At 56.7% G+C, this 56,409-nt stretch carries 54 protein-coding genes, 4 pseudogenes and 1 other annotated feature (1 of these 59 running past the window's edge); of the genes and pseudogenes, 28 read left to right on the top strand and 30 right to left on the bottom strand.

The window, feature by feature from the left end; translation table 11 throughout:
• Positions 1-303: 303 nt before the first annotated feature.
• The 3 genes from JZI28_RS17565 to JZI28_RS17555 all read right to left on the bottom strand — a co-directional run bounded on the left by JZI28_RS17565 (position 304) and on the right by JZI28_RS17555 (position 2,178).
• Entirely contained in the window at positions 304-828 is a 525-nt protein-coding gene (locus JZI28_RS17565; protein WP_058315176.1) for a GNAT family N-acetyltransferase, read from the bottom strand.
• Entirely contained in the window at positions 821-1,129 is a 309-nt protein-coding gene (locus JZI28_RS17560; protein WP_058315177.1) for a DUF1778 domain-containing protein, read from the bottom strand. Before JZI28_RS17560 ends, JZI28_RS17565 begins: the two co-directional genes overlap by 8 nt.
• 227 nt (positions 1,130-1,356) lie before the next feature.
• A complete protein-coding gene (locus JZI28_RS17555) occupies positions 1,357-2,178 on the bottom strand; it encodes a helix-turn-helix domain-containing protein (RefSeq protein ID WP_058315178.1) in 822 nt (273 codons plus the stop codon).
• Positions 2,179-2,771: 593 nt separating this feature from the next.
• Positions 2,772-2,827: a sequence feature (sul1 is cis-regulatory element that is thought to sense ions involved in sulfur or methionine metabolism; They are found in Alphaproteobacteria), on the top strand.
• A 73-nt stretch (positions 2,828-2,900) separates the two neighbouring features.
• Here JZI28_RS17555 and JZI28_RS17550 point away from each other — a divergent pair.
• A pseudogene (locus tag JZI28_RS17550) lies at positions 2,901-3,239 on the top strand (SulP family inorganic anion transporter); the annotation flags it as partial.
• A gap of 168 nt (positions 3,240-3,407) precedes the next feature.
• Here JZI28_RS17550 and istB (JZI28_RS17545) read toward each other — a convergent pair.
• The 7 genes from istB (JZI28_RS17545) to JZI28_RS17515 form a co-directional block, all read right to left on the bottom strand.
• Entirely contained in the window at positions 3,408-4,172 is a 765-nt protein-coding gene (istB, locus tag JZI28_RS17545) for an IS21-like element helper ATPase IstB (RefSeq protein ID WP_375698424.1), read from the bottom strand.
• Positions 4,169-5,614, bottom strand: a complete 1,446-nt coding sequence (istA, locus tag JZI28_RS17540; RefSeq protein ID WP_066601477.1) for an IS21 family transposase — start codon at positions 5,612-5,614, stop codon at positions 4,169-4,171. Before istA (JZI28_RS17540) ends, istB (JZI28_RS17545) begins: the two co-directional genes overlap by 4 nt.
• Positions 5,615-5,881: 267 nt before the next feature.
• Positions 5,882-6,046, bottom strand: a complete 165-nt coding sequence (locus tag JZI28_RS17535; RefSeq protein ID WP_375698429.1) for a hypothetical protein — start codon at positions 6,044-6,046, stop codon at positions 5,882-5,884.
• Complete coding sequence (locus tag JZI28_RS17530; protein ID WP_375698428.1) at positions 6,046-6,612, bottom strand: tyrosine-type recombinase/integrase; 567 nt, start codon at positions 6,610-6,612, stop codon at positions 6,046-6,048. Before JZI28_RS17530 ends, JZI28_RS17535 begins: the two co-directional genes overlap by 1 nt.
• Before the next feature lie 898 nt (positions 6,613-7,510).
• A complete protein-coding gene (locus JZI28_RS17525; protein WP_375698427.1) occupies positions 7,511-7,828 on the bottom strand; it encodes a DUF3768 domain-containing protein in 318 nt (105 codons plus the stop codon).
• The gene (locus JZI28_RS17520; protein WP_375698426.1) at positions 7,818-8,252 is read right to left on the bottom strand and encodes a hypothetical protein; all 435 of its coding nucleotides are present in this window, start codon (positions 8,250-8,252) and stop codon (positions 7,818-7,820) included. The genes JZI28_RS17525 and JZI28_RS17520 overlap by 11 nt, the downstream gene beginning before the upstream one ends.
• Positions 8,253-8,286: 34 nt before the next feature.
• Complete coding sequence (locus tag JZI28_RS17515) at positions 8,287-8,523, bottom strand: hypothetical protein (protein WP_375698425.1); 237 nt, start codon at positions 8,521-8,523, stop codon at positions 8,287-8,289.
• Positions 8,524-8,610: 87 nt separating this feature from the next.
• Between JZI28_RS17515 and istA (JZI28_RS17510) the strand changes: the two genes are divergently transcribed.
• The 3 genes from istA (JZI28_RS17510) (at position 8,611) to JZI28_RS17500 (ending at position 11,664) form a co-directional block, all read left to right on the top strand.
• Entirely contained in the window at positions 8,611-10,056 is a 1,446-nt protein-coding gene (gene istA / locus JZI28_RS17510; protein ID WP_066601477.1) for an IS21 family transposase, read from the top strand.
• A complete protein-coding gene (gene istB / locus JZI28_RS17505) occupies positions 10,053-10,817 on the top strand; it encodes an IS21-like element helper ATPase IstB (RefSeq protein ID WP_375698424.1) in 765 nt (254 codons plus the stop codon). Before istA (JZI28_RS17510) ends, istB (JZI28_RS17505) begins: the two co-directional genes overlap by 4 nt.
• A gap of 697 nt (positions 10,818-11,514) precedes the next feature.
• The gene (locus JZI28_RS17500) at positions 11,515-11,664 is read left to right on the top strand and encodes a hypothetical protein (RefSeq protein ID WP_375698423.1); all 150 of its coding nucleotides are present in this window, start codon (positions 11,515-11,517) and stop codon (positions 11,662-11,664) included.
• 222 nt (positions 11,665-11,886) lie between these two features.
• On the opposite strand, the gene JZI28_RS17495 is transcribed toward JZI28_RS17500, so the two are convergent.
• Positions 11,887-13,239 (bottom strand): IS1380 family transposase, encoded by a 1,353-nt coding sequence (locus tag JZI28_RS17495; RefSeq protein ID WP_347510046.1) that lies wholly within the window; start codon positions 13,237-13,239, stop codon positions 11,887-11,889.
• 386 nt (positions 13,240-13,625) lie between these two features.
• Between JZI28_RS17495 and JZI28_RS17490 the strand changes: the two genes are divergently transcribed.
• From JZI28_RS17490 to JZI28_RS17480, 3 genes are all read left to right on the top strand, one after another.
• Positions 13,626-13,868: a hypothetical protein gene (locus JZI28_RS17490; RefSeq protein WP_375698422.1), complete on the top strand. Its 243-nt coding sequence runs from the start codon at positions 13,626-13,628 to the stop codon at positions 13,866-13,868.
• 111 nt (positions 13,869-13,979) lie between these two features.
• A complete protein-coding gene (locus tag JZI28_RS17485) occupies positions 13,980-14,663 on the top strand; it encodes a competence protein CoiA (protein ID WP_375700118.1) in 684 nt (227 codons plus the stop codon).
• Positions 14,664-14,984: 321 nt separating this feature from the next.
• Positions 14,985-16,172 (top strand): tyrosine-type recombinase/integrase, encoded by a 1,188-nt coding sequence (locus JZI28_RS17480; RefSeq protein ID WP_375698421.1) that lies wholly within the window; start codon positions 14,985-14,987, stop codon positions 16,170-16,172.
• A 204-nt stretch (positions 16,173-16,376) separates the two neighbouring features.
• Here JZI28_RS17480 and JZI28_RS17475 read toward each other — a convergent pair whose 3' ends face one another.
• Entirely contained in the window at positions 16,377-17,255 is an 879-nt protein-coding gene (locus JZI28_RS17475; protein WP_375698420.1) for a LysR family transcriptional regulator, read from the bottom strand.
• A 135-nt stretch (positions 17,256-17,390) separates the two neighbouring features.
• Here JZI28_RS17475 and JZI28_RS17470 point away from each other — a divergent pair, with 135 nt between their 5' ends.
• The 11 genes and pseudogenes from JZI28_RS17470 (at position 17,391) to istB (JZI28_RS17420) (ending at position 28,121) form a co-directional block, all read left to right on the top strand.
• Positions 17,391-18,020 carry a glutathione binding-like protein gene (locus JZI28_RS17470; RefSeq protein WP_375698419.1) on the top strand — a complete coding sequence of 210 codons (630 nt, stop codon included), beginning with the start codon at positions 17,391-17,393 and terminating at the stop codon, positions 18,018-18,020.
• Positions 18,017-18,391: a nuclear transport factor 2 family protein gene (locus tag JZI28_RS17465; RefSeq protein WP_375698418.1), complete on the top strand. Its 375-nt coding sequence runs from the start codon at positions 18,017-18,019 to the stop codon at positions 18,389-18,391. The genes JZI28_RS17470 and JZI28_RS17465 overlap by 4 nt, the downstream gene beginning before the upstream one ends.
• 11 nt (positions 18,392-18,402) lie before the next feature.
• Positions 18,403-18,594, top strand: coding sequence for a 4-oxalocrotonate tautomerase family protein (locus JZI28_RS17460; protein ID WP_375698417.1), 192 nt, complete (start codon positions 18,403-18,405; stop codon positions 18,592-18,594).
• Positions 18,595-18,617: 23 nt separating this feature from the next.
• Positions 18,618-19,930 (top strand): annotated as a pseudogene (locus JZI28_RS17455) (IS256 family transposase); the annotation flags it as partial.
• Between the two features lie 92 nt (positions 19,931-20,022).
• A complete protein-coding gene (locus JZI28_RS17450) occupies positions 20,023-21,000 on the top strand; it encodes an NAD(P)H-dependent flavin oxidoreductase (protein WP_375698416.1) in 978 nt (325 codons plus the stop codon).
• A 5-nt stretch (positions 21,001-21,005) separates the two neighbouring features.
• Complete coding sequence (locus JZI28_RS17445; RefSeq protein WP_375698415.1) at positions 21,006-21,410, top strand: GFA family protein; 405 nt, start codon at positions 21,006-21,008, stop codon at positions 21,408-21,410.
• Positions 21,411-21,495: 85 nt separating this feature from the next.
• Entirely contained in the window at positions 21,496-21,717 is a 222-nt protein-coding gene (locus tag JZI28_RS17440; RefSeq protein WP_375698414.1) for an NIPSNAP family protein, read from the top strand.
• Positions 21,718-22,155: 438 nt separating this feature from the next.
• On the top strand, positions 22,156-22,521 hold the full coding sequence (locus JZI28_RS17435; protein ID WP_375698413.1) for a hypothetical protein: 366 nt from the start codon (positions 22,156-22,158) through the stop codon (positions 22,519-22,521).
• A 941-nt stretch (positions 22,522-23,462) separates the two neighbouring features.
• Entirely contained in the window at positions 23,463-25,778 is a 2,316-nt protein-coding gene (locus JZI28_RS17430) for a DNA polymerase (protein WP_375698412.1), read from the top strand.
• An 88-nt stretch (positions 25,779-25,866) separates the two neighbouring features.
• The gene (gene istA / locus JZI28_RS17425; RefSeq protein WP_375700067.1) at positions 25,867-27,366 is read left to right on the top strand and encodes an IS21 family transposase; all 1,500 of its coding nucleotides are present in this window, start codon (positions 25,867-25,869) and stop codon (positions 27,364-27,366) included.
• Positions 27,363-28,121 carry an IS21-like element helper ATPase IstB gene (gene istB, locus JZI28_RS17420; protein ID WP_274841184.1) on the top strand — a complete coding sequence of 253 codons (759 nt, stop codon included), beginning with the start codon at positions 27,363-27,365 and terminating at the stop codon, positions 28,119-28,121. The genes istA (JZI28_RS17425) and istB (JZI28_RS17420) overlap by 4 nt, the downstream gene beginning before the upstream one ends.
• Before the next feature lie 83 nt (positions 28,122-28,204).
• Here istB (JZI28_RS17420) and JZI28_RS17415 read toward each other — a convergent pair whose 3' ends face one another.
• The 5 genes and pseudogenes from JZI28_RS17415 to JZI28_RS17395 form a co-directional block, all read right to left on the bottom strand.
• Positions 28,205-28,492, bottom strand: a complete 288-nt coding sequence (locus JZI28_RS17415; protein ID WP_375698411.1) for a hypothetical protein — start codon at positions 28,490-28,492, stop codon at positions 28,205-28,207.
• A 46-nt stretch (positions 28,493-28,538) separates the two neighbouring features.
• The gene (locus tag JZI28_RS17410; RefSeq protein ID WP_375698410.1) at positions 28,539-29,372 is read right to left on the bottom strand and encodes a DUF4339 domain-containing protein; all 834 of its coding nucleotides are present in this window, start codon (positions 29,370-29,372) and stop codon (positions 28,539-28,541) included.
• A gap of 42 nt (positions 29,373-29,414) precedes the next feature.
• A protein-coding gene (locus tag JZI28_RS17405; protein WP_375697739.1) for an IS3 family transposase occupies positions 29,415-30,502 on the bottom strand; the annotation gives its coding sequence in 2 pieces (ribosomal slippage) (positions 29,415-30,241 and positions 30,241-30,502; 1,089 coding nt in all).
• Between the two features lie 69 nt (positions 30,503-30,571).
• Positions 30,572-31,313 (bottom strand): annotated as a pseudogene (locus JZI28_RS17400) (IS3 family transposase); the annotation flags it as partial.
• 36 nt (positions 31,314-31,349) lie between these two features.
• A pseudogene (locus JZI28_RS17395) lies at positions 31,350-31,520 on the bottom strand (transposase); the annotation flags it as partial.
• 166 nt (positions 31,521-31,686) lie between these two features.
• Here JZI28_RS17395 and JZI28_RS17390 point away from each other — a divergent pair.
• Positions 31,687-31,842 (top strand): GTP-binding protein, encoded by a 156-nt coding sequence (locus JZI28_RS17390; RefSeq protein ID WP_375698409.1) that lies wholly within the window; start codon positions 31,687-31,689, stop codon positions 31,840-31,842.
• Here JZI28_RS17390 and JZI28_RS17385 read toward each other — a convergent pair.
• On the bottom strand, positions 31,831-33,039 hold the full coding sequence (locus JZI28_RS17385; RefSeq protein WP_375698408.1) for a PLP-dependent aminotransferase family protein: 1,209 nt from the start codon (positions 33,037-33,039) through the stop codon (positions 31,831-31,833). The two genes, JZI28_RS17390 and JZI28_RS17385, sit on opposite strands and share 12 nt — an antisense overlap.
• 249 nt (positions 33,040-33,288) lie before the next feature.
• Between JZI28_RS17385 and JZI28_RS17380 the strand changes: the two genes are divergently transcribed.
• Positions 33,289-34,059, top strand: coding sequence for a FadR/GntR family transcriptional regulator (locus JZI28_RS17380; RefSeq protein ID WP_295454649.1), 771 nt, complete (start codon positions 33,289-33,291; stop codon positions 34,057-34,059).
• 141 nt (positions 34,060-34,200) lie between these two features.
• Here JZI28_RS17380 and JZI28_RS17375 read toward each other — a convergent pair whose 3' ends face one another.
• A complete protein-coding gene (locus JZI28_RS17375; RefSeq protein ID WP_295454651.1) occupies positions 34,201-34,650 on the bottom strand; it encodes an Lrp/AsnC family transcriptional regulator in 450 nt (149 codons plus the stop codon).
• A gap of 168 nt (positions 34,651-34,818) precedes the next feature.
• On the opposite strand from JZI28_RS17375, the gene JZI28_RS17370 reads away from it, so the two are divergent.
• Positions 34,819-35,256: a universal stress protein gene (locus tag JZI28_RS17370; protein ID WP_295454652.1), complete on the top strand. Its 438-nt coding sequence runs from the start codon at positions 34,819-34,821 to the stop codon at positions 35,254-35,256.
• Positions 35,257-35,265: 9 nt separating this feature from the next.
• On the top strand, positions 35,266-36,807 hold the full coding sequence (locus JZI28_RS17365) for a sodium:alanine symporter family protein (RefSeq protein ID WP_295454654.1): 1,542 nt from the start codon (positions 35,266-35,268) through the stop codon (positions 36,805-36,807).
• Between the two features lie 74 nt (positions 36,808-36,881).
• Here JZI28_RS17365 and JZI28_RS17360 read toward each other — a convergent pair whose 3' ends face one another.
• From JZI28_RS17360 to JZI28_RS17345, 4 genes are all read right to left on the bottom strand, one after another.
• Positions 36,882-38,204: a TRAP transporter large permease subunit gene (locus JZI28_RS17360; protein ID WP_375698407.1), complete on the bottom strand. Its 1,323-nt coding sequence runs from the start codon at positions 38,202-38,204 to the stop codon at positions 36,882-36,884.
• Positions 38,204-38,695, bottom strand: coding sequence for a TRAP transporter small permease subunit (locus JZI28_RS17355; RefSeq protein WP_375698406.1), 492 nt, complete (start codon positions 38,693-38,695; stop codon positions 38,204-38,206). The genes JZI28_RS17360 and JZI28_RS17355 overlap by 1 nt, the downstream gene beginning before the upstream one ends.
• Positions 38,696-38,789: 94 nt before the next feature.
• Positions 38,790-39,827: a TRAP transporter substrate-binding protein DctP gene (gene dctP / locus JZI28_RS17350; RefSeq protein WP_375698405.1), complete on the bottom strand. Its 1,038-nt coding sequence runs from the start codon at positions 39,825-39,827 to the stop codon at positions 38,790-38,792.
• 26 nt (positions 39,828-39,853) lie between these two features.
• On the bottom strand, positions 39,854-41,158 hold the full coding sequence (locus JZI28_RS17345; protein ID WP_375698404.1) for a hydroxymethylglutaryl-CoA reductase, degradative: 1,305 nt from the start codon (positions 41,156-41,158) through the stop codon (positions 39,854-39,856).
• 115 nt (positions 41,159-41,273) lie between these two features.
• Between JZI28_RS17345 and JZI28_RS17340 the strand changes: the two genes are divergently transcribed.
• Positions 41,274-42,614 carry a PLP-dependent aminotransferase family protein gene (locus tag JZI28_RS17340; RefSeq protein WP_375698403.1) on the top strand — a complete coding sequence of 447 codons (1,341 nt, stop codon included), beginning with the start codon at positions 41,274-41,276 and terminating at the stop codon, positions 42,612-42,614.
• A 199-nt stretch (positions 42,615-42,813) separates the two neighbouring features.
• Here JZI28_RS17340 and JZI28_RS17335 read toward each other — a convergent pair.
• Positions 42,814-43,901 (bottom strand): IS3 family transposase gene (locus tag JZI28_RS17335; protein ID WP_375697739.1). Its coding sequence is split into 2 segments (ribosomal slippage): positions 42,814-43,640 and positions 43,640-43,901, totalling 1,089 coding nucleotides; the frame shifts between segments, so codons are not numbered across the junction.
• Between the two features lie 337 nt (positions 43,902-44,238).
• Between JZI28_RS17335 and JZI28_RS17330 the strand changes: the two genes are divergently transcribed.
• On the top strand, positions 44,239-47,694 hold the full coding sequence (locus JZI28_RS17330) for a chromosome segregation SMC family protein (protein ID WP_375698402.1): 3,456 nt from the start codon (positions 44,239-44,241) through the stop codon (positions 47,692-47,694).
• Between the two features lie 175 nt (positions 47,695-47,869).
• The gene (locus JZI28_RS17325; protein WP_297341419.1) at positions 47,870-48,337 is read left to right on the top strand and encodes a YbjN domain-containing protein; all 468 of its coding nucleotides are present in this window, start codon (positions 47,870-47,872) and stop codon (positions 48,335-48,337) included.
• A gap of 110 nt (positions 48,338-48,447) precedes the next feature.
• Here JZI28_RS17325 and JZI28_RS17320 read toward each other — a convergent pair whose 3' ends face one another.
• From JZI28_RS17320 to JZI28_RS17305, 4 genes are all read right to left on the bottom strand, one after another.
• A complete protein-coding gene (locus JZI28_RS17320; protein WP_375698401.1) occupies positions 48,448-49,617 on the bottom strand; it encodes a lytic murein transglycosylase in 1,170 nt (389 codons plus the stop codon).
• A 40-nt stretch (positions 49,618-49,657) separates the two neighbouring features.
• Entirely contained in the window at positions 49,658-50,605 is a 948-nt protein-coding gene (gene cbiB / locus JZI28_RS17315; RefSeq protein WP_375698400.1) for an adenosylcobinamide-phosphate synthase CbiB, read from the bottom strand.
• Positions 50,602-51,576, bottom strand: coding sequence for a threonine-phosphate decarboxylase CobD (gene cobD, locus JZI28_RS17310; RefSeq protein WP_375698399.1), 975 nt, complete (start codon positions 51,574-51,576; stop codon positions 50,602-50,604). The genes cbiB and cobD overlap by 4 nt, the downstream gene beginning before the upstream one ends.
• A 174-nt stretch (positions 51,577-51,750) precedes the next feature.
• The gene (locus tag JZI28_RS17305; protein WP_297339747.1) at positions 51,751-52,725 is read right to left on the bottom strand and encodes a glutathione S-transferase family protein; all 975 of its coding nucleotides are present in this window, start codon (positions 52,723-52,725) and stop codon (positions 51,751-51,753) included.
• Between the two features lie 331 nt (positions 52,726-53,056).
• On the opposite strand from JZI28_RS17305, the gene JZI28_RS17300 reads away from it, so the two are divergent.
• A complete protein-coding gene (locus tag JZI28_RS17300; RefSeq protein ID WP_295454675.1) occupies positions 53,057-53,425 on the top strand; it encodes a hypothetical protein in 369 nt (122 codons plus the stop codon).
• Positions 53,426-53,586: 161 nt separating this feature from the next.
• Here the strand turns inward: JZI28_RS17300 and JZI28_RS17295 are convergent, their stop codons facing one another.
• On the bottom strand, positions 53,587-54,141 hold the full coding sequence (locus JZI28_RS17295; RefSeq protein WP_375698398.1) for a murein L,D-transpeptidase family protein: 555 nt from the start codon (positions 54,139-54,141) through the stop codon (positions 53,587-53,589).
• 2 nt (positions 54,142-54,143) lie between these two features.
• On the bottom strand, positions 54,144-55,316 hold the full coding sequence (locus JZI28_RS17290) for a MalY/PatB family protein (protein ID WP_297339749.1): 1,173 nt from the start codon (positions 55,314-55,316) through the stop codon (positions 54,144-54,146).
• Positions 55,317-55,520: 204 nt separating this feature from the next.
• Here JZI28_RS17290 and def (JZI28_RS17285) point away from each other — a divergent pair, with 204 nt between their 5' ends.
• Together def (JZI28_RS17285) and def (JZI28_RS17280) are read left to right on the top strand one after the other, a co-directional pair.
• On the top strand, positions 55,521-56,039 hold the full coding sequence (gene def / locus JZI28_RS17285) for a peptide deformylase (protein WP_375698397.1): 519 nt from the start codon (positions 55,521-55,523) through the stop codon (positions 56,037-56,039).
• 5 nt (positions 56,040-56,044) lie between these two features.
• A protein-coding gene (gene def, locus JZI28_RS17280) for a peptide deformylase (protein ID WP_375698396.1) crosses the window boundary here: on the top strand, positions 56,045-56,409 show its 5' portion. 145 nt of this gene lie beyond the right edge of the window; only the first 365 of its 510 coding nucleotides appear in the window; it begins with the start codon at positions 56,045-56,047; its stop codon lies beyond the right edge, outside the window.

The raw sequence follows: 56,409 nt of genomic DNA, 5'->3' as shown, positions 1-56,409 counted from the left end.
AGGTCCGCAAAGCGCACGAAAGCAGCCTCTTGAGCAAAGGCATCGAAAGTCTGTTTTGTCCCGCAAAGCAGTCATCTATCCTGGGTGCCAGAATGACTGATTTCTCCGCATGCGCACCCTTCAAGGAAATCGCAGACATGTTGCGGATTACCGCAGGGAGAATTTCTGATCCTCCCTAAAAACCTTCTGACCACTCCAACATTTTCAGTTAGCTATCAGGGTACGTCCTCGGCTTTAAGCTGATTGGGTGGAAAAACCCGAAATTGAGCTCGGATTATGATTTCCGATCGACGTTGTATTCATTCAAATGGAGTTCTCAAGCACTGTTTTAATCGGCAAAAACAGCCGCTTCGGGTCATCCGATGGATTCAATGGGCGAAATCCCAGCTTTGTATAAAACGCCATGCGTTGCTCAAAGCGTTCGTCTACAAACACATCCAGTATCACTGCCGCCGCGCCGATGGTTTCGGAAACCTCCAGCGCCTTTGCCAAAGCATCGGCCATCAGAGCCCCACCTAAACCCTTACCCTGAACGGTCATGTCTGTTGCCAGCGCCGCCAGGTAAACCGCTGGTATCGGGTGACGCTCGCGGCGTCTGGAAAGGGCCGGTGACGCCTCTGCCTCCACCGAATGGGCTGACAGGCCGTAAAAGCCAACTACGCGCCCCTCCGCGTCCACAGCGCACCAGACCCGCAAGCGGTTGGCCTTGATCTGATCGGTGATGCTTTCCTTGAACCAGCGGTCCATCCCTGTCACGCCACAAGAAAAAGCCCCGCGATCATGCGAGGCCTTGTCGAAACGCTCAACTAGGAATTTTGGTTTAGTCATCTGCGATCAGCTCACGTCGTTTAGCAAACAGATCGGTCAGTGCAGCATTCGGCTGGGCGGGTTGGTCGATGGCGTCCGCAAAAGCATCGAACGCTTTAGTGGGCAAGGCGCTCCTATGTTGCGCGGCTTCGATGTCCTGCGCGGCGCGATAAGCGACCGATGTGATAAAGGTGCTGGCGTCCATCCCAACAGCCAGTGAGGCGCGCTCAATCGCATCCAGAACGGATGGCTTGAGGCGCAAATCCTTGCGATGCGACTTCGGCTCACGCAGGGCCGATGTGGTGTCCTGAACCTGAATCATGGTGATCTCCTTACTGCGCTAAGCTAATGAACAATGTACGTACAAGTCAAGATCAATGCGTGCGGTGATTTAAGGAGGGCTTTACAGCGACCAGAGGTGGAGGTTTTTGCGTATTTTGCGGCGGAAATCTATGTGAAGTAATCACCCCTATTTCTTGCCATCTTCCTTCACCGCTTTTTCCCTTATTTTTATGGCTTTGCAAGATGAGGCAGAATTGCCCCCTATCTTCATCCATTTTTCGCTCTGGTAGTGCCCATTGAAATCGGTACAAACGCCGATCCTGAGACCGGATCAGGTGCAGCATTTTCCCTTCGGTCATGCGCAGAACGAACCATCTTTTCCAAAGCAACTTTCTGCGCTTCCCATTTGGCACTCCCCAACGGCGCGGGTGTTCGGGCGGGCAACCAAAATCCCAAGTGCTGGCCATGACGGACGGATGGCAAAAGGCGTTCCAGAGGCGGCATGCCCACTCTGGCGAGCCGGTCATCCCAATCTCGAACGAAACAGATACCCCTTGGAACGAATATCAGCTGGTGTCGATCGTGGGGAACGCCGGATTGCCCTTCATCAGGCAAATCCGTCGCGCCCCCGCGCCCATGTTCTTTTCTAAGTTCTTGTTTTCTATTCGGGGGGCGATCCTGTCCCCCTTTGCTGGACAAACCTGTCCGGCTTTGTGGACAAGAATGCCCCCCTTTGGCGCGGGATAACGGGACAATTTTGTCCCCCTCCCGGCGGCGGATTGTTGCGCGTTTCAAGGCAGTTTCTGTCGGGCGGTAGCGAGATGATTTCCCTTTGTTCGTACCGCGCTCGATGGTCATGTAGCCAGCCGCTTCAACCTTGTTTAGCGCTCGTTTTACCGATTTCGCATGTTTGCCGATGGCCGCACCAATGGTTTCAAAGGAAGGATGACTTTCGCCTGTTTCATGATCTGCATGGGCCAAAGCCAGGTAGAGAGCTACACGCAGCGCGTTGTCATCAAGGTCATGATCCGTGACCATTTCCAGCAGATATTGGAGTTTGATTTTGCAGAAAGGTAATGTCTCAGACATTGCTCCCTCCTGGAAGTTTTTCAGCACCTGTCAGACCACGGATAAGGTTTGACAATATTGGAATAAGTGCCTGATCTTTCGTTATGGGTTTGACACGAAGTTCGCAGTTAAGTGGTTGAATTCCTGTCAAAAACTTTGGCTTGAAAATCCTCGTGTCGGTGGTTCGATTCCGCCCCTGGGCACCACTTTTACCAATAATATCAATAGCTTAGCCGAGCGCAATGCGCGCTAAAGTTGTGTAATTCAAAAACACACCTTAAACACACTTTTTGCCGTGTTGCTGACTATTTTGACTGCGGATTCGCTGTGTTGGACACAGTGTAGGCTGATGCTGTGTTGCGGACACTGTGTTGGCAGAGTTTTGGGCAAACATGGTGAGGAACACAAGAAACGTCATTGCTGGTTTTCCGCCCAGAGCAGACATTCACGCTAGGCGCGGCGAATGGCGGCTTCGAGCCCATATTGCTACCTTTCTGCTTTGCAGCGAATGTCGGCTTCCTTGGCCAAGTCAAAGAAATCCCGGCGATCTATACAAGCTGGACGTCGCACCGGTTGATCTTTCGCAAGGCTTCTGCGTAAAAGGCATCCAAGCGCAAGGACCCGGTGAGAGCCCGGGTGGCTCTTCTGGCCGCTGATCCGCCAGATAATTTTTTGGTGAACCCTGATTATCATTGCCGAACCGTCCTGCGCTGGATGTCTCGATGCAGGGTCGTGGAATTTTAATGACACTTACTGACTACCGCCAACAATGGTTTGGCAACATCCGTGGCGATGTGCTTGCGGGCATCGTCGTCGCACTGGCGCTGATCCCCGAGGCGATCGCCTTTTCCATCATCGCAGGCGTCGATCCCAAGGTTGGGCTATATGCCTCGTTCTCGATTGCCGTGCTGATCGCTTTCGTCGGCGGCCGACCCGGGATGATCTCCGCCGCCACAGCCGCCACGGCCGTGCTGATGATTACCCTCGTCCGGGACCACGGGCTGGAATACCTGCTGGCGGCGACGGTGCTGGCAGGATTGATCCAGATCGGAGCTGGCTTTCTGAAGCTTGGGCGCTTCATGTGTCAACGGCGGAGTAAAATCAGACCATTGGGCGGCGCAAAAGTAGGCCACTTTGGTGTTGTGCGTGACGGGTGCGCAGAGCGCAGGCGGCCAGTCAACCGCGCTCCCCAAATAGCTGGCGGTTGACTGGCCGTCTTGGCCCGTGAGGGCCAAGCCATGGATTTTCGATCAGGGGGTTTTGGTGGCTTTTCGCGCTTGGCTCTGAGCCAGGCGATAGCTCTCGCCATTCATCTCGAGGATGTTGACGTGGTGGGTCAACCGGTCGAGAAGCGCGCCGGTGAGGCGCTCGGTGCCGAAGGTTTCCGTCCATTCATCGAAGGGCAAGTTGCTGGTGATCAGCGTGGCCCCACGCTCGTAGCGTTGCGAGATCAATTCAAAGAGCAACTCGGCCCCGGTTTTGGAGAGAGGGACAAAGCCCAATTCGTCGATGATCAGCAGTTTTACGTTGGCCATCTGTTTTTGAACCCGAAGCAGGCGGCGCTCGTCACGCGCTTCCATCAGTTCGTTGACCAAGGCTGCGGCGGTGGTGAAGCTGACCGTCATCCCTTTCTGGCAAGCGGCAAGCCCCAGGCCGAGGGCGACATGGGTTTTGCCCGTGCCGCTTGGGCCAAGGGCGATCACGTTCTCACGCCGCTCGATCCAGTCGCAGCGCGCCAGCTCCAGCACTTGCATCTTGTTCAGTTTGGGGATCGCCTTGAAGTCGAAGCTGTCGAGGCTTTTGGTGGCCGGGAACTTGGCCGCCTTGATGCGGCGCTCGACCATCCGTCGCTCGCGATCGATCAGCTCCAGTTCGACCAAGCGCGTCAGGAACTGGACGTGGTCCAAGCCCTCGGCAGCGCATTGGCGCGCAACTTTCTGATACTCGCGCAGGAACGTCGGAAGCTTCAGCGTCTTGAGATGATGTTCCAGCAGGATCTCGGGGACATGGGTCATTCCGCAGCCTCCGACATCAGGGACATGTAGCTGGCCGCTGATGTCGTCTCGACCTGCGCCCGTGGCAGGTAGGGGTACACGTCGAGATCGAGCCGTGGTGGACGCTTCTCGACCTGGCACAGCACCAGATGCTTCACGGCATCAAAGCCGACCGCGCCCATCTTCAGGGCCTGCTTTACGGCGACGTGCAGGTCATCCATGCCGAAGCTTTCCAGCAAGCGCAGGACCTGCACATATTCGCGACGACCGATCTTTAGCATGCGCGCTTCCATCAAACGGCGCAGCGTGTCGAACTCTTCGGGCAAGTCCCATTCCGCGAGGGGCGCGGCCTGATCCAAAGCATTGATCTTGCGTTCGATGAGCGGGAGGTAGTGGATCGGATCGAACACCATGTCCTCGCGCGCGTAGCATCGCGGATGGCGCGCGATCACGTCTCCACGGCAGCCAATCACCACCTGATCGACATAGGCCCGCACCCAGACATCCTGATGGCCGTAGGCCACGGGGACCGAGTAATCGTTGGTGTCGTAGCGGACCAAAGATTGGGAGTTCACCCGACCGTTGGCTTGTGCGCAGGCCTCAAAGGGAGCGGCTGGCAAGGGGCGCATCTCGGCCTGATCCCGTTGCAAGCGCACGCCGATCGTCTCCGTATGTCCCCGCAAGATGTCGCCCTGACGGGCGCGGCACTGCTCTTCGAGATAAGCGTTGAAGCTCTCCCAGTCCGGGAAGTGGGGGATCGGCACCATGTGGTTACGGCGAGCATAGCCCACCATTCCCTCAACATTCCCCTTATCATTCCCTTTGCCGGGCCGTCCGTAGCGATCTCGGAACAGGTAGTGTGACAGCAACCCGCTGAACAGCTTGGCGCGTACCCGGGTACCATCCGGCTGGATCTTCGAGACTAGGCAGCGGTCATTGTCATAAAGCACCGACTGCGGCACCCTGCCAAAGAAGGCAAAGGCATGCACATGTCCGTCCATCCAGGCCTCCGCCGTGGCCGCCGGGTAGGCCCGCACGAAGTAGGCATCGCTGTGCGGCAAATCCAGGACGAAGAAGTGGGCCTTTTGCTCAACGCCTCCGATCACAACGACCGCTTCGCCAAAATCGGCCTGCCCATGGCCCGGCGGATGTGCCAGAGGCACGAACATCTCACGGCTGCGCCGTTCACGCTGCCGAACGTAGTCTTTGATGATCGTATAGCCGCCAGTGAACTCGTGCTCCGCCTTGAGCCGCTCGTGGATCCGCTTCGCCGTGTGGCGCTGCTTGCGGGGCACATTCTTGTCCCCTTCAAGCCAGCCGTCGATGATCTCCGTAAATCCATCAAGCTTCGGACGCTTGATCTCCTTCGTGCGCCGGTATCCAGGCGGCGTTGAGAACGCCAACATCTTGCGAACGCTGTCGCGCGATATGTTGAAATGACGCGCCAGCTCCCGCTGGCTCATACCCTCGCTGCGCGCCAGCCTGACCTTCCTGTAAAGTTCCACGGTGTAAATCTCCTCGCCCTCCCTGCGGCCGCAAGAAGGGAAAAAGTGGACGACTTTTACGCCGCCCGCACCGCCAATATGGCGGCGCTACCGTGGTCTAATTTTGCACCGCCGTTCTCACCTGACGGCTCGCATGAAGAAGACGATGCTCACGGGCAAACGATACGACTTGTCGCCAGAAGCCTATGCCGCGCAGCTGGCCAGCAATTCCGGTGCGTGAACGGGTTAACCGAACAGCCAGACGGCCAAGATTGCCAACACCAGCACCTGAACGCCATAATACAGTGTCATGGTCCAAAGCTGTGTCTTGAAGCCGATGATCTGATTGCAGGTGCCACATCTGGGCGCGAAGAAGGGCTTTTGCGCATGGCAGTCAGGACATAGCGCCATTACAGCAACTCCACAGCTTGGCTGAGCTGGTCAGAATTGACGTCGATGTAGCGTTGAGTGGTTGAGATGTGACGGTGCCCCGCGAGAGCTGCCAACAATCGCACGCCCACGCCCCTGTTGGCCAATCGGGTGATGTAGGTGCGTCTTCCCGAATGACTTGAAGCATCCTTGAGGCCACATGCCTTGTAGATTTCCAAGAACAGCTGGCACATGGTGTTGGGACTAAAGTGCCCGCCCTTCTGACTGGGCAACAAAGGCGCATTGGGTTGGGTTACATCCACCAGTAGCGCATATTCAGCAAGGGCACGGCGCAAGCGCTGGTTCAAATAAACGGTTCTGCGATGACCACCCTTGCTCTGAGCCGCTGACAAGATGAACTCGCCACGCACCGCCCCCGATGGCTCAAACACATCACCGATTTTGAGACCTGCGATCTCCTTGGCACGCAATCCTGCATAAAAGCTGACCATGACGATTGTGCGGTCACGAAGGGCGTGACGTCTGGTGGCTGTGTAGTGTAGAACACGGCGCAGTTGCGCTTCATTGAGTGTGATGGCTTGGCGCATTGTTTTCCCCTAAAACATAACCTTATCAGTTGCTTGACTGTATAATATTAGGTCTGGGGACGTCGATCAGAAGCAGGCCAGCAATTCCATCAAGGCCATCAATGGGTTCGGCAAAGACCTAAGGTAATGCTGGTTACATTAGGTTTTGGCCCGCTGCATATCCTGCTGGTCAGGCCACATTTGACGCCGTTATTTGCGCAAGTTGATAAATAACGATGAAGGCAGAAAAGGCTCCACTTAGGCACCACAAACGAGACCAAGGCTGGCACGCCGAATGATATAGTGCTGCGAACCCGTTCTGATGTGTGACGGTAAGCAAACGGGCTGCTCGTTGCCCGCTTCAAGTGACTACCCCATCCTCGTTGGTGGGATGCCTAAAGTTGCAAGGGAATAAATGTTTATCCAGCCAGCAGCTTCACTTGTCGGAATGGTGTTTGGTGACGAAGGTATATAGGCCGCAGAGCGGAGAAATATATGCTTACGGAAGTGAGGCGGATGACAGAGTTGGAAACAATGCCCGCCGTTTTGTAGGGGTGCCTGACCGTATGGGTCCTACAGATGCGTATGATACGCCAGTAATTGAGATGATAGCAAAACCTGCTCACCCCTGCGAAGGGTTTGGTGGTACGGGATGATAAGCGATATGCAAAGTGCATGAGCGATTTTAGATCAGAGCCTTGAAGGGCTCTGGTCTGATCGCTCCTTGCAAGGCCCTAATTGTACAAGAAAAGTTCAGTCTTTTATTCGAGTTAGCGGAAGTTCTGAAGGATTGAAGGACGAAGCGAATGCGAGCTCCGGCAATCCAAGGGACACATAGATGCGCAGCAGATATGTCGGATGATCAAAAATATCAGTGTTACCATCAAGGGTATGTCTGCCTGAATGAATATCGGATTGGTCAATATTCCTCGCCAAGCATGATGGTGAGCACGCGGCAGGTGACATCTGGATCGCTGGGATCTGGCGAATGCATCTGCAAGTCCAGGTCGTAATAGTCGATCTTCCAGAAGATGGTGGCTCCTGCGTGCACCAATGACCCAAAGTCGTGCTCGCCATAGGGATCATTGTCAGGGGTAAAGGCATCAAACCAGCGCACCCGATCCAGCAGGTCATGTAAACCGTCCAGTGCTTGGATGCTGGGGGTGAGCACAACGCGGCAGCCTGTAAAGGTCTGCCGCGCTTGATCGTTCAAATCTCGAATGCGATTATCCGTCATGGCGCTTGCCCGACTTGATGGTCAGTGCCAATGCCTGATCCAGATCACCAGCAAGGGTGGCGTCGCGCAAAGCGTCCAATATCTCAGCCACTTGGGTCAGGTTCTTGGCAAAGACAGCGTTGTGTTTGCCGTCAATCAGCAGCACCCGCAGTCCATAACGGCATTGCACATACCAGCCATCGTCTTGCACAAAAAACCAAGGACGGATGGTGCGCGGACGAATTACCTGCACCGTTTCACCAGCGTCATTGGTGACACTGCGCTTTTGATCAATGGTGTAGGTTTCGCCTTTGATGGCAGCGGCCAGCACCAGCTTTTGCTGATCAATGGCCGCCACGATCTTTGTACGACGTGCCGCCACAGGATCGGGCTGCTGGATATGTCGTGTCACGGATTTGAAGGTAAACTTGCTGATATGTGTCATGCGCTTGCTCCTTGTGCTGCATTCACAAGTCAGCCTAGCGCCAGAAAAAATGATGGCCGACCAGAAGGTTAGCCATCAATGCCTTTTGTTTGGCGGTTCGTGGTTTCAAGCACGAGAGTGTGGAAAGCCCAGTCAGGGCTTTCCAGTCTTCATTCAGATCGACGTGCCGTTGATTGACGTATTTGGCGAGCTGGGCTGAGAACGGCGGTGCAAAATTAGACCACGGTAGCGCCGCCATATTGGCGGTGCGGGCGGCGTAAAAGTCGTCCACTTTTTCCCTTCTTGCGGCCGCAGGGAGGGCGAGGAGATTTACACCGTGGAACTTTACAGGAAGGTCAGGCTGGCGCGCAGCGAGGGTATGAGCCAGCGGGAGCTGGCGCGTCATTTCAACATATCGCGCGACAGCGTTCGCAAGATGTTGGCGTTCTCAACGCCGCCTGGATACCGGCGCACGAAGGAGATCAAGCGTCCGAAGCTTGATGGATTTACGGAGATCATCGACGGCTGGCTTGAAGGGGACAAGAATGTGCCCCGCAAGCAGCGCCACACGGCGAAGCGGATCCACGAGCGGCTCAAGGCGGAGCACGAGTTCACTGGCGGCTATACGATCATCAAAGACTACGTTCGGCAGCGTGAACGGCGCAGCCGTGAGATGTTCGTGCCTCTGGCACATCCGCCGGGCCATGGGCAGGCCGATTTTGGCGAAGCGGTCGTTGTGATCGGAGGCGTTGAGCAAAAGGCCCACTTCTTCGTCCTGGATTTGCCGCACAGCGATGCCTACTTCGTGCGGGCCTACCCGGCGGCCACGGCGGAGGCCTGGATGGACGGACATGTGCATGCCTTCGCCTTCTTTGGCAGGGTGCCGCAGTCGGTGCTTTATGACAATGACCGCTGCCTAGTCTCGAAGATCCAGCCGGATGGTACCCGGGTACGCGCCAAGCTGTTCAGCGGGTTGCTGTCACACTACCTGTTCCGAGATCGCTACGGACGGCCCGGCAAAGGGAATGATAAGGGGAATGTTGAGGGAATGGTGGGCTATGCTCGCCGTAACCACATGGTGCCGATCCCCCACTTCCCGGACTGGGAGAGCTTCAACGCTTATCTCGAAGAGCAGTGCCGCGCCCGTCAGGGCGACATCTTGCGGGGACATACGGAGACGATCGGCGTGCGCTTGCAACGGGATCAGGCCGAGATGCGCCCCTTGCCAGCCGCTCCCTTTGAGGCCTGCGCACAAGCCAACGGTCGGGTGAACTCCCAATCTTTGGTCCGCTACGACACCAACGATTACTCGGTCCCCGTGGCCTACGGCCATCAGGATGTCTGGGTGCGGGCCTATGTCGATCAGGTGGTGATTGGCTGCCGTGGAGACGTGATCGCGCGCCATCCGCGATGCTACGCGCGCGAGGACATGGTGTTCGATCCGATCCACTACCTCCCGCTCATCGAACGCAAGATCAATGCTTTGGATCAGGCCGCGCCCCTCGCGGAATGGGACTTGCCCGAAGAGTTCGACACGCTGCGCCGTTTGATGGAAGCGCGCATGCTAAAGATCGGTCGTCGCGAATATGTGCAGGTCCTGCGCTTGCTGGAAAGCTTCGGCATGGATGACCTGCACGTCGCCGTAAAGCAGGCCCTGAAGATGGGCGCGGTCGGCTTTGATGCCGTGAAGCATCTGGTGCTGTGCCAGGTCGAGAAGCGTCCACCACGGCTCGATCTCGACGTGTACCCCTACCTGCCACGGGCGCAGGTCGAGACGACATCAGCGGCCAGCTACATGTCCCTGATGTCGGAGGCTGCGGAATGACCCATGTCCCCGAGATCCTGCTGGAACATCATCTCAAGACGCTGAAGCTTCCGACGTTCCTGCGCGAGTATCAGAAAGTTGCGCGCCAATGCGCTGCCGAGGGCTTGGACCACGTCCAGTTCCTGACGCGCTTGGTCGAACTGGAGCTGATCGATCGCGAGCGACGGATGGTCGAGCGCCGCATCAAGGCGGCCAAGTTCCCGGCCACCAAAAGCCTCGACAGCTTCGACTTCAAGGCGATCCCCAAACTGAACAAGATGCAAGTGCTGGAGCTGGCGCGCTGCGACTGGATCGAGCGGCGTGAGAACGTGATCGCCCTTGGCCCAAGCGGCACGGGCAAAACCCATGTCGCCCTCGGCCTGGGGCTTGCCGCTTGCCAGAAAGGGATGACGGTCAGCTTCACCACCGCCGCAGCCTTGGTCAACGAACTGATGGAAGCGCGTGACGAGCGCCGCCTGCTTCGGGTTCAAAAACAGATGGCCAACGTAAAACTGCTGATCATCGACGAATTGGGCTTTGTCCCTCTCTCCAAAACCGGGGCCGAGTTGCTCTTTGAATTGATCTCGCAACGCTACGAGCGTGGGGCCACGCTGATCACCAGCAACTTGCCCTTCGATGAATGGACGGAAACCTTCGGCACCGAGCGCCTCACCGGCGCGCTTCTCGACCGGTTGACCCACCACGTCAACATCCTCGAGATGAATGGCGAGAGCTATCGCCTGGCTCAGAGCCAAGCGCGAAAAGCCACCAAAACCCCCTGATCGAAAATCCATGGCTTGGCCCTCACGGGCCAAGACGGCCAGTCAACCGCCAGCTATTTGGGGAGCGCGGTTGACTGGCCGCCTGCGCTCTGCGCACCCGTCACGCACAACACCAAAGTGGCCTACTTTTGCGCCGCCCAATGGTCTGATTTTACTCCGCCGTTGACATCACGCTAAAAACACAAAGACCCAGCGAAAGCCGGGTCTGTTTATGTCCACTAGAGGCGCTTCCTTAGCTCAATGGGTTCGGAGCGGCCTTACGGCCTCATGGAAACGGCTTTGCTGCTAAAGCCGACGTCGGGACCAAGCGCTATCTAGTGCAGCAAACACGCCAGTCATGCCCTTTACGTAGGTTCATTGATACACGTAACTCCTACGCGTTGTCAATACGCTGTAGCGTGCGTTGCAACGTACGTCCTATCAATACGTCTTAAATAATTTGACTTATCTGACGACCACGCTGTCGCGGATTGGGGTACGCGGTAACAACTGAGTATTCGGTACTGCCATCGGATTTAGGCATCAACTGAAGTACCGCGAGCCCTGCATTGTTTCGTAGTGCAAGTAACTTCAAGTTGCGCTCACGTCTGTGAGATTCATGAATAACAGGGGTATTGGGTACAATTATCTGCGCCACAAAATGCGCCACCTGCTCCATGTTAGTGTATCCGAGAGGGATAATCTCGTGGGAATGCCGATGCCAGATATGCTGAACACCGAAGCTACCGCGCTGCCCTACTTCGACACCGTGCTTCAGGATGACATTGCCTTCAGGAACTACAAGCCCCCCAACGGCAACACCTTGTACCCTACCGAAATGCAGGTTGCCGTTGGGGTGTGGAATTAATCCGACATTCCCCAAGTGGCCTGCCGTCTGACGTCAAGATCGCCTGATTTTGCCCGCTGGACAAGCGTTTTTCGCGCCGAGCGGCGTCTGCGGTCGCGCAAACGCCTGGAGCTGGGCGGATCGGGCCGCGAACCCGCAGCGTCTTTTCCCGGCAGCGACGTTTTTCAGCGCTGTGGGCAGACCTGTCGAGCCTCTTTCGTTGAGTTTTGGCCAATTTCGCGATTACGCGCATAGCGGCGGCGCTCGCAATCGGTGGATGGCGGCAAGGATAGCCCTGACCATGGGGCCAGTCACCGCGACCTCGGCGAGTTGGAAGGTGATGGCGCGGGCGTGACGCACCACACGGGCGCCGATCTTGATCAGCTTCAATTGCAGGCTGGTCAACGACCAGTCGGCCATCGCCTCGGGCAGTTCGATGCAGCGCAGGAATGTGGCCAGGTTGTAGGCCAGCGCATGGAGTTGCAGCCGCACCTCGTTGTCGCGGAACTTCCGGCATGACAGGCGCGTCCAGCGAAAGGCGTATTTACCCTCCTTGATGTGCTGCTCGGCGGTGCCGCGCTGGTTGTAGAACTGAACCACCCAGTCCGGGTCCATCGGCATGTTGGTGACGATGAAGCCGACACGCGGGAACAGCTCGCCCGGATGCCATTCGATCTTTGCGACCACACGGCGCGGTTTGTCCCAAGACGCCGCCTGATACTCGAAGTCCTCGTAGAAGCGCTTGACTTTGGTCTGCGAGGGTCGTCCGACAGGTCGGGTCAGCCGATCCGCGATCTTCTCACGCAGAACGGTGTTGGCAGGCAGCCGGATGGCGTAGAAGTACCGGGCTTCTTCCAGCCGCTCATAGATCGCCGGGATCGCATAGGCGGCATCCGCCCGGAAGAACCGCATTATGTCACGCTCTGCATACCGGGCGATGACGGGGTCGAGAACGTCCCGCCAGCCATCGGCGCTGTGGACATTGCCATGGCGCAGGGCGCAGCGCTCCAACATGCCGAACTGATTGAACAGAAAGTTGGGGTGATAGCAGGTGCAGGCGAAATGCCCGTTCCAGGCCGCGCCCTCCTGATCGCCATGGGTAGGGCTGACCGAGCTGTCCATGTCCAGCACGATGTACTTCAGCCCATGGCGATTATGAAACCGGTCGATCCATTGGCCGTTCAGGTCGGCCAGGGCTTCCCGGTTTTCGGCCAGAGCCAGCGTCTCAGTCTCGAACCGTCCCATCTGTGAGGCCGAGGCCGCCTGCGCATCGACAGCCCTTCCACCCACGACCTGGCGCATGACCGGATCGAGGGCCAGCCGGTCGGCGTCGTTGACATCCTCGTATCCGGCCAGTCGCCCGAACACCGACTGCCGGAACAACCCGTCAAGACGATGGATCGTGTTTTTCCCGCGCCGGGTGTCGCGCAGCGCTGTTGCCGCCAGATCGGACAGCCCAAGCGCGTCATCCAGCTCGCGCATCACCAGCAGCCCGCCGTCCGAACTGAGCTGCGTGCCGCGAAACTCCAGCCGCACACGGCGGTCGAAATCGACCCGATCTGCCTGCTGCAAGCCTACACCCTCTGGGTGACCCATGAAACACGCCCCTATCAGCCGCCAACACTATGATTTATATGTGAAATACAACGGTCAAGACAGCGAAATCAGCGATCTACTTGGGGAATGTGGGTTAATGTGTTTCGCAAATTTGTTGTGACCTATTCTGTGTCCAATTTTCTTATGAAATACTCGACTGCTGTTGGCTACCAGAATTGAGCATAACTCGTACAGTGAAATTCCTCTAAGGTTGTGGACGGTCGTGTCGAAAAAGCCTGAGCGTTCATGCCCAAATTTCTAGGTCAACAGCCATTTTCGTGGTAAAATGTGCTTGTTTGGGCTGGTTGTCTACACAGCCCGTGGGGCGGCGTTAATGCAATCTGCCCCCCTCTCGGACATCACAACACCCCGAACAGGCAGAAATCATGGCAGCAGAGACGCGCGAACTGCGTTTGAAGATCAACGCAGCAGCCGCGAAGTCCAGAGCAAAGGAATTCAACGGCGCTATCAAGTTCATTACAGCGGCAGTCCAAGAGCTGGACCGTGCCGCTGATGGTGCGTTCACAAAGTTGGACACCTCCCCCAAGTTAGACGTATCCGGCATCAAGAAAGCCATGCGCGAAGTGAAGAACACCGCGAAGGCAACTGCCCGCTCAAAAATATTTTGACTCCAAGATGCACGCCCAAGTTTAGACGTTCAAGCACTAGGCAGTGAAGAGACAAGGGTTGAGTTTCCACGGCCCCTTGGAATTCCGTTGGGAAGTATCCATCTGTTTCAAATGCGCTTTGCCCTATCAGACACTCAACGCATTGAAGCAACACCCAAAGCAGTCGGTACATGCCCCTGCTGCGGAGCAGAAATGTTGGCCCGCTGTGGCACCAAAAAGGTATGGCACTGGGCACATAAGGGGCGACGCCACTGTGATCCGTGGTGGGAAAACGAGACCGAATGGCACCGATCTTGGAAGAACAAATTCTCACCTGATTGGCAAGAGGTATCTGCGCGAGATGCACAGGGCGAGCTACACATCGCTGACATAAAGACCCCATATGGTCTCACAATCGAGTTTCAGCACTCCGCGATAAAACCCGACGAAGTAATTAAACGTACGGCTTTCCATGATCAGGTAATCTGGATTATCGATGCAACTCGTCGGCCAACTGACCTAACACAGTATGCCCAGATGTTAGATTACACTTACCCGGAACGTTTTGATGGAGTCGACATTTTTACGGTTCATCACAAAGAAACTCGCCTTCTAAAGGAATGGGGGTCGTTGGGGAGGATCGTCGGCTTTGATTATGGGGGTGGCAATCTGTGCCTTCTAACAGCGGCCCAAGGGCACAATCGATACCTATTTGATCTGCCCAAGGCCGAGTTTATCAAGTCAATCCTCGAGGAGAAGCCCTTACCAGTGGTCCAATTCAAGAAGCCCTCCCATCGACGTTACCGCCGCCTCTAAGCTTACTAAACTAGGCTACGTCATAGGTCTGTGGCACGATAGGACATGCACGTTGAATTCCTTCGGTCTTGGTGCGAAGACCCAAATGCGGCGCTGAAAAGACTGGCAATTGGGTGGGACACTATCTCGAAATCGTATGAGAACGAGTGGGATGGTCAACTATCCCACTCACAAGTAACATGTTGATAAAATTGGACAATGGATGCTCGCCCCCGGGCACCAATAAATCACTGAAATAGTTGATTTATTTGGCTTGTTGAAGCCTTCTGATTTAGCCCGTAAAAAGTTACACACAGTTATACACTCTTTTACGGGCATGCTTTGGCAGAAGATTCCAAAAATCGAATTCTCAAAAACAAACCCCTTCGAAAGGGCTTGGCGATATTGCTGACAGCCCGCAGCCCCTTTTGGCTCATTCGGTTGTGGGATCCGGTTGCACAGAAATACGTCCACCGCTCCTCCAAAGAAATATCCCGTGTGGAAGCCAGAGAAGCTGCCTTTGAGTTTGCAGATAATTTTCACAGCAAAGCCAACAGTGACCATGCCAAGAAGAAGGCCACCAGCTTTGAACACTATGCCAAGAAACTGATGGCGATGCAGAAGGGCCAGTCGAAATGGTCCGAGGGCGACAACAAGCTGCTGAACCGGTCAAAAGACGGTTTGATCTGCTATTTCGGAAAGCACGATGTCGCCAAGATCACCACGGGCATGGTTCGGGATTACCTGACGCATCTTGACGGGAATCGTAAAAGGCCATTGGCGCATTCGACCAAATCCAAACATGTCATCATCATTCGCAAGGTGCTGACGATTGCTGTTGAGGACGGCGTCCTGAACGTTCTGCCCGTGATGCCAAAGATCAAGACTGTGGATACGCCGAGGCACACCTTCACGGACAGCGAGTACAAGCAGTTCATGAGGGCTGCTGGCGAATGTGCCAAGCGTGGCGATGTGGTCCGGGGCGTCAAGATCACCGGCCACCATGCCAAGATGTTCCGGTTTGTCGTCCACACCTTCTTGCGCCCCACGGAAGGAGAGCTGTTTGGCCTGAAGCACAAAGATATTCAGGTTAAAGGCGAGCCTGCGCACTTGGAGATGAACGTCCGTGGCGGCAAGACCGGTGGTCGCGTGAGTGTCACCATGCCTCTTGCGGTTCCAATGTATCAGGGAAGTCTCAATCCATTCGACAAGGGCGCTATCGACAAGGAAGCCTACGTCTGGATGCCGGACTATCCAAACCGCAGGACTGCCATTAATACTGCCCGCCGCATCTTCAATCACATTTTGGCGGAGGCAGAGCTCGTTGATGAGGACCGAAAACTGTCCCCTTATTCGCTTCGCCATTATGCCATCCAGGCGCGGCTCAGAGGCTCTAAAGGGAAGGTGAACCTCTATACACTTGCCAAGAATGCTGGGACGTCAGTCGACCAGTTGGAGCGTTTCTACCTTAAAAACATGGCTCCAACCAAAGAACTGATCGAGAACTTGCAGACCCACGGAGATGATTGAAGGGTCAGGACGGGTCCATCTACTATCACTCAAGCTGCCGTTCGCCCAAGATGCAGCGAATGCTCACTTCGAGCCCAAAAAGCATGATGCTGCGTGGCGTTCGAATTGGCGCAAAGTGCGCGAAACTGCCATTCGCCAGAAGTCGGCAAAAAATGAAGATCAGAATCTGACATCAGCTCTTTTTCCGATACCACAAGGCATCTGCTATGCGACCTTTGATAGTTGCTCCCAGATTGATTGCGCAACGATGCCAACGTCCTTGTCGCGCTTGCGCATTTGAAACAGGTGCGATTGGCGTTTTTGATAGCCTTCAACGTTGAGGGCTATCAATTTACCCTGGGCCAATTCGTCTTCAATCATGTGCGTGGGAATACCGCCCCACCCAAGCTTTGCCAATAAAACCTCCTTCTTTGCTGCAAAGTCCGAAACGGTCCAGCGAAGACCGCCTGGAAGCAGATCCCTGCTCTGAGCAAACTCGCCACTACCGCTGTCGGCAACGACCACTTGTGTATAGCTTTGCATCTCGCTGATCGTTTTCATGTGCGAACTACGCGCGGGTTCGAAATCTGGATGGGCCACCGGCACAATTGTTACCTGTGCAAAGGACAACGCCTCTACCTGCTCAACGGGAACGCCATCCATAGTTGCAATGATGATGTCGGCGTCATTTCGTAGCAACCGTTCGATTGGCCCACCCATGCTATCGCGTGACAAGCGTATATGAGTGGCTGGGTATTCATCTTTGATGGTGCCGATGACTTCGAGAACTGGCTTCAATGGGAATGTGGCGGTCACGGCCAAAAAGACTTCTGGCTCCTGCTTGGCGTTCAGATTTTTCGCAACGATGTTTAGCTCTTTCATCTGCTGCATGACGCGTGTTGCTTGTCGGTAAAACACCTCTCCTGCTGGGGTCAGGCTCGGTCTATACGCTTCACGCGATAACAAAATGATGTCGATCTCGGTCTCAAGTTTTTTGAGCATGTGACTGATGGCAGATTGGGATTTGTTCAGCCGCTCTGCCGCGCCTCGAAAGGTCCCTTCGGTGACGATGGCATGCAGCACGATCAATTGTTCATAGGTCATCACGCAGTCAGCCAATCCGTTTCAGATGATTAGTATTTTAGATCGTCATGCTGAAATTTCAATATTATTAATTAGGCATCTTCATTGGTAGCGTTCCCTAAGACATCAGAAAAATTCTCAGAAAGGGAATCTCCTATGAAACTTCATTACAAACCCGGCGCGTGCTCATTGGCATCCCATATCGTCTTGAACGAACTCGGGGTTTCATTCGATCTCGACAAGACAGACACCGATGCGGGCAAGACCGAAGCGGGCGGCGATTTCCGCAAAATCAGCCCGAACGGCTATGTTCCGGCTCTGGTCACCGACGAAGGTGAGATCATCACGGAAAATCCTGCCGTGCTGCAGTATCTGGCCGATCAGTCACCCGATGCCGGGCTTGCGCCGCCAAACGGTACGCTGGCGCGCATTCGGCTTCAGGAAGTCCTCAACTTCGTATCGTCAGAATTGCATAAATCCTTCGGTCCGTTTTTCTCGGGCACCGAACTTGATGATGAAGCACGGCAGAAGGCCGAGGCTCGTGTCGGACGTCGCGCCGCGCATGTTGAGCGAATCCTTGCAGACGGTCGTACCTTTCTTCTCGGTGACACGTATACCGTTGCGGATGCCTATGCATTCGTGGTGCTCAATTGGGCTGGTTTTGTCGGGGTGAGCCTTGATGCGCATCCAAAAACCCAAGCTTATGTGGCACGTATCGCCGCGCGCCCCGCCTCGATCAAAGCAATGGTCGCAGAAGGACTCATCGAACAGGGCCAAGTGGCATGAAGGAGTTTGCCGCAGTAACCGGCGTGCTGGAGACCTATTTCGATGGTCTCTATCACGCCGACATTGAAAAGCTGGGAATAGCGTTTCACCCAAAGGCCATCTACGCAACGGCGGACGAAACGCCGCTGCTCTATCGCACGATGGATGAATATTTCCCAGTGGTAGCGAAGCGCGTATCCCCAGCATCGCGCGATGAACCCCGGCGTGACGTGATCGAGTCCATAGAGTTCGCGGGCGAGAATACCGCCTTTGCTCGCGTACGATGTTCCATCGGCACAAAGGATTTCATCGACTTTCTAACCCTTGTGCGAACCGATGGCATGTGGCGGATCATGGCCAAGATTTTCCAAATCACTGAACGCGAGATCTGAAAGGAACCGATATGCCCTATGTAAACATCAAAGTGACCCGAGAGGGCGTCACCGCTGATCAGAAGGCCGAATTGATCAGCGGGGTTACCGACTTGCTGGTCCGGGTTCTTGACAAGTCTCCGGCGACAACTTTCGTCGTCATTGACGAAGTTGAGCTTGAGGATTGGGGGGTGAGCTATGCGGGAGTTTGGGTGATGGCGTGATTTGAAGGGCGGCGTATTGTGGCGGTGTAAAAGCCAGCCAGAACCTCACAAGGAGCAATACGCCATGAAGAACGATACAGACATTCTGCCATTTCGCCAATCGGATTCGATCACAGATCCATTGACCGAGCTTGCGCGGGAAGGGGCGCGGCGCATGCTGGCGGAGGCATTGAAAGCCGAAGCTGATGCTTTTGTCGCCAGTTTCGCCGATGACCGACTGGAGGATGGCCGCCAACGGATTGTGCGGCATGGATTTGGACCAGAACGTCAGATCCAGACGGGGATTGGCGCACTGGATGTGCAGCGACCGAAGGTGCGCGACCGGAAGGCGACCCCTGATGCAGCCTCAAAAGTCCGCTTCACGTCGAACATATTGCCCAAATGGGCGCGCCGCTCGGTCAGTCTGGATGCGCTTTTGCCGGTGCTTTACCTGAAAGGTATCTCAACCGGCGATTTCCAGGAGGCGCTGTCAGCCATTTTAGGGGCTGATGCACCCAACCTGTCGCCCAGCGTACTGGCCCGCCTGACAGCGGGTTGGCAGACAGATTATGACAGCTGGGCGCAGCGAGATCTATCGGCTCGTCACTACGTCTACATCTGGGCGGATGGTGTCTATCTTCAGGCGCGGATGGAAGAAAATGCCGAGTGTATGTTGGTGATCATTGGCGCGACACCGGAGGGTAAGAAGGAACTGCTCGGCTTTCAGGTCGGCCTTCGAGAGAGCACGCAGAGCTGGCACGAGTTGCTGACTGACATCAAGAAGCGCGGACTGTCCGTCGCGCCCGAGATCGCGGTTGGCGATGGGGCCATGGGCTTCTGGAACGCGCTGGATAAGGCGTTTCCAAGCACAAAACACCAGAGATGCTGGGTACATAAGGTGAAAAATGTGCTGAACTATTTTCCCAAGCAAATGGGACCCGGCGTGAAGTCGGATCTGGACAACATTCAGCACGCCGACACCCGTGCTGCCGCAATATTTGCCTTGGATACTTTCAAAGACAAATATGGCGTGAAATACGAAAAAGGTGTGGCCTGTCTGATCAAGGACAAGGACGCGATGCTGGCATTCTTCGACTTCCCGGCCGAGCATTGGGGCCATCTGCGCACCTCGAATCCCATCGAGAGCGTCTTCGCAACGGTGCGGCATAGAACGGTGCGCACCAAAGGCGCACTCTCGCAAAAGACCGCAAAACTGATGGTCTTCACCCTCATCCAGTCCGCATCGAAAACATGGCTGCGCCTCAAAGGCAGAAATCAGTTGCCAAAAGTCATCGAAGGAATCAAATTCAACGACGGCGTCGAAGTGAAGAATGACGCCAAAAACCGCGCCGCCTGATGACGCGCGTCACCCAAATTCAAGCATAGCTCTTGGGGGGTTGGTGGCCTGCCGGTCGAACAGTACAGACGCAAAGCGGCGAGCTGACCCAAATGCCCCTTCACACCCCTATCTGTGATCTGTTCGGCATCGAACATCCTGTTCTTCTGGCACCGATGGCGGGTGTCAGCGGCGGCGCACTTGCCGCCGCAGTCAGCCGCGCTGGCGGTTTGGGTCTGATCGGTGGTGGCTACGGTGACGCCGATTGGCTCGCCCGCGAGTTCGACGCTGCGGGCGATACGCGGATTGGGGTGGGTTTTATCACGTGGTCTCTGGCGCGTCAGCCGCAGCTGCTCGATCTTGTCCTCGACCGTGCGCCCGCCGCGCTGATGCTCTCATTTGGTGATTTTCAACCGTTTCTTTCCAAAATCTGGGACGCGGAGACCAAACTAGTCGTTCAAGTCCAGACACTGGGGCAAGCGCGCGAAGCTGTGGACACTGGCGTCGATGCCATCGTGGCGCAGGGCACCGAGGCGGGCGGACACGGCGGTACCAGAGCCACATTGCCTTTCGTTCCGGCGGTGGTCGATATCGCAAAGGACATACCGGTCATAGCGGCAGGCGGCATTGCTGATGGCCGTGGTTTAGCTGCAGCTCTGGCCCTTGGGGCCTCGGGTGTGTTGTGTGGAACAGGCTTCTTCGCCAGCGACGAATCCCTCGCCAGCGACAATGCAAAACAAGCAATCCTTCATGGCAGCGGCGATAACACCGAGCGCAGTTCCGTCTTCGACATCGCACGCGGACTTGATTGGCCATCCGACTGGAATTTACGCACGATGCGAAATGACTTCACCCATCAATGGAGCGAGAACATTGGCGGCCTCAAGCAAAACCTTGCTGAGGAGCAAGCCCGTTTTGAAGCCGCTCGGAATGTGGATGACACAGGCATCGCCCCGGTGATTGTTGGAGAAGCCGCTGATCTCGTTCGAGCAATCGAACCCGCTCAAGACGCGCTGCGCCGAATGATTGCGCAGGCTGAAGTGCACTTGCGGCGCATAAGCAGACTTGTTGAGCCAAACAGCAAAGGATAGCGACGATGAAGAAAATCAAAGGCAGATGCCTGTGTGGAGCCATCTCCTACGAGGTAGCTAACGCGTTTGAAAAACTGTTTCTGTGCAGCTGTGAGCAGTGCCGTCAGATCACCGGGTCGGCGTTCGCATCTAACCTGTTCGTGAGCATCGACGGGTTTGAGTGGCTCGGAGGCGCCGACGATATTGCCAATTACCAGGTGCCGGGGCGGGATATCTCCAAGTCGTTCTGCAGAGTCTGTGGGTCCGGCGTTCCCTGGGCCAGTGGTGACGGAACAAAGATGATCGTTCCGGCCGGATCTCTGAGCGAGCAGGCTAACGTGGCCGAGCGGATCAGAATATTCACTTCGGAGCAGCCGTCATGGGCGTCGGGCCTGGAGCAAGTCTCCACACACGCGGCGTTCCCAGACTGACTGAGATCAAAACCAATGGGTCTAAATCCCTGACGACGGACAACAGCACAATAATCAGATTGGAGAAATCATGATAACCTGTCACGTGACCTACAAGATTGACCCTGCCAAAATCGAAAACTTTGAGGCTTATGCAAAAGCATGGATACCTCTTGTAGAGCGATTTGGTGGCACACATCATGGATACTTCCTGCCACACGAAGGGCCGAATGACCTGGCCTATGCGGCATTTTCATTCCCGTCTCTGGCTGCTTACGAAACCTATCGGACAGAAAGCGCAGCCGATTCAGACTGTAATGCGGCATAGGATTTTGCCGTAAGAACCAACTGCATCCTGCGGTACGATAGACATTTTCTCCGACCTGTTCTGGACGGTGATATATCAGGTATTCTTGATCAGCAGGCTTAGCGAGACTTCTACTGACCCGCGTCATAGGAAATGCAGAGCGCCGGGCGAAATCTGGGCCCCGAACCAGCGGCGACCGGCAGAAAAGCAGATACGTCTTCGACACTGAGCACCGCAGGCGGCTTCCCGCCCTCAGTGCTTTTCGCTATAGGAGCGATGCGCCGCAATTAGCTGCCATTGGTGCAGGTGCAGCGAATTCACCCTTTGTCCGCCTAGCTGACTATGGCTTTAGAGTGGTTGAATGTCTACTCTTCGGTTTTCCAGTGCATACCCATCAAAAGCGTGTTGCCTTCTCTGCATGACCCAAAGGACGCCATAGGGGTAACAAAGGAGACCCCAATGGCACTTGAGAAACAGTTCAAACTAGAAGCGGCAGAGAAGCCGAAAGCGATCCAGCCATTTGCCCAACGTCGTCAGAAGTTCATCGCTGCTGTCGATAAGCAGTTGGCCGGTGTGCCCGACGATGGCACCAGCACGATCACCAGCACATGGGCTTGGAAATCCGATGATGGGGTTTGGTTCATCTCGCCCCGCTATGGGAGAACACCGCTTGAGCTGTCCCCGGGCCTGAATGCGATCAAATGTGTGGATATGGCCGACATCGCCAAGAACCTCCAAAAGCTGAAGGCGCTGACAGATGAGGGCAAGCTGGATGATGTGCTGATGGAAGCCGCCACCACCATCCGCAGCCGCTTTGGTAAATGAGACAAATGGAAGGGCTGGGAACCAGTTTGGCCAAAGGCCGAACCCCATACTCAGCCCGCCCAAACCAACCAACCATAATATTCTAAGGCACTTGCGAAGCACTTCACGAAGTGAAGCCATATGCCAATCTTTGGTCAATTTCTTGATCCCTTCGTGATCAAGAACTGCGTTGGTATCTGATTGGGATATTTAAGTGTTTTGGATTTTGGACATACTTCTCCTATCCGAAAAGGAGGAGCATGTGAGACCCTGGGGTCTGACAAACCATCTACACACGATTGCTTTAATAGCTCGGCTGGCGGTTATCCTGTCTCAGCCTACGTGCTGCTTACACAGCGGACCGATGTACTAGCGCCCTGTAGATGGCAATTCGGCTAGCTCGGCGACGGCACTCCCCCGTCTCGTGATGACAATTCATTTGCTCTGTCTCTCTCATGGGGGCTTTCATCTTTCCCCCGGCTTTCGCTGTCCCCTGACCCTACTATTCGATGACGTCATGTCTGCTGACCTACTGATTTCGGTTCGGCACCATCCGGCGGAGATTGCCTTCTGATTGCATGACGCTTCGGGCTGTCTATGTGGTTTTCTGTATCGCGTTCCTGATACGAAGAGAGCTTCGAGCTGTGTTTAATATGGCTGTGTGTGTCGGTGGGTATCGATGTATGTTTCTGTGTGTGTGTGGTTATTTATGGGCTGACGGTTGGGACTTTTTGGGGGTCTGGCGGATTTGGGAGAATGTCCCACAGAAACTGTGTTTAGGGGCAGATTATCCCCCGAGGTCGGTAGCGAGCTCTAGTGATCATGGCGAATGGAAAAAAATAGTAAAAGTGCCGTATGGGTGTGAGCGCGTGGAATTTACTATTTTTGTGTTCTGGCGCAAGGTTAGGCTCATTGGATGATCCATAGCAGCCCTTCGTACTTTCAATAGATCTGGAAACCGCATGACCATCAAGCCTCAGTTTCGTCCAGATCAGTTTGGTCGTCGCAACAGTCCCAAGACCAAGTACCCTCGATATCTGATCATTGGCTTTGACACTGAATATCAGCGTGAAGTCATCACAAATGCCGAGGGCAAGATTGAGCTGAGGAACCAAGTTCTCTCATACCAGTACAGCTGCCGTATCATCTCACAAGAGAATGCAGATTTTGAGCCGCATTGGTCGGGTATCGTTCTGCCGGAAGGAACGGATGATGACGACCGCCTGACGCTAGCAGAGTTTGTCGAGGATGCTCTGACAGCCGGGTTTAAGGCGCTTCCAGATCAGAAGATGCCTGTCGATATCTATTTGGTGGCCCACTTCACCCGCGCGGATGTGCCGGGGTTCAGCGACTTTAAGGACGAAGCCAGCCGGTCGGCAATGAACCTCGAGAATATTCGGGGCCTCTTCATGAATGTTGAAAAAGACATCACGGTCAATCTGAGCCGCGGTAAGGGGCTCAAACCTATTCGGCTTGGCGTGAAGATCAGGGACACGATTGCCCTGGCCCCAGCAGGAGCCAAGAGCCTTGCTAGGTTGGGTGATATTCTTGGGTTCGAGAAACTGAAGCTGTCCGACGACCCTGATGAAGAGCTGCGCCTCAAGCAGAACATGGCAGAAGTGTTGGCGACGGATTGGGACCTGTTTCGTGAATACGCCATCCGTGATGCCGAGATCTGCGATCAGTACACCACCAGAATCATCCGTATGTATTTTGAGAGAACAGGCAGGTTCAAGCTGCCTGTGACATTGACCTCCATCGGCGTCGACCTGATCCAAGAGTTCTGGGAATCCCAAGGTCTTGGTCCTCTGGCAGTCGTGGCCAAGGAAAAAGTGGTCGATAAATACTGGAGCAAGAAAAAGGAACGCTTCCAGACCCGCAAGAGGATCGTTTCCACCAAAAGGATGCACTGGAACGAGGACTTCTTCACCGAGTGCTATCATGGCGGGCGCAATGAACAGTTTTGGTTTGGTCCAGCACCCGAAGGGGTTTGGTATGACTATGATCTGTCCAGTGCCTATCCATCCGGCATGGCGATCATTGGCCACCCTCATTGGGATACGATCAGGGCCATCAAAAGCACTGAGGAGCTTCTGACCCGTTTTGAGCCTGATGATCTGGCCTACGCCAATGTAGATTTTGAGTTCCCTGATGACGTCCGATATCCCGTTCTGCCAGTGCGGACGGAGAATGGGCTGCTGTTTCCGAGGAAAGGCAACAGCACCACCCATATCAGTGAGATCCTTCTGGCCAAGCGGCTTGGGTGTAAAATCCGTTTGGTCGAAGGGCGGCAGATCGATTCCGATAGGATCATCAGCAGGACAGAAGAGTATTCCCCGGCCAAACGCCCCTTCTCTGGCTTTGCCCGCAACTGCATTGCGGAACGCTCCAAATATCCCAAGAAGTCTTTGGACAATCTGTTTTGGAAGGAGCTCGTCAACTCGACCTATGGCAAAACTGCCCAAGGGCTGAGGGAGCGTCGGATATATGATTTGCGGGACGCTGAGACAAAACCTCTTCAGCCCAGCAAGATTACCAACCCAGTCTATGCCGCCTTCATTACGGCCTTTTGTCGGGGTGTGCTTGGCGAGATCATGAATGCGCTTCCCCCTGAGGTGCAGATCTTCAGCGTGACGACGGATGGCTTTCTGACGACAGCAACAGACGAACAGATGCAAGCAGCTGCTTTTGGCCCCTTGGGGCGAAGGTATCTGGATTCCCGGCGCAGGCTTGCAGGTGAGTGGGGTATCTACGAGATCAAACATGTCATCCGCCAGCCTGTGGGGTGGCGAACCCGTGGGCAGGCCACGTTGCAGCCCTCCCAGTCTGCAGATTGGGAGGGAACAGGCATGACGCCCAAAGAGGACGAGAAGGTCGTTCTGGCCAAAGGCGGGATCAAGCTGGATGCGATGCTTTCCAAGAAGGAACAGAACGATGAAATCCTTCGTCTGTTCTTTGACCGCAAGCCGACGGACACAATGGTCGTCAAACTCGGGGCGGGCATTCGCGAGATGTACGAGCAGGGAATGGACTTCGTTGACAAGACGATGAGCAAACGGTTGTCGATGGAGTTTGACTGGAAGCGGCGACCTCATAGTGCTGGCGACGTGAAGGTGCCAAGCTCAGGCAAGCAATCCTATGACCACCTCGCCTTCTCAACTCAAGCATGGGACAGCGTCGATCAGTTCAACACCGTGCGGGCGATTTGGTCAGACTACAACAAGCAAGCTCCCCATTGCCTGAAAACCTTTGAGGTGTATAGGGCGGTTGCAAATTAGGCCACGGTAGCGCCGGTATTTTGCCGGGGCGGGCGGCGCAAAAGTCGTCCACTTTTGCTCTCACTGTCTTTGCAGGGAGGGCCGGAGGATTTTCACCGTGGAAGTATATTTAGCCGTGCGCCGCGCGCATTTCGATGAGGGGCGCAGCAAACGTTCGATCGCCCGTGATTTTGGCCTTGCCCGTGGAACGGTCGACAAGATGTGCGCGTATTCGTCTCCCCCTGGTTACCGCCGGAGCCAGAAAGTTCGGCGCCCGAAGTTGGAAGCCTTCACCGATACAATTGACCAATGGCTTCTGGAGGATCAGAACCGTCCGAAGAAGCAACGCCATACGGCGAAGCGGATCTTTGAACGGCTCCGTGAGGAAGAAGGCTTTACCGGCGGTTATACGACCGTGAAGGACTATGTTCGGGGGCATCGTCAAAAAGCGCGGGAGATGTTCATTCCACTCGCCCATCCTCCGGGTCACGGGCAGGCCGATTTCGGTGAGGCCGTTGTCATCCTGGGGGGCGTGGAACAGAAGATCCACTTTTTTGCCTTTGACCTGCCCTACAGCGATGCATGCTATGTGCGGGCCTATCATGCGGCGACAACAGAAGCCTGGATGGACGGGCATGTTCACGCCTTTGAGTTCTTCGGGCGCGTGCCGCTCTCGGTGGTCTATGACAATGACAGCTGCCTTGTTGCGAAGATCGAAGCCGGAGGGCGGCGTCGGCGGACGCAGATGTTCACGGAGATGTTGTCACACTACCTTTTTGATGATCGCTACGGCCGCCCGGGCAAGGGGAACGATAAAGGCAATGTCGAAGGTCTGGTGGGCTGGTCCCGGCGCAACCTGATGGTGCCGCTGCCGGAATTCCCTGATCTGGACAGCTTCAATGTCTGGCTCGAAGAACAATGTCTGACACGGCAGTCGGCTGTCTTGCATGGGCACCGGGAGACGATCGGGGAACGGCTGAAGCGGGATCTGGCTGCCATGTCGCCACTCCCTGCAATGCCTTACCAAGCCTGCCACAAGGCAACGGGCCGGGTCAGCTCCCAATCTCTGGTGCGCTACAAATCCAATGATTACTCGGTTCCCAGCACCTATGGCTTACGGGAGGTGACGATCCGTGCGTTTGTGGATGTGGTCGAAATCGGCTGTGGTGGTGGGGTCATCGCCCGTCACGCCCGCTGCTACGAGCGCGAACAAATGATCTTCGACCCTGTGCATTACTTTGCCCTTCTGGAGACGAAGCCCGGGGCCTTGGACCAAGCCGCCCCTTTGGTCGATTGGGAGATGCCCGACGAGCTGCAAACCCTGCGTCGCCTAATGGAAGCGAGACATGCCCGCCAAGGGCGCCGAGAGTTCATTCAGGTGCTTCGGCTCCTGGAAAGCTTTGATCTGCCGACTTTGTGCGCGGCGGTGCGGGTGGCGTTGCAAAAGCGGGCGATCGCCTTTGATGCGATCAAGCATCTGGTCCTGTGCCAAGTGGAGCGCCGCCCCGCTCGGCTCGATCTGTCCCTCTACCCCTATCTTCCCCGGACTGCGGTTCAGACGACAAAAGCCGCGAGTTACATGGCGCTCCTGTCGGAGGGAGCCGCATGACGGAAGTCCCGGACCTTCTGCTGGCCCATCACCTCAAGAAGCTCAAACTGCCCACCGTATTGCGCGAATACGAGAAGCAGGCGCGACAGTGCGCCGCCGAGGGGAAGGATCACATCCAGTTCCTCCACAGATTGATCGAATTGGAACTCATCGATCGGGAGCGGCGTATGGTGGAGCGACGGGTCAAGGCGGCGAAGTTCCCGGCGCCCAAAAGTCTGGACAGTTTCGACTTCCAGGCAATCCCCGCCCTGAACAAAGCCAGGGTGTTGGACCTCGCCCGTTGCGGATGGATCGAGCGGCGCGAGAACGTGATCGCTCTGGGGCCAAGTGGCACGGGCAAAACGCATGTCGCTCTTGGCCTTGGACTGGCCGCTTGTCAGAAAGGGATACCGGTTCGCTTCACCACCGCGGCGGCTCTTGTCCATGAGCTGATTGAGGCCAGTGACGAGAAACGGCTCCTGCGCCTGCAAAAGCAGATGCTGGCACCCAAGCTGCTGATCATTGATGAATTAGGCTTCGTGCCATTGAGCAAAACCGGCGCAGAACTCCTCTTCGAACTGATCTCGCAGAGATACGAACGCGCCTCGACATTGATCACCAGCAACCTCCCCTTCGAGGAATGGACTGAAACGCTCGGATCAGAACGTCTCACCGGCGCACTTCTTGATCGGCTCACCCATCATGTCTCCATTCTCGAGATGAACGGTGAAAGCTACCGCCTCGCACAGAGCCGAAAAACAACCCAGAACAACTGATCAGGAATTGCCCCTCACGGGGCAATGCGCCCGGGAACCCGCTTGCTATGTGAGGAGCCGCAGGTCCCCGGGCGCCTCTAAAATCAAACAAACGGCTCAATCCAAACTGGCCTACTTTTACGCCGCCCTAATGGACCAATTTTGCGCCGCCCTTGACAATCAGCCAATGGGTCGTCCAGTTGGTACTGTGCTTTTCCGAAATAGTATGTGCCGTTGATCATCACCAGATCTGGTAGTGAGGTGCCGCCAGGATAGTACATTACAAGCATATCGTGACCATCGGCGTTCGTCAGTTTGACAGATGTTGGAATGCATGCCTGCGTTATCAACAATGCTGCTGTGGCGGCAGTGAGTTTGAAAAACCGTTTCATCTTATAAGAGCCTTTTGGGTTGGAAATATTGAGTTTTTGCAAGCGTCTAAAAGTTTGAAAATCGAACCTGAAAGTAGAACTGATTGTTCGTCTCGGAGATCGTCAGGGCAATCGGTGTGGCTGTGCCGCTGGTGTTTTGAACCGTGGCGCTGCACTCCCGCTGGCCAAGCGCCTCGGAGTATTTGACCTCTTTGATGTCCGTAATCTTGACCACCTCGGCATTGGCAAAGTTGATCGGTATGTTGGGGTAAAGATCTTCGATCATGCTCATGGATGCTCGGCTGTCGCACTTCGGCAGACCCGACATCGTGTAGCCGCTTCCGGGCCATGCCACCGAAATGAATCCACCCAGCACCAGCATGCCAATCCACGCAAACAGCGGCCCACTGCCCAAGCCTGTTCGCTTTGAGCGCAAGAAAATGTAGGCGGGAACAAGCAGCAGAATCCAAACCAACAGGCCGTCTGCCGCATCCTTGCGGCCACTTCGCTCCACCGCGTTCTGGTCGAACAGAGCGCAGATCGTGTTGGCAAAGAAGAACAGCAGGAACGAAAGCCCAGGCATGCCACCTGTGTTGAACGTGTCCGTGCCGGTCCTCATCAAAATGGCTTCGACAAATGACATCACCAGCGGAACCAGGATCAGCATGTACAGCCAGTGGTTCTGTATCTCGCCTGTCGGCACCAGCGGCGGTTCGCTTGCTTCCCTCATCCCAGGAACCTCTGCGATCCTCTTCCAGTCGTCGGCATAACTCTTGGTCCAGACGAGTGTCTTTTCGGTCAGCTCACCGTTTTCATAGCGTGCCTTCAGGTCAGAGAAAGTGACCGGCCCCAGACGTTCGCCGCCTATGATATAAAACCATTCTGTATTCGCTTCAGTCACGGGGGTAATCCCCCCATTTTTAATTGGGTCCAGCCGTAGAATTCACGCAGCCGTTTTCAGTTTCATGGCGGGTGTCATGCCGCCGATGCCCATGTTGGGTCGCTCGTTGTTGTAAGTCCAGAGCCATTGTGTTGCCTGGTCCTGTGCCTCCTCGATGGTTTCGAAGATGTATTGCCCCAGCCATTCGCCACGAACGGTGCGGTTGTAGCGCTCGATATAGGCATTCTGTTGGGGCTTACCGGGCTGGATATATTCGAGCCGCACATTGCGTTTCTCAGCCCATTCCATGAGCTTCCCGCTGACGTATTCTGGGCCGTTGTCCACACGAATAGCTTGGGGCTTTCCGCGCCACTCAATGATCTGGTTCAGCGCACGCACGACACGTTCAGCAGGCAGCGAGAAGTCGACCTCAATAGCCAGTCCTTCGCGATTGAAGTCATCCAAGACGTTTAATGCCCTGATCGACCGGCCATCCGCCAGCTGATCCGCCATGAAGTCCATGGACCAAGTTTCATTTGGTCTTTCAGGCACAGCCAGTGGTTCCGGCTTGTCCCGCTTCAAGCGTTTCTTCGGCTTGATACGCAGGTTCAACGCCAGCTCACAGTAGACCCGGTAGACACGTTTATGGTTCCAGCCATAGCCCTGCACGTTGCGCAGATACAAAAAGCACAGGCCGAAGCCCCAGGTCCGCTTGTTAGCCGTCAAGCGTTCAAGCCAATCTGCGATCTCTTCGTTGTCATCGCTCAGCACAGGGCTGTATCTATAGCAGGTCTCGCTGATCTCGAACGCACGGCAGGCCAGAGCTATGCTGACCCCATATTGCGCAACTGCATTCATGGCCATCTCTCGCCGATGAGACGGCCTTAACGCTTTTTTCCAAGCGCTTCTTTCAGCAGGTCGTTTTGCATGCTCATCTCGGCATACATGCGCTTCAGACGACGGTTCTCTTCCGCCATATCCTTCATCTCGGAAATCAAGGACGCGTCCATGCCGCCAAACTTGGCCCGCCATTTGTAAAAACTCGCGCTGCTCATTCCGTGCTCGCGGCAAAGCTCAGAGACCGGCACACCGCCCTCCGCCTGCTTCAACACTGCCATGATTTGCGCGTCGCTAAATCGTCCATTCTTCATCATAAATCTCCTCAGATATCTTGCCGAGAAAATTCTACTTTGGAACACCACTATTTTTAGGGGGGATTACCGTTCGACAAAGATATTGTCGAGGAACCGGCCTTTGCCGTCCATTGAGATGCGGATGCCGGATCGACGCAGGCGGTCGGTCCAAGCAAATGACGTGAACTGGCTGCCCTGATCCGTATTCATGATCTCGGGTGGGCCGAACTTGTGGATCGCTTCATTCAAGGCATCAACACAGAACTCGGCTTCCAGCGTGTTTGAGATACGCCACGCCAGCACCTTGCGCGTGTGCCAGTCCATGATGGCGACCAAATATAAAAACCCACGCCGCATCGGCAGGTAGGTGATGTCGGCGCAGCAAACTTGGTTGGGCCGATCCACGCGCAAGCCGCGCAACAGATAAGGGTAAATCTTGTGACCCTTCGCTGCCTTGCTGGTGTTGGGCTTCTGATAGATCGGCATGAGGCCCATCAGCCGCATCAGGCGTCTGATCCGCTTCTTATTGACGAGGTGGTCGTCATTGCGTAGGTGCCATGTCATCTGACGCACGCCGTAAAACGGCGTTTCCAGGAACTGCTTGTCGATCAGGCGCATCAGATCGAGGTTCATCTCACTTTCGCCCTTCGGCTCATAGTAGAACGAAGACCGCGAGATCGACAGCAGCGAACATTGCTTGCTGACTGACAGACCTTTTAGGTTCGGCTCAATCATCTTGCGCCTCACTTGCCGGTCCAAGGTTTGAGCTTTCTGGCCAAAAATCGTTGGCGACGGCCAACTCCCCAATCTTGGCGTGCAGGTCTTTGACCTGCTCCTCATCGATTTCCGGTGCCTTCCGTCCGCCACGCTCAAATACGCCCGATGCGCCTTCAAGTAATGCGCGCTTCCACTGATGGATCATCGTTGGGTGCACGCCAAACCGACTGGCCAAATCGCTGACCGTCTCTTCGCCTTTCAACGCCTCCAACGCCACCTTGGCTTTGAATTCTGGATGATGTTGCTTCCGTTTCGACATTCCTGATCTCCTTCGTGTTGAAGATCAGCAGACAACAAATAGCAGCTTACGTCAGTGTCCGAATTTCGGGGGGGTAGCTCAGGACCTGTTGGGCCCGCGAGACCGCACGACAACTTCGCGTGCTTTGCCTGCGTCGCGTAAAGACCATTCAACGCGGTTTGAAGCCGTGGAATGGCAAAGCGATGGACCGGTGCCGAAGGCGGCCTTTCAGGCCTTTTTGCATCAGCTCGCGCCGTCGCTACTGCGCGCCAAAGGTTTTCTATCTTTCACCGAAAAAACCGGACGAACCAGCTTGCTGCAACTCGCCGGTCTAGGCGTCTGATAGTAACCGTCCAAGCCGCTCGATGCCGGTCCGGATTTCCGCCTCATCCAGCGCTGAAAAGCTCAGCCTCAGTGTGTTGCAGCCTGCGCCATCGGCAAAGAAGGCCTGCCCCGGAACAAAGGCAATATTTTCCTGATCCAGAGCGCGAACCAGCACTTCGGCGGTGTCCACATGTTGGGGCAGCGTGAGCCAGACAAACATGCCGCCTTGGGGGCGGGTCCAAGTCACCCCTTCGGGCATATAGGTCTGCAGGGCGGAAAGCATTGCATCACGACGTGCACCATAGGCCTGTCTTAGCCCGGCGACATGGGCGTCAAAGCAGGCCTCCGCCACCTGATGTACCGCCATCTGGTTCAGCGTTGGAGAATGCAGGTCTGCCGCTTGTTTCATCAAAACCAGCTGCGCGATGACCGGCTTGCTGGCCACCACCCAGCCCAGACGCAGGCCAGGCGACAGGGTTTTGGAGAAAGACCCGCAATAGACCGTCCGACACTGCTCAAGGCTGCCCTTCTGTGCAATCTCCAGCGCCAAAACGGGCGGGATTGCCTCCCCTTCATAGCGCAGGGCATGATAGGCGCCATCTTCGATCACCGCGCAGCCCAGCTCTTCGGTCAGGTCCAGCAAAGCCTTCCGCCCCGACAGCGATAGAGTCTCGCCGGTGGGATTGGCAAAATCCGGCGACAGATAGGCAAACTTCACCCGGCTGTTGGCCTCAGCTGCGGCATCGCGGTAGCTGGCTGGGGATCGGTTGCCGCCCGGGTTGAGCTGATCGTAGCGCGGCTCGTAAGCGTTAAAAGCCGCTAAGGCACCAAGGTAGGTCGGCCAGCCCACAAGCGCAGTATCATTGGGAGAGAGGAATAGTTTTCCCAGGTAATCCAGAGCCTGCTGCGAGCCAGAGGTGATCAGGATATTATCCGTGTCACAGGGCACACCCATGCGTGCCATTTCCCGTTGGATCCACTGGCGCAGCGGCAGGTAGCCCTCGCTGACCGAGTACTGCAGCGCCTGGGCCTGATACTCCGGTTCCAGTGCCGCCTGAAAGGCTGCGGAAAACGCTGCCGCGGGGAACAGATCCGGGTCAGGGATACCGCCGGCAAAGGACAGCAGCCCAGGCCGGTTCAACAGTTTCAGCAGTTCGCGAATTTCGGAAGCCTCCATACGGTGCGTGCGGGTGGCAAAGAGCTGTTTCAGCAACATGGCGACTTCCTTTTGGGTCCAACTTGTGGCGAGAGTAGGAAAGTTTCAAAACTAGTCAATAATGCTGACCTAATATTTCAAAAGATGTGACCATGCTTGGCAAATCCTGCGTGCTGTTTGTTGCCTTGCACTAGGTGCGGTCATATGTTTTTACCAATTACAGCGGCCAGTCGCTCTTAAACTGGTCCTGACTGCACCAGCCCCGTCCGACCCCGTTCACGTCCCGCCCAAGTTCAACCCGAGACCCCCATGCCGTTTCAAAAAGTCCAACCCGAGAAACTTTCAGCCTCTGTGGTGCGCCAGATCGAACAGCTGATCCTGCGGGGCATCCTGTCGCCGGGAGAACGTCTGCCTTCGGAGCGGGAACTGGCCGAACGTCTGGGCGTTTCACGGCCTTCGTTGCGTGATGCCATTGCCGAGCTGCAGGAGGTTGGGCTGCTGGAGGCCAAGGCCGGATCGGGGGTCTTTGTGGCTGATGTGCTGGGCTCTGCCTTCTCGCCTGCGCTCATCCGGCTGTTTGCCCGCCATGATGAGGCGGTGTTTGATTACCTGAGCTTCCGCCGGGACATGGAAGGGCTGGCAGCCGAGCGCGCCGCCAAATTTGGCTCGGATGCGGATCTGAAGCTGATCCAGACCATATTCGACAAAATGGTTGCGGCCGGTGATCCGTCGCTGTCGGATGCTGCCGCCAGTCTGGACGCCCAGTTCCATTCCGCCATCATGGATGCCAGCCACAATGTGGTGATGCTGCATATGATGCGGTCGATGTTTGACCTGCTGCACGAAGGCGTGTTCTACAACCGCCGCATCATGTTCAGCCGCCACACCACCTTTGAGGTGCTTCTGGCCCAGCACAGCGCCATCAATGCCGCCCTCCAGGCCCGAGATCCCGTCGCCGCGCGTACGGCCGTCGAGGCCCATCTGGACTATGTGAAACAGTCACTGATCGACCACCAGCGCAGCCTCCGCAATGCCGAGATCGCCCAGCAGAGGCTCGAGCATGAAAGCGGGAAGGGATAGCAGCCCGCCGCCCTTTACAGTCTCCCAGGCATTGGGCAGATCTCCTGTCGCGCCCAATGCTCAGAACTGCACCCGCAGCCTGCGCCCTGTTTTGACTGTCATCTGTCCTGCGCTATCCTTGCTTAGGTTGCCAATGGCACCTTAGTTTTTAACGACTTCCATCACGGCGAAGGAATTTGTCTGCAGGATGCCCGGCAGCTTGTTGATGCTGTCCCCCAGAACCTCCCGAAAGTGCCGCATATCTTTGGTACGCACCGTCAAAAGATAATCAAAGGCGCCCGCCAGCATGAGGCACCGTTCGACCTCGGGGATGGCACGAACCGCCTTGTTGAAGGCATCAAGCGAGTTGTCTCCCCCCGTTGCCGTCAGCGAAACTTGCACCACGGTGAGGTGGCTGAGACCCATTTTGTCCAAATCCAACGTCGCGCGATACCCGGTGATATAGCCGGACCTTTCCAACCGTTTGACCCGCTCTGAGCAGGGGGTGTTGGTCAGGTTTACCCGTTGAGCAAGGTCAACAATAGAAAGCCGTCCATCCGATTCGAGCTCTTGTAGAATTTTGATATCTATGTTGTCGATTTCTCTACTCATTAGTGTTTTTCCCTAGAAAATTGCCACAGCATAGGCTTTTTCTCAGCTTTTACCCTGCTTTCATCACCATTATCTAGTGATAATCACTTATCCTTAAAATTGTTATTACCGTTTTTCACTCCGCTGAAAACGGTGGTGGCATAAAAAAACCAACACGGAGCCTGACCAATGACCGTTAAAATAGTAGTTGGACTGGATGGCACAGAAACCGGTGAACGCGCTCTAACCTTTGCTCGGGACATTGCGTCCCGTCTCGAAAACAGCGCGTTGATCGTTGCCTATGTTATCGAATGGTCCCCTTTCACTTTCCAGACCGCGGAAGAGAACGAAAAACGTCACAAAAGGCGTGAAGAAGAGATCAAGATCGCGACAACACGGGTGGTGACACCCGCCGTCGAAAAACTGAACGACGCTGGGATTCAGGCGCAAGGGCTGGTCCAGCATGGCGATGTTGCCGAGACTCTGAACCGGATCGCCACCGAACATGGTGCCTCCCAGATCATTGTCGGCCGCGTGTCCAATGATGGGTTCACAAAGCGTATTTTTGGTAGTTCGACACAGAACTTGGTCATGCACGCAGACGTGCCGGTTACGGTTGTTGGATAGAGGTCAGTCATGAAATCATTTAAAACACTTATGTCGGCGCTTATCGCCAGCAGTGCAGCACCTGCAGCCTTTGCCCAAGGCATTGACGAACAGGTAAATCAGGCCTTTGCCACAGTGACAGGCCCATTTGTCAGCTTCATTTTTGCCCCTGTTCCTGGGACCAGCTTTCCCTGGATCGTTATGTGGCTGGTTATTGCGGCCACGGTTTTCACCATCTACTTTGGCGCGGTTCAGTTCCGCTTTTTCAGCCATGCTATTGGATTGGTGAAAGGGGACTATTCCGATCCCAATGATGCCGGTGAAGTCAGTCATTTCCAGGCGCTTGCGACGGCTTTGTCTGGGACAGTGGGGCTTGGGAATATCGCAGGTGTGGCGGTCGCCGTCGGCATTGGCGGACCGGGGGCAACCTTCTGGATGATCCTCGCGGGTTTGTTGGGCATGGCGTCGAAATTCACCGAATGTACGCTGGGCGTAAAGTACCGCAATGAATACGACGATGGCACCGTCTCTGGTGGCCCGATGTACTACATCTCCAAAGGCTTTACTGAGCTTGGGTTGCCCGGCGGGAAAATCCTGGCCGTTCTGTTCTCGATCTTTTGTATCTTGGGCGCATTGGGCGGTGGCAACATGTTCCAAGCCAACCAGGCCCACGCCCAGATTTCCGGGATTGTTGGCGACTATCCCGGCTGGATCACGGGTCTCATTTTTGCGGGTGTTGTCTTTGCGGTGATCGTGGGCGGTATCAAATCCATCGCCAACGTGACCGAAAAAGTCGTCCCGTTGATGGGTATCCTGTATGTTGGTGCTGCGCTGATCATCCTGATCATGAACTATGACATGATCGGTTGGGCCTTTGGCCAGATCTTTGCAGGTGCCTTCACTGGTTTAGGCGTCGCTGGCGGCATGGTTGGGGCCCTGATCCAAGGCTTCAAACGGGCGGCATTTTCCAACGAAGCCGGGGTTGGCTCGGCGGCGATTGCCCATTCGGCCGTGAAGACAAAAGAACCGATTACCGAAGGTTTTGTGTCTTTGCTCGAACCGCTGATCGATACCGTTGTCATCTGTACAATGACCGCCTTGGTTATCGTGATTTCACAACAATTGATCATTGATGAGGCGACCGGCGTTTACATGCTCAACGAGGCGGGCTCGGCGATCGCCACGGTCGATGGGAACACAGGCGTTGCCCTGACATCTGCGGCCTTTGGATCGACGATCAGCTGGTTCCCCTTTGTACTGGCGCTCGCGGTGGTCCTCTTTGCCTTCTCCACCATGATTTCCTGGAGCTACTACGGTCTCAAGGCATGGACCTACCTCTTTGGAGAAGGAAAAGTGACCGAGCTGGTGTTCAAGGTCATCTTCTGCATCTTCATTGTGATCGGTGCCTCTGCCTCACTTGGTCCGGTCATCGATTTCTCTGATGCCGCGATCTTTGCGATGGCTGTTGTGAACATTCTGGCTCTGTATTTCCTGATGAAGCTCGTTCGGGTGGAGCTCAACAGCTACTCGGAACGGTTGGCGAAAGGGGAAATTAAGAAGTTCAATCACTAGGTACCAAATCCCCGATGCACCTTAGTGCGTCGGGGACTTTAACGCTGTGGGCTTGGCGGATAAGCCTTTCTGGCCTATTTTCCGACTTGGCTCAGCGCTTCGGGAAGCCAGGTGACCAGGTTCGGAAAGACCGCGAACAGGATCAATACTCCCACCTGGATCAGGAAGAATGGAATAACCCCCCGGTATACTTGTCCGATGCCGATCCCGTCGGGAAGAACGCCTTTCAGGTAGAACAAGGTGTAGCCAAAGGGCGGCGTGATATAGGCCATTTGCGCGGTGATCATGAATAGCACACCGAACCAGAGCGGATCAAAATCAAGCGTGGTGATGATCGGCAGGAACACTGGCACACAGAGCAAGATGATCCCGATTTCATCCAGGAACAGCCCCAAGAAGATCAGCACCAGAACCATCACGCCTAAGATAATCCAACGTGAGGCCTCAAAGCTTTCAACAAAGCCAAGGATCGAATCTGCGCCGCCTGTGGCCACAAAAACCGAAATAAATGCACGCGCACCAATGGTAATCCAGAGGATCATGGCCGTAACGCGCAGAGTTTCTGTCGCGGCGCCTGACAGCATGGTGAAGGACAGGCGGCGGGTGACCATCGCAGACATTGCCGCTCCTAACACGCCGACAGCGGCGGCTTCGGTTGGGGTCGCGATCCCTGTGTAAATAGACCCAAGAACCCCCAGAACCACGAAGGCAGGCAAGATGAGGCTTTTCAGTTTGGCCAGCTTTACGCCCAGCGGCAGATCATCCACCTGTTCTGGTTTTGGTGCGAGCGCCGGATTAATCCAGGTTCGAATGAGGATGTAGGCGATGTAGCTGCCTGCCAAGATGAGACCCGGCACGATCCCTGCCGCAAACATCTGCCCGATCGAAATTTGCGCTGTGATGGCATAGACGATGGTCACGACAGATGGTGGGATCAAAATCCCCAAGGTTCCCCCCGCACAGATCGCCCCCAAGGCAAGCGGCGGATGGTAGCCGCGCGACAGCATCGACGGCAAAGCCAGGATCCCCATCGCAGCCACCGCAGCGCCGACAACCCCGGTCATCGCCGCAAGGATGGTGCAGATGATGATCGTGCCCACGGCCAAACCACCATTGAGACGCGCAGACCATGTCTCCATGGCATCGTAAAGCGCATCAATGATGGCAGATTTTTGGAGGATCGAGGCCATCAGCACATAGAGCGGGATCGCCATAAGTGACTCTGACGTCATGGTCTCGAATGTGTTGAGAACCGCCACGATCAGAGCGGACGGACCCCACAACAGAATGGTCGAGATAAAGGCAATCGCGCCCAGGACAAAAGCAAGCCCCGCCCCGCTCAACATGAAGACGATGAGAGAGGTGAACATAAACAGCAGAACAAAAGAGCTTTCCATCACGCGGCCTCCGGCTCAAACAGCACGTCGATCGCCTCGGCAAGGGCCTGAAGCATCAACAGCACTGCACTAAGCGGCAAAAAGGCCTTTGCGGGCCATATGATTGGATTCCACGCGGAGTAGCTGGTCTCCCCATAGCTGAAAGACTGCATCACCAAAGGCACACTGAACCACAACAGGATCGCGCCAAAAACTGCAGCCAAGACCAGACCGACCAGTTTCAGCCCCACGGCGAGCCGCCCCGTCGCCTTTGCCGAGGCGACATCCACCGCGACATGGCCGCCGAGGTGGAGCAGATATGGTCCTCCCAACAGAAAGAAGGGGCCAAAGATCAAGGTCGCCAATTCCGGGGCCCAGGAAGTGGGCGACGACAACACATAGCGCGAGAGCACTTCCCACAGCATCAACAAGACGATGGCGTAGATCAGCCATTTCGCACAGGCGAACAAACCTCGGTTGAGCGCAGTGATGCGCCGGGACAGTGTTATCATTAGAAACTCCGCGAATGCGGCACCATCCCGCGCCAGCCTATCCTAGAATGGTTGGCGCGGGATGATGCAATTTTAGGTGCAAAATGGGTTAGATCTAGAGCAGGCGCAATTCCTGCATCAACGCGATCTGAGACTCCATCATGCGCTTGGAGATGTCATCCGTGGCGGCCTTTTTCCAGGCCTCGACGGCTTTGGCCCGTGCTTGGGCGACATCTTCAGGATCGAAATCAATGATCTCAACACCTGCGTCTTGGAATTTCTTGATGTATTCGCCATTCGCAACGAGAATATTCTGGCGCAGGGTCCCGGAAATTTCCCGAGCCGCCACCGCAAGAGCGGCTTTTTGTTGTGCGTCCAAGGCGTCAAATGCGCGCGTATTTGCAACATAAGAGGTGGCAGTGGTCGGCTGATGCACACCCGGCAGGATGAGGTATTTTGCGACCTCGTGCAGGCCCTCCTCAAAGTTGGCTTTGATGTCGCCGCGATCCGCGATGTCGATCAACCCCTTGTCCAGCGCCGAATAGACTTCGGAAGTGGGAAGCGGCGAAACTGACACGCCGAAATCGGCCATCACAGCAGAGGCCAGTCCGACAAAACGGCCCTTCAGACCATTCAGATCGGCGATTTTCCGTACCGGCACCCGCGAATGGATCGGTTCTTGGCCATAAACCGTTGGCGCAACATAGGTGAGCCCAGCAGGTGCATAGCTTTCACGCGCCATTTCCAGCCCGCCCCGTTCATAGAACCAGGCCTCGTATTGGTCCGGCTCGGGGAAGCCGAACGGAACAGTCGACGAAAACCCATGCGCCGGGATTTTGCCAGCGGTGTAGCCGTCAAAGGTTTTCATCAGTTCAAAGGCGCCGCCGCGGACGGCGTCAAAGGCCTGTGCGGAGGGAACAATTTGCCCGCCCGCAAAAGGCGTGATTTCAAGCGAACCGCCGGTAAGCTCGGCGACGCGGGCGCAAAATTTTTCCTCATACAGCATGGGCGTCGTACCGCCGCCCCAAAGCGCCTGCATCCGCCATTTGGTCACGCTTTGCGCACGGGCCGTTGTGCCCGAGGCTAGAATCGCAGGTGCAGCAAGAGCTGCCGCGCCGAAACGCAAAAGAGTACGCCGTGTAGCGTTAGTCATAGGTATTCCTCCCTGAAGTATTGAAATCAGATGCCCTCCAGCATCTGTTTGGCGCGGGCGACGGTAACATCCCCCGCTTCGACGATGGCTTTGGCCACACGGTCGATATCACTCCCCTGCGCGCCTGCGGTAATGGCGATATTGCGGGCATGTAGGGTCATATGGCCGCGCTGAATGCCCTCGGTTGCAAGCGCACGCAGCGCGGCCATGTTCTGCGCCAAACCAACGGCGACGGTCACTTCCGCAAGCTCTTGTGCGCTTGTGACTCCCATCAGTTTGAGCGCAGCCTGTGCAGCTGGATGGGTGCGGGTTGCGCCGCCAACAATCCCCATCGCCATCGGCAATTCTAGTGTGCCTACCAGTGCGCCATCCCGGGCGACTTCCCAGCGGCTGAGGGACGTGTAATGGCCGTTGCGGGCCGCATAGGCATGGGCGCCGGCTTCGATCGCGCGCCAGTCGTTGCCTGTGGCGACGACAACGGGGTCAATGCCATTCATAATGCCTTTGTTGTGGGTTGCGGCGCGATAGGGATCAATGATCGCCAGTTCGCAGGCTTCGACGATGCCCTGTGCAACCTGCGCCCCGCTCAGTGTTTTTGTCGTCAGGGCATCCGTTGGAATACGCACATTTGCGGTCACCATACGTTTGTCGGCCAAGTTGGACAAAATGCGCAAGCGTACCGTTCCGCCGGTGATTTCCTCGACCTGTGGCGCCAGCATTTCCGCCATGGTATTGACCGTGTTGGCCCCCATCGCATCGCGCACATCCACCAAGAGATGCATGACCACCATCGGACCAATGGCCGAACTGGGGAAAACATGAACCTCGATATCTTTGCAGCCGCCGCCAAGCTCGGTCAGAACGGTGTCTTTGGAATTGGCTTTTTCAATCAACGCGTCCCGGTGAGCCAGCAACGCGGCCCGCGCGCCGAACGGATCATCCAGGCCAATGATCTGAACCTGCGCCCGCATGATCGGTGCGGTGGAACTGACCTTGAACCCGCCGCCGGCCCGCGCAATTTTGGCCATGTAGGAGGCCGCAGCAACCACAGAAGGTTCCTCGACCACCATAGGAACGAGATAGTCCTGACCGTTGACGACAAAATTTGTCGCCACCCCGAGTGGCAGCTCAAACGTGCCGATGACATTCTCGATCATACCATTTGCCACTGCAACCGGCAGTGCAGAATCATCTGAAAGCGCAGCTTTGGCTGGGGTATCAAGCCCTGCGGCGATGGCAATGGCATCGCGGCGGTCAGCAGGCTCCATATCCCGCATGCCCTCAATCCGTGAATTCACAACAGACGGGGTTTTAGTTGCGCTAACAGTCATGGTGTCTCCTCCTGATCTTCAGCGGGAAGATTGTAAATTTGAGCGACGTTGTATTGGTACAGTTTGGACAATTTTTTCTGGACTGTACCCATCGGAACGTGGACACACTGCGCAGATGACACAGACAAAGACAGATCGCATCTACAGAAGCCTGCACGACAGGATTAAGTCGGGGGAACTCGCTGAAGAGACAAAACTGATGTCGCTTCGCCGTGCGGCTGAGCAGTACGGCGCATCAAAAAATATCATGGTGGCCGTTTACGATCAGCTGGTGGCCAACGGCCTTGTGTACGCGCGCCAGGGCGCAGGTTTTTTTGTCGCCCATGGCGTTGCAACGACGGCGGAACCCGCCAATCTGCGTGAGGCGCGCGACAGCGTATCCTTGCTGCATGCTCAGCTGGATCGTCCCTACAAAGTGCTCGTTGGCGATGGCCGTCCCCCGGAAAGCTGGCTGTTGAACGCAGCCCCCTCTGTCACGCTTGCATCGGGCGAAGGCGGGTATGGCGCGCCACACGGGTTGCTTGCTCTGCGTGAATACATCGCTGCCGCGCATGGCGCTGCGGGCATCCATGTTCAGCCAGATCAAGTTGTGACCACCTTTGGCGCCAACCATGCGCTTGATCTTGTAATCCGTCGCTTTTGCCGCGCTGGTGAAACCGTTTTGGTTGATGATCCGGGGTATTATCCTCTTTTTGCCAAACTGAAACTGGCAGGCGTCAATGTCATTGGTATTCCGCGCGGACCACATGGCCCCGATTGCGACGCTCTTCAGGCCGCAGCCGATCACTACCAGGCCCGCCTGTTCTTCACCCAATCGCTTGCCCAGAACCCGACAGGCTGTTCGATTGATCTCCCCACGGCCCATACCGTTTTGCAAATCGCCGAGCGCCACAACATACTTATTGTCGACGACGACCCGTTCATAGATTTGCCTGGCGTATCCGGGACACGTCTTGCCTCATTGGATCGCTTTCAAAGGGTTATTCAAATCGGCACCTTTGCCAAAGTTCTCACGCCCACTTTGCGCTCGGGCTACATCATTGCCGATCCGGAAATTTCTCACAGCCTCGCGGAACTCAAGATGGTTTTAACCGTCAACAGTTCTAGCCACACCGAACGCCTGATCGCAGATCTCATGCGGACGCGCCGGTATGAAAAGCAGTGTGCGCGTCTTTCCAGGAAGTTGAAACAGGAGCGCGAAATCGGGGTGCAGCAGCTAAAGAAAATCGGGTTTGAGATCGCGCCAGAACAGGCAGAGGGGCTTTACGGCTGGCTCCCACTTCCTGCGGGAACCTCTGATATTGATGTGGCGCAAAAAGCCGCTGAGGTCGGGGTGTTCCTGGCGCCCGGCGCTCTTTTCAGAATTGCAGAACATAGCGATTGCCCCGCACTCAGGCTCAATTGGAGCCGCGTAAATGACAGTCGATTTTATGCTTTCCTGCGTCAGTCGTTGTGATCGTGGTTTTTACGTCGATCATCAAAAGTACGGTAATTCCACGACCTGCCATATCGCCTGCATGTTACTTCTGGCGCAGGTATTGATGTGAGTGCAAGACAGTTTGCGAGCGGCTGGGTATCCGTTTGGGCTAGGACGCCTGAGCCTGAATGGCTGGGGCGGTAATCCCCCCATTTTTAATTGGGTCCAGCCGTAGAATTCACGCAGCCGTTTTCAGTTTCATGGCGGGTGTCATGCCGCCGATGCCCATGTTGGGTCGCTCGTTGTTGTAAGTCCAGAGCCATTGTGTTGCCTGGTCCTGTGCCTCCTCGATGGTTTCGAAGATGTATTGCCCCAGCCATTCGCCACGAACGGTGCGGTTGTAGCGCTCGATATAGGCATTCTGTTGGGGCTTACCGGGCTGGATATATTCGAGCCGCACATTGCGTTTCTCAGCCCATTCCATGAGCTTCCCGCTGACGTATTCTGGGCCGTTGTCCACACGAATAGCTTGGGGCTTTCCGCGCCACTCAATGATCTGGTTCAGCGCACGCACGACACGTTCAGCAGGCAGCGAGAAGTCGACCTCAATAGCCAGTCCTTCGCGATTGAAGTCATCCAAGACGTTTAATGCCCTGATCGACCGGCCATCCGCCAGCTGATCCGCCATGAAGTCCATGGACCAAGTTTCATTTGGTCTTTCAGGCACAGCCAGTGGTTCCGGCTTGTCCCGCTTCAAGCGTTTCTTCGGCTTGATACGCAGGTTCAACGCCAGCTCACAGTAGACCCGGTAGACACGTTTATGGTTCCAGCCATAGCCCTGCACGTTGCGCAGATACAAAAAGCACAGGCCGAAGCCCCAGGTCCGCTTGTTAGCCGTCAAGCGTTCAAGCCAATCTGCGATCTCTTCGTTGTCATCGCTCAGCACAGGGCTGTATCTATAGCAGGTCTCGCTGATCTCGAACGCACGGCAGGCCAGAGCTATGCTGACCCCATATTGCGCAACTGCATTCATGGCCATCTCTCGCCGATGAGACGGCCTTAACGCTTTTTTCCAAGCGCTTCTTTCAGCAGGTCGTTTTGCATGCTCATCTCGGCATACATGCGCTTCAGACGACGGTTCTCTTCCGCCATATCCTTCATCTCGGAAATCAAGGACGCGTCCATGCCGCCAAACTTGGCCCGCCATTTGTAAAAACTCGCGCTGCTCATTCCGTGCTCGCGGCAAAGCTCAGAGACCGGCACACCGCCCTCCGCCTGCTTCAACACTGCCATGATTTGCGCGTCGCTAAATCGTCCATTCTTCATCATAAATCTCCTCAGATATCTTGCCGAGAAAATTCTACTTTGGAACACCACTATTTTTAGGGGGGATTACCGGGCTGTCTGCCATCCTTGCGGCTGCAACGGGGGCTGTTGAGGCGGTGTTAGGAGGCCCGCCTCTCTAGTGTCTGCGACAGATTAGTCCCGGACCATTTTTGAAAAGATGAAAGCGGGATCCATGGGATCCTGTGAATCAGGGCAGTTATCCACAAGATATGCTGCGGCCCGGGTCGGCTGTCGCGCGCAATGGGGTCGTTTACGTTGACAGGGCAGCTGGGAAGCTGCTGGACTCGCTGGATATAAGAATCACTCAGGGGCGGCTTTGCGCTTTTCAAAACTCAGGCTTACTGGCTTTAAAAGCTTTGTTGACCCGACCGATCTGATCATCGGGGACGGGTTGACTGGCGTGGTTGGTCCCAATGGCTGTGGCAAGTCGAACTTGCTGGAGGCTTTGCGCTGGGTGATGGGCGAGACCCGTGCCAAGGCGATGCGTGGCGGCGGCATGGAAGACGTGATCTTTGCCGGCACCACCTCGCGGTCGGCCCGCAATTTTGCCGAGGTGAACCTGCTGATTGATAACTCGGACCGGTTGGCGCCGTCGGGGTTCAACGAAGCGGATCAGTTGGAAATTGTCCGTCGCATCACCCGCGATGTGGGCAGTGCCTATAAATCCAACGGTAAAGATGTGCGGGCGCGGGATGTGCAGATGCTCTTTGCCGATGCCTCTACCGGAGCGCATTCTCCGGCGCTGGTGCGGCAGGGGCAGATTTCGGAATTGATCAATGCCAAGCCCAAGGCCCGCCGTCGCATTCTGGAAGAGGCTGCGGGTATCTCGGGTCTGTATCAGCGACGCCATGAGGCGGAGCTGAAGCTGAAAAACACCGAACAGAACCTGTTGCGGGTGGATGATGTGGTGGAGCAACTGGCAGGCCAGTTGGGGCAATTGGCGCGTCAGGCCCGACAGGCGCAGCGCTATCGTGATATCGGTGAAAAGCTGCGGCTGGCGGAGGGGATGTTGCTCTATCGGCGCTGGCGCGAGGCAGATGATGCCCGGCTGACTGCGGAGCAGGACCTGACCATTCGCCTGACCCAGGCGGCCAAGGGCGAGGCCCTGTCGCGGGCTGCGGCAGCCAATCGCGCCGAGGCCGAAGAAGGCCTGCCACCGCTGCGCGAGGAACAGGCTATTGCCGCCGCCATTTTGCAGCGATTGGTGGTGCAGCGCGACTCGCTGGGCGATCAGGAGGCACAGGCACGCCAGACCATCGAACGGTTGGTCAGCCGTATCCAGCAGCTGGGCAATGATATTGACCGTGAGGGCGGGCTCAACCGCGATGCCGGAGAGACGATTGAGCGGCTGGATTGGGAACAAAAGGAATTGGCCAAGGCCAGTGAGGGCCATGATGAGCGGTTAAGCGAGGCGGGCGCCTTGGCGCGGGAAGCGGCAACGACCCTGGAGGCGCGCGAAGATCATCTCACCCAGTTGACCGAAGATGTGGCGCGGCTGTCGGCGCGGTATCAATCGGCGCTGCGTCTGGTCGAGGATTGCAAGCGCACCCTGGCGCGGGCTGAAAGCGAAGGCGCGGCAGCGCAGCAGGCGCAGGATCAGGCCGGGGAAGCCCTGGAGCTGGCAGGGGAAGGATTTGAGGCGGCTTTGGCCACCGAGGAAGAAGCCCGCGAAGCCGTGGAAATGGCGGAGGAAGCCCTGGCTGCGGCGGATGAGCTGCGCACCGAAACCCAGGCTTTGGAATCCGCCGCACGGGCGCAACGCTCTGAGGCGGAAGGGGCGTTGGGGGCGATCCGGGCCGAGGTAACAGCGCTGGCAAAGCTATTGGAGCGGGACACCGCTGAACGGGGGCAAATTCTGGACGCGCTGAGCGTCGCCCCTGGCTATGAAAAGGCGCTGGGCGCGGCGTTGGCGGATGATCTGCGCGCGCCTTTGGCGGCGGTGGATGGGCCAACGGGCTGGGTTGAGCTGCCGACTTATGCCCGCGATGTGCCGCTGCCTGACGGGGTGGAGCCTTTGGCCAAACATGTGTCCGGTCCTGAGGCCCTGGCGCGCCGGATTGGTCAGATTGGCCTTGTTGACAGTGATACCGCCCGTGGGATGCAGGCGCAGCTGCAGCCCGGTCAGAGATTGGTGACGCTGGAGGGTGATATCTGGCGCTGGGATGGGTACCGGGCCTGGGCCGAAGACGCGCCCAGTGCCGCGGCGCTGCGGCTGGAACAGCTGAACCGGCTGGAGGCGCTGAAGCAAGAACTGGAGCAGGTCAGCGCCAAGGCCGATGGCACCCGCGCGGCGCATGAAACACTGATCCGTCGGCTGGAAGAGGTGACCCAGGCGGATCAGAACGCGCGACAGGCGCGCCGGGTTGCGGATCAACGGGTTGCCGATGCCGCCCGCGCGCTCAGCCGGGCAGAGGCCGAGCGCAATCTGGCCGAGGGCAAGCTGGAGACACTGGGCATTGCGGTGACGCGCCACAGTGAAGATGCGATGAATGCCCGGCTGCAATTGGCAGAGGCGGAGAGGGCGCAGGCGGATCTTGGCGATCTGGATGCGGCGCGGGCTGGGGTCGAAGACGTCAAACAGGGGGTGGAAGCCGCCCGGATCACCATGCTCACCCATCGCTCAGCCCATGATGAGCTGCGCCGCGACGGCGAGGCGCGCACCAAGCGGGCCCAGCAAGTGACCAAGGATCTATCGGGCTGGCGGCACCGGTTGGAAACCGCAGAGCGACGCATCGAAGAGCTGGCCGAACGCCGCGAAGCCTCGCAGGAGGAGCTGGAAGAGGCCCATGCGGTGCCTGCGGAGATTGCTGAAAAACGCGAAGAGCTGAACGAAGCCATCGCGGAGGCGGAAGCGCGCAAGACCACCGCCTCGGATGCCTTGATTGCAGCAGAGACCGCGCTGCGCGAATTGGTGCAGATCGAACGAGAGTCTGAGCGGCTTGCCTCGGAAGGGCGCGAGGCGCGGGCGCGCTCTGAAGCCCTGTGTGAGGCGGCGCGTGAAACCGTGACCCATGCGGCTGAACGGATCAGCGAAGACCAGAACTGTAGCCCGCAGGCGCTGCTGGAACAGCTGGAGGTCAGCCCCGACCAGATGCCAGGGGCAGAGGAGCTGGAGGCCGAAGTCAACCGGCACAAGCGGCAACGGGATGCGTTGGGGGCGGTGAACCTGCGCGCCGAAGAAGACGCACGGGAAATCCAGACCGAACATGATGAGCTGGTCTCGGAAAAAGCCGACCTGGAAGAGGCGATCAAGACCCTGCGCAGCGGTATTGCCAGTCTCAACCGCGAGGGGCGCGAGCGGTTGCTCACCGCGTTTGAAGAGGTGAACGCCAGCTTTGCCAATCTCTTTACCCATCTGTTCGGCGGCGGCGAGGCCAATCTGGTGATGGTGGAAAGCGATGACCCGCTGGACGCCGGGTTGGAGATCATGTGCCAGCCGCCGGGCAAAAAGCTGTCGACGCTGTCGCTGTTGTCCGGTGGCGAGCAGACCCTCACCGCCATGGCGCTGATTTTTGCGGTCTTCCTGTCAAACCCAGCGCCGATCTGTGTGCTGGACGAGGTGGACGCGCCGCTGGATGACGCCAATGTCACCCGGTTCTGTGACTTGCTGGACGAGATGTGCCGCCAGACTGAAACACGGTTTTTGATTATCACCCACCATGCGGTTACCATGGCGCGAATGGACCGGTTGTTCGGCGTTACCATGCAGGAAAAAGGCGTCAGCCAATTGGTCTCGGTTGATCTGAAAAAGGCAGAAGCTCTTGTCGCATAGGCGAAAATTGAACAACCGCGGACCATGAAATTTATATTTGGGCTTTGGGCTACGGGGGAAAACAACTTATAATTCCACCCTTGCGCGCCCGGTACAGGTCTACGTAACTAGCTGGTAGGAATGACGGCTTGTGATCTTAGAGTCAGCATTTAATCAAAAACAATTGGAGGGAACTATGAAACTGACAAAACTCTTTGCGGTTGCAGCTCTTGCAATCAGCCCCCTTGCCGTACAGGCAGAAAACCTGACCGCCCGACAGTCCAGCAGCATTGAGGGATTCTTCCTGGATGAAGGCTCTAGCGTTGAAGTTCTGGTCGATAATGTGGGGGATCCACAGCTGAACGTCGAGCACTATGGCAGCGAATTCACGATTTTTTACTATGGCTGTGAAGACAACACCAATTGCGATTCCATCCAGTTCTATTCCGGCTATGCCACAGATGGGTCTGTCCGGTTGAAGACCGTAAATGACTTCAACGCTGAAAAACGCTGGGTTCGCGCCTATGTTGCCGAGGACGGATCAACCAAGCTTGAGATGGATGTATATTTGGGTGACGGCGGCATCAGCGCCGATGATTTTGCCACAACGGTGGGGCTCTGGTCGCGCCTGATGGGCGACTTTGAAGAGCTCATCGACTATTGAGTGACGCCTAAAAGCCCGGGTTCGCGGCTCGAAGGTTATTCAGAAAGGGGCATGAATACTCATGCCCCTTTTTTGTATCAGTACCTGGCGTTTGCAGACCTGCTGCCGCGTTACAGACGGTTCAGCAGCGCAGGCGTTGGCCAGGCATCAGCTGGAAGGCCCAGGCGCTGTTGCTCGCTTTGAACTGCGGCGCGTGTCTTGGCACCAAGAATACCGTCAATCTTGCCAACATCATGGCCCAGGCGCTGCAGTTTCTGCTGCAGCTGTTTCATCTGGGCGCCGACAAGCCCCTGGTCGGGCTTGCCTGCGGTGTAGATCGATGCACCTTCTAGCCGATTGGCAAAATAGGCAGCGGTCAAAACATAGGTAAAGCTCTGATTCCACTCAAAATAGACGTCGAAATTTGGGTAGGCGAGGAACGCGGGCCCCTTGTGCCCCTGGGGCAAAAGCAGCGAGGCCTTCAGGGAGCCAGCCGCCAGGGAGCCGTCTTTGGCGCGCAGCCCCATGCGCTGCCACTCCTTGACCGAGAGTTTGGTATCGGTGCCGGATTTTGACAGGTCAAGATCAGCAGGAATGGTGACTTCTTGCAGCCAGGGTTGCCCGGCTTGCCAGCCCAGATGCGACAGCATCTTGCCGCCGGACATCAGCGCATCCGGGGCAGAGGTTTTGAGGCTGACATGACCATTCCCATCGGCATCGACGCCATTATCAAGAATATCCTGCGGCAGCATCTGCACCATGCCGATCTCACCGGCCCAGGCGCCAGTGGTGCGGGCGGGGTCAAAATTGCCGCGTTTGTACAGTTCAAGTGCTGCAAAGATTTGCGGCCGGAACAGCTCGGGGCGGCGGCAATCATGGGCCAGGGTAATCAGCGCGTTGCGGGTGTTGAAATCCCCCTGAAAGCTACCGTAGTCGGTCTCAAAGGCCCAAAAGGCCAGCAAGACGCCACGGTTGATGCCATAGGTGGTTTCAATCCGGCGAAAGGTGCTGTCGTATTTTTCGGCCATCGCCCGGCCCCGGTTGATGCGGCTCTGCGATATAAGGCGGCGGGAAAACTCGATAAAGGGTTTCTGGAACACCCCCTGCGCCCGATCCGCCCTCAGAACTTTGGGGTCCTGGCTGGCGCCTTTGAAAAAGCCGTTGACGGTTGCCCTGTCATATCCCGCAGTCAGGGCTTCCTGCTTGAGTGATTTGACAAAGCCGGAAAAGCTGCCGCCACATTGGGCAAAAGCGGTTGCTGGCACCATGAGGGCAGCAAGGGCGAGAGGCAAAATGCGCATGGCGGGCAGTCCTTGATCAAGCTCTAAAACATCGTATGTGCTAAAAGATGACCGCAAAAGCAACCAATAGCCCGACCCCAATAGCCCAAGACATCCAAAGAATATCACAACAGCGCAAAATTGCAGGGCCGGTGATGCTTTTGCTGCCGGGGGCGTTGACCCAGGCAAAATCACGCATTTCCCCATCGTAAGACCGTGGCCCCGCCAGGGACAGCCCCAGCGCGCGCGCCATTGCCGCCTCAGGCCAGCCGGCATTGGGGGAGCGATGTTTGGCCGCGTCCCGGGCAATCGCAGGCCAGGCGCGCAGCACGCCGCCGGCAAGCGCAATCAGCACACCGGTCAGCCGCGCCGGGATCAGATTGACCAGATCATCCAGCCGCGCCGTGGCCCAGCCAAAGTCCTGGTAGCGGGGGGTGCGATAGCCAATCATGCTGTCGCCGGTGTTGATCATCTTATAGGCAATCAATCCGGGCAGCCCGGCCAGCAGGAACCAAAAAGCCGGAGCGATAACCCCGTCTGACATATTCTCGGATCCGCTCTCGATGGCGGAGCGGGCGACCTGGGGGCCGGTCATCGTGTCGGTGTCACGGCTGACAATCATGGCAACGGCCTGGCGTCCCTGTACCAGCGACTGCGACAACCCATCCGCGACGGCGCGCAGATGCTCAACCAGCGAACGCTGTGCGATCAGGATCGCAGCAACCAGCAGCTCGACCAGGGGGCCAAACAGGGACAACAGCCAGCCGACCCCCAGCCCGAGGCAGACCAGCAGGGTGATTGCAGCAACGCCCTTGGCGCGTTTGGCCCAGTCCGTGCCTCGTCTCGTCTCGGGGGACGTATCAGCGCCTGTATTGAGACGCGCCTCCAGCCAGGATACGGACTTTCCCATCAAAACAGCCGGGTGGGGCAGGCGGGACCAGAGCCAGTCCGGCTCTCCCAGGGCGGCGTCCAGCACCAGGGCCAGCAAAAGGATCTCAGCGGTGTTCATAGGGCGGCCTCCAGCCGGTCCCAGCCATGTTGCGGTGGCAGACCCAGGCGGATGTAGGTTGTTGAATAGGGGAAGATACGGCTCCAGATATGGGCCTTGGCAAGCCGCTCTTGCCACTGTGCGGCATCTTCGACCTGGTACAGGCGAAACAGATCAGTGCCGCCCACCACTGTGGCACCGCGCGTGGTTGCCAAGCGATCAAGCCGCTGGGCATCACGGGCTAGGCTCTGGCGGGTCTGATCGGCCCAGTTCTGGTCCTGCAGCGCCTGCAGGCCGGTTTTCAACGCCGGGCCGGAAACCGCCCAGGGCCCCTGCAGTTGGGCCAGCCGTTGTAACAGTTCCGGATCGCCAATGGCAAAGCCCAACCGCATTCCCGCCAGCCCCCAGAATTTGCCAAAACTCTTGAGCACGATAACGCCGGGTTTGGCAGCCAGATGGATGAGGCTTTGATCGGGGCAAATATCGCAAAAGCTCTCATCTATGATGCACAGCGGCGCGGTGATCTCTTCTGCCTGCCACAGGCGTCCATCCGGATTGTTTGGATGCACCGCAACACAGGCTTCGGCAGGACCGCTGCCAGAGATGGTCCAGCCGTGATTGGCAAAGGCCGCGGCATGTTCATTGTAGGTTGGGGTTTCGATTCTGGCCCAACGTGGATCCGCCACCCCCGGCAAAAGCGCAATCAAGGCAGAGGCCCCGGGCGCGGGCAACACAGCAGCCTCGGCGGTGACGTTCCAGAACCGCCGCGCTGCTTGTTCAAGTTCTGCACTGGCGGCGGTATCCGGCAGCGCTGTCCAGTCCGAAGCGTCAAAAGCGGGCAGCGGATAGGGACTGGGATTGATCCCCGTTGACAGATCAATCCAATCGGCGCGGTTGCCGCCGTAGTGCTGGATGGCAGCACTCAGATTGCCGCCATGGTCGCGCAGGGTGGCGCCTGTTTCAACCAGGCTCTCAGTAACATCTGCCGACATGGAAACCCCCAACCTGCTATCACCGCCACAGCCGTTGGCCTGGCTGTGTTTCTATGAAACAGGGGCCGCGATAAGGCAAGCGAGCTTTGCCTTATCGCGCAGGAGTTCTTGCCTCGGTGGCTGGGGCTGGGGCCTTAGGTGTCAGGCGGGTCCGGCAGAGCTGGCTGTGCGGCTTTAGCCGCGGCCGTGGGGCTCCAGCCAGTCGATGTCCGGGTTCACGGGCAGGATGCGGTTTGGGTTAATGGTGTCATGGCTGTAGTGGTAGTGCCGCACGATATGCTGCATGCCCACGGTCGCCTGTACGCCCGGATACTGGTACAGCTCGCGGCAGTAGGCCCAGAGGTTGGGGTAGTCGATGATCCGCTTCTTGTTGCATTTGAAATGCAGATGATACACCGGGTCAAACCGCAGCAATGTGGTGAACAGGCGCCAGTCGGCTTCGGTCAGCTGGGTGCCCATCAGATACCGATGCTGCGACAGCAGATCTTCCAACCAGTCCAGCGAGTCAAACAGCGGCCCCACGGCGGCATCATAGGCGTCTTGTGAGGTAGCAAAGCCGCATTTGTAGACGCCGTTGTTGACCGTGTCATAGACCCGACTGTTCACCGCCTCGATGGGTTCGCGCAGCTCTTCTGGCCAGAAATCAAGGTCGTTTCCGGTGATGCCGTCAAAGGCCGAATTGAACATGCGGATGATGTCGGCGCTCTCGTTTGAGACGATGGTCTCACGGGTCTTGTCCCACAGAATGGGCACGGTGACGCGGCCAGAGTATTTGGCATCGGCACGGGTGTAGATCTGATGCGCGTGGCTGCTGTCAAACAGGTGATCGCCGGTGGCACCATGGGAGTCGCGCTTGAAGGTCCAGCCTTCGCCCAGCATATCGGGGTGCACAACTGAGATTGAGATGTGATCCTCCAGCCCCTTGAGGGCGCGAAAGATCAGGGTGCGGTGGGCCCAGGGACAGGCCAGCGAGACATAAAGATGATACCGACCGCTTTCGGCCTTAAATCCGTCCTGTCCTGTCGGACCGGCGCTGCCGTCGGCGGTTACCCAATTGCGAAACTGTGCCTCAGAGCGCTTGAACGCTCCTCCGTTGGATTTGGTGTCGTACCATTGGTCTTTCCATATTCCGTCAATCAAAAGTCCCATTGATTTCTCTCCTTATCTCGGCAGGTCCGCAGCATGAGTGGTTACAGTGACAAATAGGCGCTGTTCCTGTCTGGGCCTATCCGTGTTGTCGCGCAGCGCCTCTGCATGGCTGCACATCACGACCCTGTGCCTGCAGGGCTTTCAGCGGTGGTCGGTCTTGGCGGATCCTGTCTTCACGCTACCAACGAATAGCGATGTGAACGATTGCACCGGAGATGTCTCAAAATGTTCACTTGATTTTATCCATTTGTAGGTCACCTTTGTAGGTAGATACCTAGCCGATCTTGATGCGATTCCCGTCGCTCAACCACTTGCCAAAAGGGCGATTGTTATGACCACCTATGTGCCAAAAGCTGTTCAAGAAGCGATGGATGCTGCACGCGTTTCCGGCCTGAAAAAGAAAAGCCGTCTGCGGGTGGCTGTGGAGGGTGGCTATTTCCCGGTACTGCGCAGCTGGGAAAACGGCTTTTCGGTGGAAGAGGAATTTGTACCGCAGCTGCGGGGCTTGGTTGATCTCTATGAGGGATCACGTCACGTGTCGCAGTGCCTGATCGTCGCCTCCGAGGCCGAGGGTGGTGAAATGCGCTATGAGTTCAAACGTGAAACCGCCGCCTCTGACACGGCGCCGCTGGATTTCTACCGGGCGCCAAATGCGCCGGTTGGCCTGCTGGGCAATGAAGGTGCTGAAAGCCGCCTGTAAAAAGCTTCGCCTGCGACCTCCGGCAGGCTGACAAAATCAGGGCTTTCCGAGTGGAAACACCTTGGGAAATAGCGGACCCGCAGACCTATCGGTTGCGGGTCTTTTTCTGTGTGAAGCCTCGTTAGGCTCCGATACGCTCTGATTTTCCGATACGCTCTGATTTAGGGTCTGATTTCGACCTTGGTGCCCAGATCAACAAGCCGCCACAGCTGCTCCATTTCAGCATTGCTGATGGCGATACAGCCGGCGGTCCAATCCCCCGGCAGCTGCAACAGATTACCCAAGGCGTTGGGTTGGCCGTGGATGAAAATATCTCCGCCCGGATCTATGCCCGCCTCTGCCGCGCGGCGGATGTCTTCGGGCTGCGGATAGGTGATGCCCAGCGACAGGTGGTAGCTGCTGTTTGGATTGCGGCGGTCGACCGTGAACAGGCCTTCCGGGGTTTTGCCGTCGCCTTCGCGGCTTTTGTCTCCGATGGGATCAAAGCCAAGCGCGATGTCATATTGCAGAACCTTTTGCCCCGCGCGGCTGGCGGTCAGGCGGCGGGCAGATTTTTCAATCAGGATGTGGTCAACCCGGTCGACCTGTATCGCCAGCTCAGGACTGGCGGGGCTGGCAAGACGGGGGCCGTAGAGCTGCCACAGCCCCCAGCCAAGACCCAGAGCAATGGCCGCGATCACCAAGATCGCGGCCCGTTTTATACCAGGTCTGGCCATGATTATTGCAGGTCGGCAAAGGCCTTGGCCAGGCGTTCCCCTGCTTCGATCACCCGGCTGCGCTGGGTGCCCATGTTGAAGCGCAGGAAGCTTTCGCCGCCGGTGCCAAAGGTGGTGCCATGGTTGGCGGCGATGCCTGCATCCTGCTCCACCCGCTTGGTGAATTCTTCCCGGCTCATGCCGGTGCCGGAGAAATCAATCCAGGACAGATAGGTGGCCTGCAGCTTCATCGAGCTGAGCCCGGGAATATCGGCGATGGCGGCATCAAAGACCTGACGGTTGCCATCAATATAGGCGACCAGCTCATCGGCCCATTTGGCGCCTTCGGGAGAATAGACCGCAGCGGTGGCAAACTGACCGGCGGAGTTTGGCGAGAGCGCCAGGGCCAGCATGCGGCGTTGGAACTTTGCCCGCAGATCCGGGTCAGGGATGATCACCTGCCCGGTGTGCAGCCCGGCAAAGTTGAAAGTCTTGGAGGGCGCGGTCAGCATCAACAGCCGGTCGGTGATCTCCGGCACGGCGTTTTGCATCGGAATATGGGTCGCCCCGTCAAAGACCAGATCATGGTGGATCTCATCCGACAGCAGGATCAGGTCGTGACGCTTGGCAAAATCCGCAACCGCCTGCAATTCCTCTTGGCTCCAGACTCGGCCACCGGGGTTATGGGGCGAGCAGAGAATGACCATCTTTTCGGTGCCGGTCATCTGTGCGTCATAAGTGGCCATATCCATTTCATAGCGGCCATCGCGGTTGATCATCTGGCATTCCACCACCTCGCGGCCGGCGTTGTTAATGACCTTGGCAAAGGCGTGATAGACCGGGGTGAACAGCACAATACCGTCGCCCGGCTGGGTAAAGCTGTCCAGGCACATACCGACGCCGTTCACCAGGCCCGTGGTGGTGAAAATGGCCTCGGGATCCACGGTCCAGCCGTGGCGATTCTGCATCCACCAGCAAATTGCATCCTTGTAGGGGGTGTCGCAGTTCACATAGCCATAGATCCCGTGATCGGCCATTTCGCGCATCTTGTCTGTGACCATGGATGGCACGGCAAAATCCATATCGGCCACCCACATGGCCAGGCCAGTGTCGGGTGAGACACCGTATAGGCTCTCCATAAGATCCCATTTGGCGCAATGGGTGCCGCGACGGTCGATGATGCTGTCAAAATCCATGGGGATACTCCGCTATTTTGCCAGCGAAGCTAGCGGCAAATGCGCGAGGTGCAAGGGGATCTGTTCCTCTGTTGACACCAGCTGCTGCGGCCGCGGCAATTTTGGGCACCTTTTCACCGGTCGACAGGGCAGCAACGAGGAAGGGGGGCAGGCATGCGCATGCAGGGCGTTGCAGTGACAGGGGCAATGGCCTAAATCACCTCCATGAAACATTCGATCCTGATCCATCCTGATCCCCGTTTGAAAAAGGTCTGCGCTTCGGTTGCCGATCTGTCGGATAAATTGCGCGTTCTGGCCGATGACATGCTGGAAACCATGTATGGCGCACCCGGTATCGGGCTGGCCGCGCCACAGATTGGTGTGATGGATCGCCTCATCGTGCTGGATTGCGAAAAAGAGGAGGGCGTGGCGCCCAAGCCTCTGGTGATGTTCAACCCGGAAATTATCTCCTCCTCTGATGAGACCAACGTCTACGAGGAAGGCTGCCTGTCGATCCCCGATCAATATGCCGAGGTCACCCGTCCGCGCGACGTCGAGGTGCAGTGGCTGGACCGGGACGGTAACCTGCAGCGTCAGACCTTTGACGGGCTTTGGGCTACCTGCGTGCAGCATGAGATCGACCATCTGGATGGCAAACTGTTCATTGATTACCTGAAACCGCTCAAGCGGCAGATGATCACCCGTAAAATGCAAAAGCTCAAACGTGAGCTGGCACGGGACTAGAGATCATGGCGCTGCTGCCCATCCTGCAATGGCCTGACGCGGGCCTGTCGACCGCTTGCGCTTTGGTTGCGCCGCAGGAGGATCTCGGCACTCTGATCGCCGATATGTTTCAGACCATGTACGCGGCTCCGGGCCGGGGCTTGGCGGCACCGCAGGTTGGTGTACTCAAGCGCCTGTTTGTGATGGATGCCACCTGGAAGGACGGGCCGGGCACGCCCCTGGTGATGATCAACCCCGAAATCCTGACCTTTGGAGCTGAGCTTGCAACCGGCGATGAGGGCTGCCTGTCGATCCCCGGTGTGATGGCCGCGGTCCTGCGCCCCAGCACCGTGACACTGCGCTGGCAGGATGAGGCGCGCTGCTGGCAGAC

Source organism: Pseudophaeobacter sp. TrK17 (assembly GCF_042192375.1).
Lineage (GTDB): Bacteria > Pseudomonadota > Alphaproteobacteria > Rhodobacterales > Rhodobacteraceae > Pseudophaeobacter.
The sequence above is the reverse complement of the archived record's forward strand: the minus strand, read 5'-3'. Positions and strand labels throughout refer to the sequence as shown.

Bases quoted from the DNA above. Each gene is read 5' to 3' on its own strand.
- JZI28_RS17565 (WP_058315176.1), bottom strand. From the start codon at position 828: ATGACTAAACCAAAATTCCTAGTTGAGCGTTTCGACAAGGCCTCGCAT.
- JZI28_RS17560 (WP_058315177.1), bottom strand. From the start codon at position 1,129: ATGATTCAGGTTCAGGACACCACATCGGCCCTGCGTGAGCCGAAGTCG.
- JZI28_RS17555 (WP_058315178.1), bottom strand. From the start codon at position 2,178: ATGTCTGAGACATTACCTTTCTGCAAAATCAAACTCCAATATCTGCTG.
- istB (WP_375698424.1), bottom strand. From the start codon at position 4,172: ATGACCCATGTCCCCGAGATCCTGCTGGAACATCATCTCAAGACGCTG.
- istA (WP_066601477.1), bottom strand. From the start codon at position 5,614: ATGAGCCAGCGGGAGCTGGCGCGTCATTTCAACATATCGCGCGACAGC.
- JZI28_RS17535 (WP_375698429.1), bottom strand. From the start codon at position 6,046: ATGGCGCTATGTCCTGACTGCCATGCGCAAAAGCCCTTCTTCGCGCCC.
- JZI28_RS17530 (WP_375698428.1), bottom strand. From the start codon at position 6,612: ATGCGCCAAGCCATCACACTCAATGAAGCGCAACTGCGCCGTGTTCTA.
- JZI28_RS17525 (WP_375698427.1), bottom strand. From the start codon at position 7,828: ATGACGGATAATCGCATTCGAGATTTGAACGATCAAGCGCGGCAGACC.
- JZI28_RS17520 (WP_375698426.1), bottom strand. From the start codon at position 8,252: ATGACACATATCAGCAAGTTTACCTTCAAATCCGTGACACGACATATC.
- istA (WP_066601477.1), top strand. From the start codon at position 8,611: ATGAGCCAGCGGGAGCTGGCGCGTCATTTCAACATATCGCGCGACAGC.
- istB (WP_375698424.1), top strand. From the start codon at position 10,053: ATGACCCATGTCCCCGAGATCCTGCTGGAACATCATCTCAAGACGCTG.
- JZI28_RS17500 (WP_375698423.1), top strand. From the start codon at position 11,515: ATGCCAGATATGCTGAACACCGAAGCTACCGCGCTGCCCTACTTCGAC.
- JZI28_RS17495 (WP_347510046.1), bottom strand. From the start codon at position 13,239: ATGGGTCACCCAGAGGGTGTAGGCTTGCAGCAGGCAGATCGGGTCGAT.
- JZI28_RS17490 (WP_375698422.1), top strand. From the start codon at position 13,626: ATGGCAGCAGAGACGCGCGAACTGCGTTTGAAGATCAACGCAGCAGCC.
- JZI28_RS17485 (WP_375700118.1), top strand. From the start codon at position 13,980: ATGCGCTTTGCCCTATCAGACACTCAACGCATTGAAGCAACACCCAAA.
- JZI28_RS17475 (WP_375698420.1), bottom strand. From the start codon at position 17,255: ATGACCTATGAACAATTGATCGTGCTGCATGCCATCGTCACCGAAGGG.
- JZI28_RS17470 (WP_375698419.1), top strand. From the start codon at position 17,391: ATGAAACTTCATTACAAACCCGGCGCGTGCTCATTGGCATCCCATATC.
- JZI28_RS17465 (WP_375698418.1), top strand. From the start codon at position 18,017: ATGAAGGAGTTTGCCGCAGTAACCGGCGTGCTGGAGACCTATTTCGAT.
- JZI28_RS17460 (WP_375698417.1), top strand. From the start codon at position 18,403: ATGCCCTATGTAAACATCAAAGTGACCCGAGAGGGCGTCACCGCTGAT.
- JZI28_RS17450 (WP_375698416.1), top strand. From the start codon at position 20,023: ATGCCCCTTCACACCCCTATCTGTGATCTGTTCGGCATCGAACATCCT.
- JZI28_RS17445 (WP_375698415.1), top strand. From the start codon at position 21,006: ATGAAGAAAATCAAAGGCAGATGCCTGTGTGGAGCCATCTCCTACGAG.
- JZI28_RS17435 (WP_375698413.1), top strand. From the start codon at position 22,156: ATGGCACTTGAGAAACAGTTCAAACTAGAAGCGGCAGAGAAGCCGAAA.
- JZI28_RS17430 (WP_375698412.1), top strand. From the start codon at position 23,463: ATGACCATCAAGCCTCAGTTTCGTCCAGATCAGTTTGGTCGTCGCAAC.
- istB (WP_274841184.1), top strand. From the start codon at position 27,363: ATGACGGAAGTCCCGGACCTTCTGCTGGCCCATCACCTCAAGAAGCTC.
- JZI28_RS17415 (WP_375698411.1), bottom strand. From the start codon at position 28,492: ATGAAACGGTTTTTCAAACTCACTGCCGCCACAGCAGCATTGTTGATA.
- JZI28_RS17385 (WP_375698408.1), bottom strand. From the start codon at position 33,039: ATGTTGCTGAAACAGCTCTTTGCCACCCGCACGCACCGTATGGAGGCT.
- JZI28_RS17380 (WP_295454649.1), top strand. From the start codon at position 33,289: ATGCCGTTTCAAAAAGTCCAACCCGAGAAACTTTCAGCCTCTGTGGTG.
- JZI28_RS17375 (WP_295454651.1), bottom strand. From the start codon at position 34,650: ATGAGTAGAGAAATCGACAACATAGATATCAAAATTCTACAAGAGCTC.
- JZI28_RS17370 (WP_295454652.1), top strand. From the start codon at position 34,819: ATGACCGTTAAAATAGTAGTTGGACTGGATGGCACAGAAACCGGTGAA.
- JZI28_RS17365 (WP_295454654.1), top strand. From the start codon at position 35,266: ATGAAATCATTTAAAACACTTATGTCGGCGCTTATCGCCAGCAGTGCA.
- JZI28_RS17360 (WP_375698407.1), bottom strand. From the start codon at position 38,204: ATGGAAAGCTCTTTTGTTCTGCTGTTTATGTTCACCTCTCTCATCGTC.
- JZI28_RS17355 (WP_375698406.1), bottom strand. From the start codon at position 38,695: ATGATAACACTGTCCCGGCGCATCACTGCGCTCAACCGAGGTTTGTTC.
- dctP (WP_375698405.1), bottom strand. From the start codon at position 39,827: ATGACTAACGCTACACGGCGTACTCTTTTGCGTTTCGGCGCGGCAGCT.
- JZI28_RS17345 (WP_375698404.1), bottom strand. From the start codon at position 41,158: ATGACTGTTAGCGCAACTAAAACCCCGTCTGTTGTGAATTCACGGATT.
- JZI28_RS17340 (WP_375698403.1), top strand. From the start codon at position 41,274: ATGACACAGACAAAGACAGATCGCATCTACAGAAGCCTGCACGACAGG.
- JZI28_RS17325 (WP_297341419.1), top strand. From the start codon at position 47,870: ATGAAACTGACAAAACTCTTTGCGGTTGCAGCTCTTGCAATCAGCCCC.
- JZI28_RS17320 (WP_375698401.1), bottom strand. From the start codon at position 49,617: ATGCGCATTTTGCCTCTCGCCCTTGCTGCCCTCATGGTGCCAGCAACC.
- cbiB (WP_375698400.1), bottom strand. From the start codon at position 50,605: ATGAACACCGCTGAGATCCTTTTGCTGGCCCTGGTGCTGGACGCCGCC.
- cobD (WP_375698399.1), bottom strand. From the start codon at position 51,576: ATGTCGGCAGATGTTACTGAGAGCCTGGTTGAAACAGGCGCCACCCTG.
- JZI28_RS17305 (WP_297339747.1), bottom strand. From the start codon at position 52,725: ATGGGACTTTTGATTGACGGAATATGGAAAGACCAATGGTACGACACC.
- JZI28_RS17300 (WP_295454675.1), top strand. From the start codon at position 53,057: ATGACCACCTATGTGCCAAAAGCTGTTCAAGAAGCGATGGATGCTGCA.
- JZI28_RS17295 (WP_375698398.1), bottom strand. From the start codon at position 54,141: ATGGCCAGACCTGGTATAAAACGGGCCGCGATCTTGGTGATCGCGGCC.
- JZI28_RS17290 (WP_297339749.1), bottom strand. From the start codon at position 55,316: ATGGATTTTGACAGCATCATCGACCGTCGCGGCACCCATTGCGCCAAA.
- def (WP_375698397.1), top strand. From the start codon at position 55,521: ATGAAACATTCGATCCTGATCCATCCTGATCCCCGTTTGAAAAAGGTC.